The sequence below is a fragment of the Gardnerella massiliensis genome, assembly GCF_003408845.1.
Taxonomy (GTDB): Bacteria; Actinomycetota; Actinomycetes; order Actinomycetales; family Bifidobacteriaceae; genus Bifidobacterium; species Bifidobacterium vaginale_H.
The window spans coordinates 63,554-121,224 of sequence record NZ_LRTV01000006.1; the positions used below are offsets into that span (position 1 = coordinate 63,554).

At 43.5% G+C, this 57,671-nt stretch carries 51 protein-coding genes and 1 pseudogene; 30 read left to right on the top strand and 22 right to left on the bottom strand.

The genetic code is table 11. From position 1 onward, the window contains the following. The 10 genes from AXE77_RS06845 to AXE77_RS03540 all read left to right on the top strand — a co-directional run. On the top strand, nt 1–2,163 hold a 2,163-nt coding region (locus AXE77_RS06845; RefSeq protein WP_276308803.1), incomplete at its 5' end, for a leucine-rich repeat domain-containing protein. 611 nt (nt 2,164–2,774) lie between these two features. After that, nucleotides 2,775–4,025, top strand: coding sequence for a Fic family protein (locus AXE77_RS03500; RefSeq protein WP_116712172.1), 1,251 nt, complete (start codon nt 2,775–2,777; stop codon nt 4,023–4,025). Between the two features lie 8 nt (nt 4,026–4,033). Further along, nucleotides 4,034–5,062 (top strand): FAD:protein FMN transferase, encoded by a 1,029-nt coding sequence (locus AXE77_RS03505; protein WP_165846061.1) that lies wholly within the window; start codon nt 4,034–4,036, stop codon nt 5,060–5,062. 222 nt (nt 5,063–5,284) lie between these two features. Next, the gene (locus AXE77_RS03510) at nt 5,285–7,003 is read left to right on the top strand and encodes an FTR1 family iron permease (RefSeq protein ID WP_116712174.1); all 1,719 of its coding nucleotides are present in this window, start codon (nt 5,285–5,287) and stop codon (nt 7,001–7,003) included. 119 nt (nt 7,004–7,122) lie between these two features. After that, nucleotides 7,123–7,755, top strand: coding sequence for an iron transporter (locus AXE77_RS03515; RefSeq protein WP_116712175.1), 633 nt, complete (start codon nt 7,123–7,125; stop codon nt 7,753–7,755). An 88-nt stretch (nt 7,756–7,843) separates the two neighbouring features. After that, entirely contained in the window at nt 7,844–9,115 is a 1,272-nt protein-coding gene (locus AXE77_RS03520; RefSeq protein ID WP_116712176.1) for a DUF2318 domain-containing protein, read from the top strand. 12 nt (nt 9,116–9,127) lie between these two features. Next, nucleotides 9,128–10,462, top strand: coding sequence for an ABC transporter permease (locus tag AXE77_RS03525; RefSeq protein WP_116712177.1), 1,335 nt, complete (start codon nt 9,128–9,130; stop codon nt 10,460–10,462). After that, complete coding sequence (locus AXE77_RS03530) at nt 10,452–11,735, top strand: ABC transporter permease (RefSeq protein WP_116712178.1); 1,284 nt, start codon at nt 10,452–10,454, stop codon at nt 11,733–11,735. Before AXE77_RS03525 ends, AXE77_RS03530 begins: the two co-directional genes overlap by 11 nt. A gap of 62 nt (nt 11,736–11,797) precedes the next feature. Then, nucleotides 11,798–12,643: an ABC transporter ATP-binding protein gene (locus AXE77_RS03535; RefSeq protein WP_116712179.1), complete on the top strand. Its 846-nt coding sequence runs from the start codon at nt 11,798–11,800 to the stop codon at nt 12,641–12,643. A 55-nt stretch (nt 12,644–12,698) separates the two neighbouring features. Then, nucleotides 12,699–13,322 (top strand): FMN-binding protein, encoded by a 624-nt coding sequence (locus AXE77_RS03540; RefSeq protein ID WP_116712180.1) that lies wholly within the window; start codon nt 12,699–12,701, stop codon nt 13,320–13,322. A 12-nt stretch (nt 13,323–13,334) separates the two neighbouring features. Here the strand turns inward: AXE77_RS03540 and AXE77_RS03545 are convergent, their stop codons facing one another. After that, the gene (locus AXE77_RS03545; RefSeq protein ID WP_165846051.1) at nt 13,335–13,571 is read right to left on the bottom strand and encodes a hypothetical protein; all 237 of its coding nucleotides are present in this window, start codon (nt 13,569–13,571) and stop codon (nt 13,335–13,337) included. A gap of 236 nt (nt 13,572–13,807) precedes the next feature. Here AXE77_RS03545 and AXE77_RS03550 point away from each other — a divergent pair, with 236 nt between their 5' ends. Then, entirely contained in the window at nt 13,808–14,152 is a 345-nt protein-coding gene (locus AXE77_RS03550) for a hypothetical protein (RefSeq protein ID WP_019260650.1), read from the top strand. Between the two features lie 26 nt (nt 14,153–14,178). On the opposite strand, the gene AXE77_RS03555 is transcribed toward AXE77_RS03550, so the two are convergent. Then, a complete protein-coding gene (locus AXE77_RS03555) occupies nt 14,179–14,682 on the bottom strand; it encodes a hypothetical protein (protein ID WP_116712181.1) in 504 nt (167 codons plus the stop codon). Nucleotides 14,683–14,875: 193 nt separating this feature from the next. On the opposite strand from AXE77_RS03555, the gene AXE77_RS03565 reads away from it, so the two are divergent. The 4 genes from AXE77_RS03565 (at nt 14,876) to AXE77_RS03580 (ending at nt 17,550) form a co-directional block, all read left to right on the top strand. Continuing rightward, nucleotides 14,876–15,616, top strand: a complete 741-nt coding sequence (locus tag AXE77_RS03565) for a response regulator transcription factor (protein ID WP_116712182.1) — start codon at nt 14,876–14,878, stop codon at nt 15,614–15,616. After that, a complete protein-coding gene (locus AXE77_RS03570; RefSeq protein WP_116712183.1) occupies nt 15,610–16,833 on the top strand; it encodes a sensor histidine kinase in 1,224 nt (407 codons plus the stop codon). The genes AXE77_RS03565 and AXE77_RS03570 overlap by 7 nt, the downstream gene beginning before the upstream one ends. 253 nt (nt 16,834–17,086) lie before the next feature. Next, a complete protein-coding gene (locus AXE77_RS03575) occupies nt 17,087–17,380 on the top strand; it encodes a DUF2089 family protein (protein ID WP_004134118.1) in 294 nt (97 codons plus the stop codon). Then, nucleotides 17,377–17,550: a hypothetical protein gene (locus tag AXE77_RS03580; protein ID WP_004129684.1), complete on the top strand. Its 174-nt coding sequence runs from the start codon at nt 17,377–17,379 to the stop codon at nt 17,548–17,550. The genes AXE77_RS03575 and AXE77_RS03580 overlap by 4 nt, the downstream gene beginning before the upstream one ends. Nucleotides 17,551–17,765: 215 nt before the next feature. Here AXE77_RS03580 and AXE77_RS03585 read toward each other — a convergent pair whose 3' ends face one another. Genes AXE77_RS03585 through AXE77_RS03595 form a run of 3 tightly spaced genes read right to left on the bottom strand, consistent with a single transcriptional unit; the run spans nt 17,766 to nt 20,122 of the window. After that, nucleotides 17,766–18,938: a sensor histidine kinase gene (locus AXE77_RS03585; RefSeq protein WP_116712184.1), complete on the bottom strand. Its 1,173-nt coding sequence runs from the start codon at nt 18,936–18,938 to the stop codon at nt 17,766–17,768. Nucleotides 18,939–18,972: 34 nt separating this feature from the next. Then, the gene (locus AXE77_RS03590) at nt 18,973–19,626 is read right to left on the bottom strand and encodes a response regulator transcription factor (RefSeq protein WP_116712185.1); all 654 of its coding nucleotides are present in this window, start codon (nt 19,624–19,626) and stop codon (nt 18,973–18,975) included. A gap of 34 nt (nt 19,627–19,660) precedes the next feature. Further along, nucleotides 19,661–20,122 carry a hypothetical protein gene (locus tag AXE77_RS03595; protein ID WP_116712186.1) on the bottom strand — a complete coding sequence of 154 codons (462 nt, stop codon included), beginning with the start codon at nt 20,120–20,122 and terminating at the stop codon, nt 19,661–19,663. Between the two features lie 493 nt (nt 20,123–20,615). Here AXE77_RS03595 and AXE77_RS03600 point away from each other — a divergent pair, with 493 nt between their 5' ends. Beyond that, the gene (locus AXE77_RS03600) at nt 20,616–21,887 is read left to right on the top strand and encodes an ATP-binding protein (protein WP_116712187.1); all 1,272 of its coding nucleotides are present in this window, start codon (nt 20,616–20,618) and stop codon (nt 21,885–21,887) included. Between the two features lie 39 nt (nt 21,888–21,926). After that, a pseudogene (locus AXE77_RS06850) lies at nt 21,927–22,055 on the top strand (helix-turn-helix domain-containing transcriptional regulator); the annotation flags it as partial. An 89-nt stretch (nt 22,056–22,144) separates the two neighbouring features. Here the strand turns inward: AXE77_RS06850 and AXE77_RS03610 are convergent. Continuing rightward, nucleotides 22,145–22,816, bottom strand: a complete 672-nt coding sequence (locus AXE77_RS03610) for an ABC transporter ATP-binding protein (RefSeq protein WP_116712188.1) — start codon at nt 22,814–22,816, stop codon at nt 22,145–22,147. Nucleotides 22,817–22,822: 6 nt separating this feature from the next. After that, on the bottom strand, nt 22,823–25,021 hold the full coding sequence (locus AXE77_RS03615) for a hypothetical protein (protein ID WP_116712189.1): 2,199 nt from the start codon (nt 25,019–25,021) through the stop codon (nt 22,823–22,825). A 524-nt stretch (nt 25,022–25,545) separates the two neighbouring features. Between AXE77_RS03615 and AXE77_RS03625 the strand changes: the two genes are divergently transcribed. Next, nucleotides 25,546–26,997, top strand: a complete 1,452-nt coding sequence (locus tag AXE77_RS03625; RefSeq protein ID WP_116712190.1) for an ATP-binding protein — start codon at nt 25,546–25,548, stop codon at nt 26,995–26,997. A gap of 102 nt (nt 26,998–27,099) precedes the next feature. Here the strand turns inward: AXE77_RS03625 and AXE77_RS03630 are convergent, their stop codons facing one another. The 7 genes from AXE77_RS03630 to nrdH form a co-directional block, all read right to left on the bottom strand. Next, entirely contained in the window at nt 27,100–27,387 is a 288-nt protein-coding gene (locus AXE77_RS03630; RefSeq protein WP_116712287.1) for an addiction module antidote protein, read from the bottom strand. Between the two features lie 128 nt (nt 27,388–27,515). Next, nucleotides 27,516–27,791 (bottom strand): type II toxin-antitoxin system RelE/ParE family toxin, encoded by a 276-nt coding sequence (locus AXE77_RS03635; protein ID WP_012913985.1) that lies wholly within the window; start codon nt 27,789–27,791, stop codon nt 27,516–27,518. Further along, entirely contained in the window at nt 27,784–28,053 is a 270-nt protein-coding gene (locus AXE77_RS03640) for a type II toxin-antitoxin system RelB/DinJ family antitoxin (RefSeq protein ID WP_116712191.1), read from the bottom strand. Before AXE77_RS03640 ends, AXE77_RS03635 begins: the two co-directional genes overlap by 8 nt. A 309-nt stretch (nt 28,054–28,362) precedes the next feature. Then, the gene (gene nrdF / locus AXE77_RS03650; protein ID WP_116712192.1) at nt 28,363–29,457 is read right to left on the bottom strand and encodes a class 1b ribonucleoside-diphosphate reductase subunit beta; all 1,095 of its coding nucleotides are present in this window, start codon (nt 29,455–29,457) and stop codon (nt 28,363–28,365) included. A 97-nt stretch (nt 29,458–29,554) separates the two neighbouring features. After that, nucleotides 29,555–31,780, bottom strand: coding sequence for a class 1b ribonucleoside-diphosphate reductase subunit alpha (nrdE, locus tag AXE77_RS03655; RefSeq protein WP_116712193.1), 2,226 nt, complete (start codon nt 31,778–31,780; stop codon nt 29,555–29,557). Between the two features lie 75 nt (nt 31,781–31,855). Further along, nucleotides 31,856–32,356, bottom strand: coding sequence for a class Ib ribonucleoside-diphosphate reductase assembly flavoprotein NrdI (gene nrdI, locus AXE77_RS03660; RefSeq protein WP_116712194.1), 501 nt, complete (start codon nt 32,354–32,356; stop codon nt 31,856–31,858). Beyond that, nucleotides 32,349–32,621: a glutaredoxin-like protein NrdH gene (gene nrdH, locus AXE77_RS03665; protein ID WP_116712195.1), complete on the bottom strand. Its 273-nt coding sequence runs from the start codon at nt 32,619–32,621 to the stop codon at nt 32,349–32,351. Before nrdH ends, nrdI begins: the two co-directional genes overlap by 8 nt. A gap of 432 nt (nt 32,622–33,053) precedes the next feature. Here nrdH and gndA point away from each other — a divergent pair, with 432 nt between their 5' ends. Then, a complete protein-coding gene (gene gndA / locus AXE77_RS03670; protein ID WP_116712196.1) occupies nt 33,054–34,508 on the top strand; it encodes an NADP-dependent phosphogluconate dehydrogenase in 1,455 nt (484 codons plus the stop codon). 91 nt (nt 34,509–34,599) lie between these two features. On the opposite strand, the gene pgl is transcribed toward gndA, so the two are convergent. The 4 genes from pgl to AXE77_RS03690 all read right to left on the bottom strand — a co-directional run bounded on the left by pgl (nt 34,600) and on the right by AXE77_RS03690 (nt 40,707). Continuing rightward, entirely contained in the window at nt 34,600–35,433 is an 834-nt protein-coding gene (pgl, locus tag AXE77_RS03675; RefSeq protein WP_116712197.1) for a 6-phosphogluconolactonase, read from the bottom strand. Nucleotides 35,434–35,487: 54 nt separating this feature from the next. Continuing rightward, nucleotides 35,488–36,429, bottom strand: a complete 942-nt coding sequence (locus tag AXE77_RS03680) for a glucose-6-phosphate dehydrogenase assembly protein OpcA (protein ID WP_116712198.1) — start codon at nt 36,427–36,429, stop codon at nt 35,488–35,490. Then, nucleotides 36,426–38,018, bottom strand: a complete 1,593-nt coding sequence (zwf, locus tag AXE77_RS03685) for a glucose-6-phosphate dehydrogenase (RefSeq protein WP_240612644.1) — start codon at nt 38,016–38,018, stop codon at nt 36,426–36,428. Before zwf ends, AXE77_RS03680 begins: the two co-directional genes overlap by 4 nt. Before the next feature lie 199 nt (nt 38,019–38,217). Continuing rightward, the gene (locus AXE77_RS03690; protein WP_116712199.1) at nt 38,218–40,707 is read right to left on the bottom strand and encodes an acyltransferase family protein; all 2,490 of its coding nucleotides are present in this window, start codon (nt 40,705–40,707) and stop codon (nt 38,218–38,220) included. Between the two features lie 293 nt (nt 40,708–41,000). On the opposite strand from AXE77_RS03690, the gene AXE77_RS03695 reads away from it, so the two are divergent. After that, nucleotides 41,001–41,495, top strand: coding sequence for an inorganic diphosphatase (locus AXE77_RS03695; RefSeq protein ID WP_004105658.1), 495 nt, complete (start codon nt 41,001–41,003; stop codon nt 41,493–41,495). 126 nt (nt 41,496–41,621) lie between these two features. Here AXE77_RS03695 and AXE77_RS03700 read toward each other — a convergent pair whose 3' ends face one another. Further along, nucleotides 41,622–42,308: a beta-carotene 15,15'-monooxygenase gene (locus AXE77_RS03700; protein ID WP_116712290.1), complete on the bottom strand. Its 687-nt coding sequence runs from the start codon at nt 42,306–42,308 to the stop codon at nt 41,622–41,624. A gap of 369 nt (nt 42,309–42,677) precedes the next feature. Here AXE77_RS03700 and AXE77_RS03705 point away from each other — a divergent pair, with 369 nt between their 5' ends. The 4 genes from AXE77_RS03705 (at nt 42,678) to valS (ending at nt 48,663) form a co-directional block, all read left to right on the top strand. Beyond that, on the top strand, nt 42,678–43,499 hold the full coding sequence (locus AXE77_RS03705; protein WP_116712200.1) for a winged helix-turn-helix transcriptional regulator: 822 nt from the start codon (nt 42,678–42,680) through the stop codon (nt 43,497–43,499). A gap of 4 nt (nt 43,500–43,503) precedes the next feature. Continuing rightward, nucleotides 43,504–44,187 (top strand): endonuclease III, encoded by a 684-nt coding sequence (gene nth / locus AXE77_RS03710; RefSeq protein WP_116712201.1) that lies wholly within the window; start codon nt 43,504–43,506, stop codon nt 44,185–44,187. A gap of 170 nt (nt 44,188–44,357) precedes the next feature. Further along, entirely contained in the window at nt 44,358–45,845 is a 1,488-nt protein-coding gene (locus AXE77_RS03715) for an ABC transporter substrate-binding protein (RefSeq protein WP_116712291.1), read from the top strand. Between the two features lie 61 nt (nt 45,846–45,906). Next, nucleotides 45,907–48,663 carry a valine--tRNA ligase gene (valS, locus tag AXE77_RS03720; RefSeq protein WP_116712202.1) on the top strand — a complete coding sequence of 919 codons (2,757 nt, stop codon included), beginning with the start codon at nt 45,907–45,909 and terminating at the stop codon, nt 48,661–48,663. A 109-nt stretch (nt 48,664–48,772) separates the two neighbouring features. Here valS and AXE77_RS03725 read toward each other — a convergent pair whose 3' ends face one another. Together AXE77_RS03725 and relB are read right to left on the bottom strand one after the other, a co-directional pair. Then, on the bottom strand, nt 48,773–49,039 hold the full coding sequence (locus tag AXE77_RS03725) for a type II toxin-antitoxin system RelE family toxin (protein ID WP_012913788.1): 267 nt from the start codon (nt 49,037–49,039) through the stop codon (nt 48,773–48,775). Beyond that, a complete protein-coding gene (gene relB, locus AXE77_RS03730; RefSeq protein ID WP_115794039.1) occupies nt 49,023–49,259 on the bottom strand; it encodes a type II toxin-antitoxin system RelB family antitoxin in 237 nt (78 codons plus the stop codon). The genes AXE77_RS03725 and relB overlap by 17 nt, the downstream gene beginning before the upstream one ends. A 112-nt stretch (nt 49,260–49,371) precedes the next feature. On the opposite strand from relB, the gene argS reads away from it, so the two are divergent. Together argS and brnQ are read left to right on the top strand one after the other, a co-directional pair. Next, a complete protein-coding gene (argS, locus tag AXE77_RS03735) occupies nt 49,372–51,168 on the top strand; it encodes an arginine--tRNA ligase (RefSeq protein WP_116712203.1) in 1,797 nt (598 codons plus the stop codon). Between the two features lie 258 nt (nt 51,169–51,426). Beyond that, nucleotides 51,427–52,983, top strand: coding sequence for a branched-chain amino acid transport system II carrier protein (gene brnQ, locus AXE77_RS03740; protein ID WP_116712204.1), 1,557 nt, complete (start codon nt 51,427–51,429; stop codon nt 52,981–52,983). A gap of 324 nt (nt 52,984–53,307) precedes the next feature. Here brnQ and AXE77_RS03745 read toward each other — a convergent pair whose 3' ends face one another. Next, on the bottom strand, nt 53,308–53,655 hold the full coding sequence (locus tag AXE77_RS03745) for a phenylpyruvate tautomerase MIF-related protein (RefSeq protein WP_116712205.1): 348 nt from the start codon (nt 53,653–53,655) through the stop codon (nt 53,308–53,310). 97 nt (nt 53,656–53,752) lie between these two features. On the opposite strand from AXE77_RS03745, the gene AXE77_RS03750 reads away from it, so the two are divergent. From AXE77_RS03750 to gltX, 4 genes are all read left to right on the top strand, one after another. Next, nucleotides 53,753–54,262: a GtrA family protein gene (locus AXE77_RS03750; protein WP_165846052.1), complete on the top strand. Its 510-nt coding sequence runs from the start codon at nt 53,753–53,755 to the stop codon at nt 54,260–54,262. Between the two features lie 63 nt (nt 54,263–54,325). Beyond that, on the top strand, nt 54,326–55,066 hold the full coding sequence (locus AXE77_RS03755) for a histidine phosphatase family protein (RefSeq protein ID WP_116712207.1): 741 nt from the start codon (nt 54,326–54,328) through the stop codon (nt 55,064–55,066). A 54-nt stretch (nt 55,067–55,120) separates the two neighbouring features. Further along, complete coding sequence (locus AXE77_RS03760) at nt 55,121–56,065, top strand: hypothetical protein (RefSeq protein WP_116712208.1); 945 nt, start codon at nt 55,121–55,123, stop codon at nt 56,063–56,065. Nucleotides 56,066–56,092: 27 nt separating this feature from the next. After that, nucleotides 56,093–57,655 carry a glutamate--tRNA ligase gene (gene gltX / locus AXE77_RS03765; protein ID WP_205727525.1) on the top strand — a complete coding sequence of 521 codons (1,563 nt, stop codon included), beginning with the start codon at nt 56,093–56,095 and terminating at the stop codon, nt 57,653–57,655. The last annotated feature ends 16 nt before the right edge of the window (nt 57,656–57,671 follow it).

Here is a 57,671-nt window from a genome sequence, read left to right on the forward strand (position 1 = left end):
ATTGCCGATGGCTGTTGTTCCTCTACTGGTTTGGAATTGTTGATGTTTCTTGCCAGCTCTGGTATTGCCGTGTACTGTCTTCGCGCACTGCAGCGTGTAAGAGAAGAAGAAAGGATAATTATGCTAAAGAAAAAAGCAATAGGTGCTTTTGTTGCTGCTGCTACTTTGCTTAGTGGTTTTGCTTTTGCGTCGCTTGCTCCAGTTGCCTTTGCAAGCACTAACGACAACACTTCTGGCCAAACTGGTCATAGTGATAATGATGTTATTAATTTTGCAAGTGATTATTTTAAAGAAAAAGTACTTGACGAAGTTAAAGCAATCACCGACGAGAATGGACAAAAAGTTTTCCCAGATAATTTGAAAGATATTACTTATGGTCAGGCTAAAAGAGTAGAGTTTTTGAATCTTAGTGCCGATGTATATGGTTATTCAAAAGACAAGGATGGGCATATAACCTATATGAGTGCAAATGCATCTCCTAAAGTTGTAGACATTTCTGATCTTAGGTATTTCCCGAATCTTAAATATCTCAGGTTGTCTTTTACAAATGTAGAGAATTTAAAACCTCTAAAAAATTTGACAAAGTTAACGAATTTAGCTATTTCTGGGTGTGAAAAGGTTTCTGATTTTTCTGTTATTCAGAATCTAAAGAATCTTGAGAATTTAAATGTATCTGAAAATATTCAATTAAAAAATATTAATTTTGTTAAAGATTTGACAAATATTAATCGATTAGAGTTCAACGGAACAAGTGTTTCCGATGTTAAGCCTCTCGAAAAGTTGAATAAGATGACTTGGCTTGATCTTCATAGTACTAAAGTTTCCGATATTTCTGCTCTTAACAGTATGAAAGAATTGCAATTTTTAAGTTTTTCTGAAACTGGCGTTAGTGATATAGATGTTGTCAAGAATTTCAAAAAACTTTATGAATTATATATGGAGGATACTAAGGTAACTGATTTAACGCCTATTTCGGATATAACAAACCTTGTAAATCTTAAGGCTAATAGTTACGTCGCGCATATAAAAAGCCTTAAGCCTCTTGAAAAGCTTACAAGACTTTCTATGGTGACTGTTTATGGTAATGGCTTTACAAGTGATCTTTCTGAATTAAAGAATCACAATGAGCTTACCTCGTTGCAGTTGAATAACATAAACGTTACTAATATAGACGCACTTAAAACCGCAACGGATCTTATGGATTTAGATATACATGGAGCGCTGTCTGATATCTCTGCGTTGAAGGATCATGATAAACTTAAGATTTTGAGTATTGCATCTCCTAATTTGTATGATATATCTGCTCTTTCTACGGCTACTGCGCTTGAGTCGTTTTCACTTTATGGCTCTAAGGTAAGCAATGTTCAGCCTCTTAGCGGATTAACAAAGTTGAATTACTTGAGTATTAGCTGTAATCCAATAACCGATATATCTTCTCTTAAGTCTGCAAGTAGTCTTAGAAGCCTCTATGTAGATAATAGGGTTAGCAAGGAAAGTATAGAAACTGTTAAAAAAGCGATTGCAGGGGTTAATATTTCAGTAGTGCCTTCTGATGTGTGCCCAGCTAATTATGGCATTCCAACGTCAGATGTAGATTCTTCTTCTACATCTACTGTTTCAAGATTAGATAAGCATTCTAGCCCAAAGTTAAACTCTTCGATTAGCAAGACTGGCTCGCAGCCTGCTCCGGAGTCTGGTGAGTATTGGGGTTCTGAGGGTTCTGGCGATCCTGATTGGGATTCTTTTGATTCTGATGATTTTGGGGATTCTGATGGTTCTGACGATTTCGTGTCGAACACGGTTTCAGATTCTTCAACTTTGGCGCTTGACTCGCTTACTCCTGCGCTTGACGACAATATTGATTTTAGCGAGATGCTAGATATGACTGATTTTGATGTTGATGCGTTGGGTGATTTGTCTGATTTTGGCAACATGAACGTCGGGGATTTCGTCGGCACTGATAGTGCTGATAACTCTGGTGACGCTGGTATTCCTAGTGGTGTAGATGATTTCAACATTGGTGATTTCGATCTGTCTGATTTCGATTTTGCTGATTTGTTGGATGGTCTTGGTGATTTGGATCTTGATGGTTTAGCTACTGCTGATGTTGCTGATGCTGATTCTTCTGTTCCAGCTGTGCCTGTTGGTGTTGTAGCTCGCTAGGTTGGCTGACATAGTGTAGTTGCTATAAGTGAAAAGATTAAGGGTCTTCGTTTGCGTTCGCTTGTTTGCTTGCTTGCATTCACACTCGAAGGCCCTTTTTGTATTGGCTGCGCGTTCTGTTTATTGGGTTCCTAGGCTTGTGTGAATATTGTCTCACTTCGCAAAATTAAAAAATTTTCAAATTTGCGAAGTGGGATTTGCTTGACTTTGCGAAATTGATTTTGCTCGGCATTAAAGCGTGTAAACCATGCTACGCCGAAACAAGTGGCGTTATGTTGATGTCGCCGACGCTACCGATGCTTCTATAGTGCGTTTTTGCAAAAATGTCGGTATAGATGAGTATTTTTTGCGTGCTATGCCTTCATTTTGCGAAAATGTCAGTATAGATGAGTATTTTTTGTGCGCTATGCCTTCATTTTGCAAAAATGTCGGTATAGAATAGATTTTTACGTTAGCTATGCAATCATTTTGCAATAAATACGCTATTTACATATAAGCAAAATGTTGAAAGCAAAAATATTGCAAACTTAATATTGCAAAATATTAAATAACGTAAACGCAATAGGGTAAACGCAATAATGTAAACGCAATAATGTAAACGGAGCTGCATTATGGATTACAAAACAATACGCAAAATAGTTGCAATGTCTAAAAGTAATGCAAAACCTTGCGATATTGCGGAAGAAGAGTATCGTTTGCGCATTGATAATCCTGCAACGTATCGTTCTGGAATCGTATTTGATGGTCATGAGATTTTTGCAATGTGCGTAACGGATCTTGTGACGCACATGAATGATATTGCGAATACTGAAAAGGCGGTTGAAAAGGCGTGGGACGATTTGCCGCGGTTTGCTCAGCGCGAGTATTTAATGCAACTTATTGCAAAAGAAGTGCAAAATACCAACATTATTGAGGGTGTACATAGCACTAGAAAAGAGCTTTCCAAAGCGCTTGATGCTGCTAGCGAGCAGAATAAGCATACGCGTTTTAGTGAATTTACTAAGCTTTTTCTTGAGCTTGCAGATTCAAATGAATGTGACACTTCGATTCCACAAACCTTGCAAGATATACGAAAAATCTACGACAATATTATGCAAGGTGAATTAGAATCAGGCGATATTCCAGATGGTGAGATTTTTAGGAAGAAAAAAGTAAGTATTTGTGATGGTGCAAATAATGTAGTGCACGATGGCGATGCAACGGAAGCGGAAATTCAAGATCATTTAACGCAGATGTTGAGTTTGATGAATAGTAACGAAGTTCCAACGCTTATTAAGGCGTGCATGTGTCACTATGCTTTTGAGAGCGTGCACCCGTTTTACGATGGAAACGGTAGAACTGGGCGGTTTTTGCTTGCTTTGCAATTGCATGAGCAGCTTTCGATGCCAACAATTTTGAGCTTAAGCTCGGTAATTTATGCAGAAAAATCTGGATACTATGCTGCTTTTTCCAAATCGCAAGAACTGTTTAATTGCAATGATTTAACTATGTTTTGCTGCACAATGTTGGAGTATGTTGAAAAAGCGCAGATCGAAGTGTTTGAGAATATTAGTGTGCAATTAAAGCACATTATTTACTGTATGGGTAAGTTGCGTGAGCTTTTCCCTGAGGAAGAAATTTCTAAAGTGCAGCGTGAAGTTCTGTCTATTTTGTTGCAAAATAAGCTTTTTTCGTATGATCCAACTCCGATGACTCGCAAGCAATTAAGTGAATATGTTGGAAACGCGATTGGTGAGCAGGTTGGTGAACGAAAGATCGTGAGTGCGCTTAACGGTTTGATTGAGCTTGGAATGATTGACTCGGTGGGCGAACGCCCTCTTCGGTATGAGCTTTCTAAAAAAGCGAATGAAATGTTTGAGTGAAGCAAGCGATGTTTAGGAATGTAATGGCGATTGAGCGCGCGCTTGGGACGGGGATTATTATCTCCAGCAGCGTGCCGATTTCGCAGCGCGTTGAGAAGCGGATTCGCGCGTTTGTTGACGAGTATGAATCGGTGCTTTCGCGATTTCGTGCGGATTCGCTAGTTTCGCGCATGGTTCGTGCGGAGGCTGGCGGCGATTTTGAGTTTCCAACGTGGGCTGAGCCGCTTTTTGTGCTCTACGACGAGTTTTACGCTGCCACTTGCGGAGCTTTTGATGCATGCGTTGGCGCGGATTTGATTGCGCTTGGCTACGATAATTCTGTGCAATTCGTTCCGGAATCGGCAGCTAGCGCGAGTGATGATAGTGACAGTTGGGCTAATTATCGCCGCGCTCTTCCAGTTAAGTGGGGTGATATTTCGCGAGATGATGGCAGCACAACGCTTCATGCAAATCAGCCAGTGCAGCTTGATTTTGGGGCAGCTGGGAAGGGCTATTTTGTAGATCTCGTAACGCAGATTATTAAAGACGAGCTGGGTGGCGAGATGTCTGCGGATTGCGATTTTTTGGTGAACGCAGGCGGCGATATGCGCGCTTGTTTTAGCGATGAAGATTACCAAATAAAAGTTGCGTTAGAGAATCCTTTTGATGCGACGCAAGCCGTTGGGGTGGCCTCAATTGCAAGCGGCGCGTTGTGTGCTTCATCTGCTGCAAGAAGGCGCTGGACAGTAAAAGACGCAAATTGCCTTGCAGACAACGCTTTTGAATCTAATCTAATTGCAACTCACTTAATCAACGCTTTGGATGGGACTTCTGCGCAAAAACTTGCTGCGAGCTGGACTTACGTTCCTGCTAAAACTTGCGATTTTCCAACTGCTTACGCCGACGCACTCGCAACTGCGTTGTTTGTATCGCAAGAAAACAATTTGCAAAAAATCGTGCAAACTGCCCGCGCTGAGTTTGCTGTAATGCTGCCCAATCGCACGGATTGCCAAGTTCGCGCAACGTCTGCCTTCCCAGCGCACTTTTTTGCTGAATAATCACAGAAAAGATTGATAATTATCGTTATCAATATCATTTTCGCAATATTTGCGTGTTTTTTGCGACGGACTATATCAATCTAGTTGATATATCGATATTATGTACCTGTGGGGCCTTTGTAATGGCAAGTTTTAGTTGGGAGTGCTCGATTGGGGTAGAGCACATGGGAATACAAAAGCGCGAGAAGCGTGAGAAGACGCAAAAGAACGCGAGGAGATGTTATGCGCGCGTGTGTAAAAGTGCGCCAAATTCGTGGATTGGCCGCACTGATGCTGGCTGTGTGCGTGTTGGTAAGTTGCATGGTGGGCTCGTTTGTTGTAACCACGCCGGCTTTGGCAACAGATGCAGATCGTTCGTATGCTAGCTGGTCGGCCGTTTCTAAAGCAATAGACGACGAATTCCAGCAAGGTCAAAGCGAATATAAAAACGGGAATAATTCCGGCGCTGCCACCAGATTCCAGGCAGCATACAATTCCGTTTACGTCGCTTCAAACATGATTACCGTTGTGCGAGATACCTTTGGTCAGAACAAAGTTCAGTCGCAACAAGACCAATTTCAGCAGCTACAAACGTTGGTATATCAACAAAATCAAGCTTCACAAATTGATTCCGTAGTGACTACTTTGCAAGCAGAGATTGCACAAACTGCAGCTCAACTCGACGCAAACGCTAAACTAGACAAACCTGACGTTTACGCACAAAAATTGCGCGCGCAAATCAAAGCAGAACGCAAAAAACTAGACGCTGCAAAAAAGAAGAATCTTGGGCGTAACGGTCGCACGTGGAGCCAAGTAGCGCAAGAAATGAACGTTATTCTCGACAAATCTGTTGCAACCTACAAATCTGCGAAAGGAAACAAGTCACAAGTCGCAGCGGCAGTTGATTTAATTAACGAAGCATACTACCAGTATTACGAAAAGCTCGGTTTCGAAAAAAACGTAATGAACGCAATAAGCGGAAGTCGTGTTTCAACTGTCGAATATCAGTTCAAAGAGTGCCGTCAAGCAATGAACAACGGCCAAACGATCGAACAAGCCAAAAAGTTTGTGACGGATCTTAAAGCAATGCTTATTGAAGACTCAGCGAAATTAGACAAAGGCGCATCTTCAAACGCGAACCCGTTTATGCAGTTTATAACCAGTTCCTTCGGTCAGGCTTTTGTGATTTTGCTTCGCGAAGGTTTGGAAGCTCTGCTTGTTGTTGCAGCAATTATTGCGTACCTGATTAAATCCGGCCACAAAAACATGGTTAAGTACATTTATTTGGGACTTGCGGCAGGCATTGTGGCTTCGTTGGTTGTTGCAGCTCTGTTCAGCTTACTTTTCAACGGTTCCGGACCTCAGCAAGAGATTACAGAAGGCGTGGTTGCGTTGTTTGCAATGCTCATGCTTCTGTACACAAGCAACTGGATGATTTCGCGTTCTTCCGTACAAGCGTGGAACAAGTATATTAGCGAGCAAACTACAGCTGCTGTGTCTAAAGGTAGTTTAATTTCGCTTGCGTTGCTCAGTTTCCTTGCGGTGTTCCGTGAAGGTGCGGAAACTGTAATCTTCTACCAAGCTATTTTTGCGGTTTCAAACGGAGCTGACTCCATGATTTGGGGAGGTTTTGTTGCTGCGGCTGCAGTTCTGGTAGTGATATTCCTACTTATTCGCTTTGCTTCCGTTCGCATACCAATTCGCCCATTCTTTACTGGCACAAGCGCTCTTATGTCGGTGCTTGTGGTGATTTTTGCCGGCGGCGGCGTGCACGCTCTTATCGAGGGCGATGCGCTCGCGGGTATGTATATTCAAGGCTTGCCAACTAACGATTGGCTTGGATTCTATCCGTACGTGGAAACAATTGTGGCTCAAATTTTGGCTGCAATTGTTGTGATTTCGCTACTGTGCGTATCCATTGTGCGCAGCCGCGCAAAACGTGCGGATATCAAACAAAATTAAAAATCAAAACTAAAAACCAAAATTAAAAATCAGACTAATAATCAACCAAAATTAAAAATCAAAACTAAAAATAAATAATAAAAAACAAGTCAATAATTAACCAATAGAAAAGGTTAGATATGAAGAATAATAAGATGATGACACTTGCTGCCTTGACGCTCGCAGGCTTGCTTGCGCTCGCCGGCTGCGGTTCCAATGGAAACTCGGCAAAAAATGATGCCAAACCACAGTCAACCGAGCAGAAGGCTGATGACAAGGGTGGAGATAAAGGTTTTGAAGAGGTGCCAGTTGGCCCTCACCAGGATCAAAACATTGGACCTCTTACTATCGGTGCCGTGTACTTCCAGCCAGTGGACATGGTCCCAGCTGGCATGGGTTTGAAGGCAAGCGAGGCTAGCTTCCACCTCGAGGCGGATATTCACGCAAATAAGGCAGGCACTAAGCTTGGCTACGGCAAGGGCGAGTTCATTCCAGATTTGACTGTGAACTACGAGATTGTTGACAAAGCAAGCGGCGAATCCGTTGGCAAGGGCACTTTCATGCAGATGAACGCTTCCGACGGCCCACACTACGGCGCAAACGTTAAGCTCGACAAGGCTGGAAACTACAAGCTCGTGCTTTCAATCGAATCCCCAGAAAAGAAGGGCTGGATGCTTCACGTCGATCCGGCTACCGGCGTAGACGGACGCTTCTGGACTGAGCCAATCAAGGCTACTTTCGACGACTGGAAGTACACTCCTCGCCAGTGGTAGTAATAATTAGTAATAGTTGATACTAATTATTAGTAGTTATTAGTAATTATTGAATAATAGATGATAGTTGATAGCAAAGGAGGGAGTTATGCTCAGACTGTTCGTAGCAGTGCTTCCTGGGCTGCTCCCTCTCATGCTACTTACCATGGGCTTAAGCGTCTCGCTTACGGTTGGTGAGGGGCGCGATAGGCCGTTAAGTGCGCGCTGGAGACTGTACGGATTGTCATTTGGCACAGTCGCGGCACTTATTTTTGCAATTCTTCGCGCGTCGGTAGTAATTAACCAACGCAACTTTGTTAATATGCCGGCGTTGTGCGTTGCTATTCCCCTTGATATTACGGCGATTGCGGCAGTAATTCGTTCTCGTAAAACTGTTGAAAACTGGCGCGAACACCCGCTTCCAATGCACATAAGCAACGCAATTGGCGCGTGCGCGCTAGCACTTACCGTATTTTATGCGCTTCCGGACGTTATTTTACAGCTTACGATTTTTGTAGATTCAAGCACGCCTCCTTTTACATCCGACATGCTGCTTCGTGCGCTTGGATTCGTGCTTGGCGTTATTGCTGCAATTTGCCTGAGTCTTATGGTTCGTTCATTGCGGGCCACATCTAACGCAATTTCCTTCAAAATTGCGATTGTGCTCAGCATGATTATTCTTCTCGTACAGCACGTAACTTCACTTTTGCAGATTATGCAAGGAAGCATTCTGCTTTATATTGACGACTTTTCTTTCAGTGTGCTTGTTTGGCTGATTAACAATAATCCGCTAATGATTATGGCGCAAATTAGCGTATTTTTGATTCCTGCAGTTGCTTCTCTCGTAATCGGTTTTAAGACGGCAGTAGTTGGTGAAAATGCTGCAGAAATCCGCACGAAGCGAGCATTTAAGCGGAAATCTCGAAAGTCTGCGCTCGCAGCACTTTTGGCTGCGGTTACGGTAATACTTACGCTTACTGTAGGCGTATCTGTTATGAATATTAAGCCAACTTTAACACCGCCTGAACCGTACGAATTGCACGATGGCTTGGCAACTATCAACTTTGTGCAAATTTCAGACGGTCACCTTCATCGCTTCCAATACAAAGCAAAAGACGGCACTGTGATGCGCTTTATAATCATTAAAAAGAATGGTGGAGCGTACGGCGTTGGCTTGGATGCTTGCGAAAACTGTGGCGATGCGGGCTACTACGAAAAAGACGGTAAGATTATTTGTAGAAAGTGCGACGTAGCAATTAATTTGGCAACTATTGGTTTTAAGGGTGGTTGCAATCCGATTCCGTTCCCGTACAAGGCTGGGCATGGCAAAATCACAATTCATACTGCTGATTTAGACGTGCTTAGTTCGCACTTTAAGTAAGGAGCAACGCAAATGTTTATGGTGCGTATGGTTGCTCGATCTCTTGTGCGGCAAATAAAAAAGCGTCTGCTGATTGCGCTTGTAGTGTGCTTAAGTGCGTGCGTTAGTGTGTCAATGCTTAGCGTTGTGTATGACGTTGGAGACAAGATTAACGCAGAGCTTAGTTCGTACGGTTCAAATATTGTGGTTCAGCCAAAATCTAACGCTGTGGTAAATGATTTGTACGCTTCTCGTGAGCAAACGAATTCCGCTACTTTGCATAGTTTAGCTGCTGCAGAAAGCCAAGAGTCCACTGCTTTTTTGAAGGAATCGGATGCTGCGAAAATTAAAATGATTTTCTGGGCTTTTAATATTACGAATTTTGCGCCAAAAATAACGGTTCACGCAAATCTTAAGGCAAATTCTTCCGCAAATTTAGTGGTGCCTATTGTTGGAACTTGGTTTAATCGTAAGCTTGCGCTGGCCTCAGGGGAGACAACTGTTGTTGGCGTTCAAGGGTTGCGTTCTTGGTGGAAAATTCGTTCAGGTCGTTGGGCAAAAGATAATCAATCCGAGGCAATGGTTGGTTCGCAGCTAGCTGAGCGTTTGCACTTAAAACTTGGTCAGCGTTTGCGTTTGCTTCGCGACGGGCGCGAGGTTTCATTGCGATTGGTTGGCGTATACGATTCTGGCGACGACGACAATAACGCAATTTACGCAGATTCTAGTAATGCTCAAAGCCTTGCAAATAAGCCAAATATGGCTGATTTGATTGAGGTAAAAGCGCTTACAACTCCGGAAAATGATTTAGCGCGTAAGGCTGCTAAAAATCCTGCGGCACTAAGCCAAGAAGAATGGGAGACTTGGTATTGCACGGCTTACCCGAGTTCGATTACTTACCAAATTGAGGAGGTAATTCCGGGAGCTGTTGCGAAGCAGGTTCGTCAAGTTGCAGCGTTGCAGGGTAACGTATTGAATAAGACGCGCGCTGTGATGGTTTTGATGACTGCGTTGAGTTTGATTGCTGCTGCTGTTGCTGTAGCAAATCTTATGGCTGCTTCGATTTCGGAGCGTTCCGGCGAACTTGCCTTGCTAAAGGCTTTGGGAGCGCGAGATGGTGCTGTTGCTCGTCTTATGCTTATGGAAACTGCGGTTATTGCGTTTGCAGGAGCGTTGCTTGGCATGGTTTTGGGCTTTGCAATGGCACAGATTATTGGTTTTACGGTGTTTGGATCCGCGATTTTGTTCCGTCCGATGGTGTTTGTGTTGGTGTTTGTGCTGCTTGCGTTGACCGTGCTTGCGGCTGCAGGTTCGTCGATTCGTTCGATTTTGAGTGTGCGTCCTGCGGAGGTGCTTCATGGCAGGTAAATCTTATATGACGTCGAATAATACGATGTTTATAACAATGCTATTTAGCGCGGTATTTCGTCGTAAGTCGCGCGCTGTGATGGCTGTTATTGCAACGCTTGTTGGTGCTGCTACGCTGTTTTGTTTGGCTGCGATTTGTATTGTTGTGCCTCAACAGATGAGCGACGAAATGCGCGCGTACGGAGCGAATATTATCGTAACGCCAATTGAAGGCGAGTGGAAAAACGGTATTGATCGAGCAATGGTTTTGCATACTAACGATATGGTTATTGCAAAAGGTGCTATGCGCTCTGCTACGTATCGTTACGAAAACGTGCGTATTAACGCAGCTCCGTATGTTTTAGCAGGCATTGATGTTCGTTCTGTAAAGTCGCTTAACAAGCATTGGAATGTGGATGGTTCCTGGCCGAGCGGCGGAAATGTTATGGTTGGGCGAGATGTTGCTTCGGCGATGGGCTTAAAAATAGGTTCTCGTATTGCGATTGCGTATCGTTCTTCGGATAATACTGACGGTTCGCATAAGCCGGCAGAAAAGTCTGCAAGTAAGTCTGCAAATCAGTCTGCAAATCAGTCTGCGCAAAATTCCTCTCAACAAAAGCTTGTTGAAGGCCGTGTTTCAACGGATATTATGGATACTCACGGCACAACTTTCCGCGTTTGTGGCATTTTGGACACTGGCGGCGCGGAAGATTCCATGCTTTATGCTCTTAATGCGGATGTGAATACTCTTATTGGTGTTAAGCGCGGAGCAGACGTGATTGCTTACTCATCTTCTGCGCCTAGCGTCGATGCGGTTGTTAGAAGCATTAACGATATGACTTCTATGCGTGTGCGCGCTCAGCAGGTTACTAAAGTTACTGCTGCAGATACCGGTATTGTTACAATGCTTCGCAGCCTGTTTTGGATTGTGTCGCTTGTTGTGTTAGTGCTGATGATGGTTGGTGTTAGCACTACGATTTCTTCGATTGTGCAGCAGCGTCGAAACGAAATTGGCTTGCGCAAAGCTTTGGGTGCAAGTGCCAAGAGTATTGGCGTGGAATTTACTGCGGAAGCTGGATTATACGGTTTCGTTGGCGGCGTTGCTGGTACGGCAGTAGGGTATGTGTTTGCTCGTTTGCTTGCAGCAATGGTGTTTGCTAGAGATTTGGGCGTGAATTGGTGGCTTGTTGCGTTTTCTGTGGCGTTTAGCATTATTGCGTCTTGCGTTGCTGCGTTGCCGCCTGTTTTGCGCGCTTCAAAAATTGACCCTGCGATTGTGCTTCGAGAAGAATAGTTTTAAGCGTAAATTTAGAGATTATTTAAGATTTGAGTTAAGGTTTGAGTTAAGGATTTAATATGACAGAGAATAAAGAAACTAAGCCGGAGAACGCGGAATCTGCGCCGAAAATGCTGTTGACTTTGGACCATATTTCCAAGATTTACGGCTCTCTTCGCGCGGTTGACGATTTGTCGCTTACTGTGCCAGAAGGTGAGTGGCTTTCAATTGTTGGTTCGAGTGGCTCTGGCAAGACTACGCTTATGAACATTATTGGCTGCATGGATTCTCCGTCTAAAGGTTCTGTGTCTTTGCAAGGTCGCAAACTTGAGGATTTGAACGCGGGTCAGCTTGCAGACGTTCGTAAAAACGTAATAGGTTTAGTTTTTCAAAAGTTTTATCTTGTGCCGCATTTAACGGCTGTTGAAAACGTTATGGTTGCGCAATACTATCATTCTGTTGTTGACGAAGCTCAAGCGATGGATGCTTTGGATCGAGTTGGCTTGAAGGATCGCGCTCACCATTTGCCAAGCCAGCTTTCTGGTGGTGAGCAGCAGCGTGTTTGCGTTGCTCGTGCACTTATCAACTGCCCGAAGTTGCTTCTTGCGGATGAGCCGACTGGTAATTTGGATGAAAAAAATGAGCAGATTGTGCTCGACTTGTTTAAGCAGCTGCACAATCAAGGAACGACGATTATTGTTGTAACTCACGATTCTTTGGTTGCTCAGTGTGCGGATCGCGAAATTATGCTTAATCATGGTGTGCTTGTTGGTGAGCGTTGGAATAATGAGGATGCGCGCAAAGCGTACGAGGCGATTGGTGGAAAGCCTGCGTTTACGAGTGCTCGCGTTGATGAAAGCGTTGCGGAAGCTTTACAAGACCATGATCCTACTAAATCGCCTAAATTAGCGAATTTAGATGATTAATTTTTTAGATGATTAGTTGCGTATAGTTTTAATAAGATTTAAAGGCGATGATTTTATGGTTTCAGATAATATGTTTCACGATGTTTCACGCTGCAATAATTTGCGTGATGATTTGAAATCTAAAAAAGTTGCAAAAACCGTTGCTACGCTTGCGATTGTAGCCGTGTCTTCTGCTATGTTTTCTGCTTGCGGCGAGCCGAGCGCTGTGCCGATGAACGATGAGTTTGCTGGAAACTCTGGTCAAAGCGAAAACGATAGTGGCAATGCTTCGAAGTCTTACGATTCTGGTGCTCAACAATCGCACGCTTCCGCGCAAAGTGAGGATTCACAAAATCAGCAAAATCAGCAAAATTCGCCTAAAACAGACACTGGCAATTATAAAGATGGCGATTACAAAATCAAAGCTACGTATGGTCCGGTTGCGGAAGATAGCATTGACGTGAATTTAAGCGTTGCAAATGGAAATATTAGCAGTGTGCAAATAACGTCTCATCCGTTTACGCCAATCTCCAAAAAACACATGAGCGCTTTCAGTGAGGCTATTCCAGGAAAAATCGTTGGAAAACCGTTAAAAGATTTGCATATTTCGGTTGTTGCTGGAGCAAGTTGGACTAGTGATGCCTTCAACAAAGCGCTTGACGTTGCTCGCCAAGAGGCTTCAATTCAATCCGCAAAATAATCTTGAACTACCTTAATCTTTGACTTCAAAAATAGTTCCTTCGTTGCGAATCATTGTTGCCATCATGACTCCGAGTGATGCCATAAATGGAATAATAGCATTACTGTATTCGTGCATGAACTGTACAAAATCATGATTACAAGAAATAATCGCAACGAACAAAATAAGGAATTCGACTGCTGTAAATATTGCCCACTTAAGAATCCAAATAAGCGTTTCTTTAATAAGTTTTATATAGTCCTTGCTCATGAGTTGTTTCCCTTCCAATTTGCTGTTTTGTTTGTGAGCATTGTAGCTAATTCGCGTACATTGCTTCTCGTTCATACGTATTTTGTATTTCTAGTATAAATATTGCAATTTTTTGCAGCAATATGATGTACTCAAAACTCAGTACTCAAGATTGCGCGGAAAATGTTTGTAATTAGACTTAAAGCAACGCACAAATGTGTTGCGCAAATACGTTACAAATACAAGGAGATACAAACATGAACAGCGCAAATATGGGTAGTGTAAGCAGTGATTTTGGTATAAACTCTTGGCTGCCAGAAGATAACGTAAACAAAATAGGAAACGCTAGTGAAAATAGCATTAATCAAATTCAAAAGCAGGAAGATAAACTTGCGGAAAATAGTAGCGAAGAGCTTTCACAAGATGAAATTGATGAATTAGCTAAGCAATTAGAAGAATTCTTTACAAAATATATTGTGCTAGAAAATGGCTCTTTTGTTGTAAAAGAGGATGCTATTATTGCAGACGGTTATGGCGATCACATAGAATATTTTCGCAATGCTGCAAAAGGATTAAATCTTTCAATGGAAGATCAACAATAAGATTAAATCCTTAAAGTCTTAAATCTTTAAAAATCGCTTTCGTCAATAGGGTGACCTTGTGGGCGCTTTATTACTCGCCACAGAATCACCAATGTTAAAACGCCATTTGCAATTCCGTAATAATAAATCCAAGGAACGTGAATAAGCCCACAAATAAAGCATGAAATAATATTTATTAAATTATTTGAGTAATTGTTGAGTATTTGCTTATTTTGTGATTCGACTTTTTTGCGTTCTTGCTCAAGAGTAATTATGTAATCTTTGTTGTTCTCTATATTCTCAACATCACTACTTATGCTGTTAGCGCCCGCGCCGCTAAGCTTAGATATATTATTTTCTATATACGCATTTTTTGCTTTAATAACGCTGTTGAGCAAGAAAAAATATGCACAAGAATACATTGCAACAGAAAGAAGTCCTAAAACAAGCCACAAAGCGAAAAGGTCAAAGCTACGCATAAAAGCAGCTGCTGAGGCGAACGCCATCGCAGCTACTTCTGCGGAGTGCAATACTACTAGTCGTTTTGTCATATAATCCTGCTGCAATCATTATTAAAAATGAATTTTCAACGCAACCAAAAGTCACATATTGTTACTTATTATAATCACATTTGACTTACATGCATTACTTGTAATCATTTATTACTACACGATTTGCTCTACTTTGCGCATGCTTATAAAGTAGAATATAAGAAAAGTAGCATAAGATTGCAAGAAAGCCATTATGCAAAAAACGTATGCAATAGTAGATAACGACCCATTAGTTTTAGCGGTTATGCGAAACGTGCTCAGCAAGCTTTTGCCAAGCGAGTACGCGTGCAAATGGTGCGTAAAATCAGGCGTGCAAGCTTTGAAATATTGCCAAGTAGCAAAAACTACTCCAGATTATATTTTGATTGATATGTCAATGAAAGACATGTCTGGAGTAGACGTAATACGCGCAATTCGTGAGCAAAACAACAGCATTATTTTAATTGGCATGACTTCGTACGAGTGCAAATCCTACGCTTCGATGGTTGCGCAAGTTGGTGGGCAAGCGATGGTTGCTAAAGACAATTTCAAAGGGCTAGCAGAAGCTTTGCAATATTGCGATAAGCAGAATGTGTATGGCTGCCGTTGCGTTAAAGACGTTGCTTACGATTTTGCTACACCGCAAGAATCTTTTATTAGGCTTTCTAAATCAAGGTCGCGCAGCGTTTTGCCGCCTCAAGAACTAAAAATTATGGATCTGCTTACTAAAGGTTACACAACGAATCAGATTGCGGCTCAACTTGGTCTTATGCCAAACACTATTAACACGCATATTCATAGAATTTACAAAAAATTGCATGTTTCTAATCGCGTGCAAGCAATATCCGCGTTTGCTGCAATGCAAAATCGTGAGCAAGATAGCAATATGCAATATTTTAATGATTCGCCGCAGAATCATCCGAATTTTTTGCAAGAAACGGATAATGCATGTTAATGAACACATTTTCGCGCGTTATTGAGTTGGTTAAAAGCTGGAAAATTCAGCGAACTTTATTCATAATATTGGCGATTCTTGTAGTGTCAATGGATGTGCAATCTTGTAATACAGCTGGGTTGTGGCACAATCCATTACAATCTGCGTGCCAATACGTTTGGATGTTCACAATATTTCTTTTGATTGCTTTTTCGCGTCAAATATCCCTCGTAACTCCGATTTTGTATTGCGTAACGTTAGCAGTGCCAGGCATAAATGCAACTTGCGTTCTTTTTTCATTGATTGCTAGCATGTTTGTTGCAGGCTTTTACGATTCGTGGAAGTATTTGTTTTGTGCGTACATAGTTTCGCTGAATATTATGTACTTTGCAAAGATGGCGTACATTCCGCTTACTTTTCCTTGTTTTATTCTTATTTCCATGATTTGCGGTTACGTTTTGCGAAAGTATTTGACCATGTTGGAGGAAAATAATCGCGCAAAAATGGATATTGTGCGCGGCGAATTCCAGTCTTATATTGCGTCTGTTGCATTGCAATTGCACGACGATGTGAACAATGAGATTACGGATATTACGCTGCTTGCGACTGATGCTTTGTATGCCGAGAAAAGTGATCATACAAAAGAATCGTTAGAGCAGATTATTGAACATTCGCGTAATGCGCTTTCCAAAGCGAGACTTGTTATCAGCCTGCTTGAGCAAGCTGAGCATAAATATGATGATTCTTTAGATTCAAATATTGCCAGCACGCAGTTCGTTTATGGTTCTAATAGCAATGATCGCATAAGTTTGACTGATTTCTTATGCAATATTCGCGCACGATTGCAATCTGAGCGTAAGATTTGCGAGCAGCTTGGGTATTATGGCTCTTTAATAGTAAATGATGAAAGTTCGGGGAGTGGTGATTTTACTGCATCTGCAACTGTTAGTACTGAAAAAGCTCAATGTGCTATTCGCATGTGCAGCGAGCTTCTTGCTAATATTCGCAAGCATTGCAATACTAGCGTTGATTTTTCTATGAATGTTACGGTTGATGAGCGAGAATGCAAAATAATGTGTATGAATTCAATTTCAATGTTGAACAAGTTTGGCGAAAGGCTTGTTTTTGGTAAAGGACTATTGTTCCACAAAAAATCTGTGGAACGTTTAGGTGGGTCTTTAAACGCGCAAAAAGATGATGACACTTGGCTGGTCAACGTTGTTATTCCGCTAAACTAGCAGCACACAAATCGCGCATTATTGTGGCAAAAATTGCAAAATTAGCAAAAACTGCCACGATAACTCCATGTTCTCATATGCCACGTAAATATATCTTTATTATTTTGGCGGCAAACGGCAATTTTGGCGACATAAAAATGTCGCTTTGTGCCATATCTCTCATGTTTATTCTTGACAAACTCATACAACAACTTTAATATTTTTAATAAAAGTTTAATTTAATTAAAGTTTATAGGCTGAAGAAAGGGGTGATATGGATCATATTCCAAGATGGATGGCTAATCTCACAGACGAAGACATGTCGTTTATAAAGAACTTTGTATTATCGTCTGGATCGTTAAAAGAAATGTCGCAAATGTATCAAGTCTCTTACCCAACGATGAGAATCAGGCTTAACAGGCTCATTGAAAAAATTCGAATAAGTGACAATGAACCAGAAGACCCGTTCGTTCTTTTAGTAAAGAGTCTTGCTATTGACGATAAATACGATGTTGACACAGCTCGAACACTCATAAACGAATATAGAAAAAGAAAGGATGAATCATGAGCTATGCATTATTTGGTCCGATAATTGACATTCTTATCGCACTTGTTATATGTGCTTTAGTGTTCTTTATTGCAAGAAGTCTTATTCGCTATGCGCATTCTCTTAAGAAGGACGATAAGTCGTCTAAGCAGTCTGCAGAAGATAAAAGAATTGCGTTACAGGACTTATAAAACACAAAAACCGAGTTATCGTGGCAGATTTTGCTAATTTTGCAATTTTTGCCACGATAACGCTTATAGCATAGCAACAAAACAGAATTATGTATCACAGATTAACCACTTATTTGCACTTGCTGCACATAAACGCGTCCAAATACTCGATTGGAATAGGTCCAAGTACTCGATTAAAGCGCAAGAAAGCACAATAATTTATTCTTGCACAATGACTATTTCTCTGCATGAAGCGGAACGTGTACATTAATAATCCACGAATCACCATCTTCAATAACTTTAAAAGTTCCGCCAACTCGTTCCGCAAGCATCTTATGAAAACGCAGTCCATATCCTAATTGCAAGTTAGCAAGAATACCGCGTTGCGCACTATTTATACACGTAATATGACATTCATGGTCATTAAGCATGACATTCATAGCGTATTCTTTAGGCTTTGCAGCATGCTTTTTTACGTTCGCAAGCAGTTCTCTGCAAATATATTCAATTTGAGCACATTCTTCAAAAGGCAAATGCGCTGATCTCGAATCTTCAGCAGCTAAATCACTACTAAAGTCAATGGAACCAATATAACCAAGCTTTTCAAACGACTTTTGCTCACCATCAAATAAAAGGCGTAATCCTGTGCAAAAATCTTTATAACATGTAGTCGATTGCATAACATCGCCAGTGCTTGCAGTTGTAGCATTGTCAAGAAGAGAAATGATATTACGTGCTCTATGAACAGTTGTAGTAGCACGTTGAAGAATCTCTTGCGAATTTTCATGCTCTTGCTCATGAGTTGTTTGAGGTTCAATAGATTGTTGAGCCATCATCATAATGCTGGAAAGCTCATTAGTTACTTCATCGTGCATGCGAATTGCTGCAATAGTGGCATATTTTTGAAAAACGTTGTAACGCTGCGCAAATAACTGTTCCTGTTGTTGGTGAATAGTAGAAATATAGTATTTTACGATTGCGCTAGAAATAAGAGTGATAAGAAGCCACCACGCTAACACATAAGCGTTTTGAAAATCGCAGATAATAAAGAACCATGAAGATACTCCGCAAGAAGAAAGCACGGTGTACCAAGGTTGAGTAATTACAGCAATTGCCAAACAAATCAATATGGTAAGCATCATAGATGAGTAGTTGATATTGGGCGCAATAATTACCAACGGCATCCAAATGAGCACAATAAAAGATGCTTTACGAGGCCATATTGCAATACATAAGCAGATTACAATCCATACTATTTCAACCGTAATGGCATGCCAATTAGAGTAGTAATGAAGATTATTATAGGAAAAAATTTCAAGAATCAAAGTACAACTTATGATCACACCAATTCCAATTTTCTGCCAGGCATCATGCGGCAAAAAATTGATCATACGCATTAATAATTTCATAACTACCTACTTTTACACGTTAATTTCTTACACGTTATATGTCATGCGAATATTTTGCGAGCGCGGCAAGTGCCTGCATTCGACTTCGGACTTGAAGTTTTCCATAAATACGCCGTAAATGCGTGTTTACTGTTGAAACTTTCACATTAAGCTGATCTGCAATCTCTTTCGTAGAATACCCCTGTTTGCACAAGCGCATAATTTCCGATTCTTGAGGAGACAAAACTGAAGTCTTCAGAAGTTGAGAAATCATATTAAATGATTCTTGCGGAGTGTGAAAATAGTCAATATATTGTGGCAATTCTGGACACCCGTAGCTTGTTGCGCGCGATTGGATAGCTGCAACTACGTCTGATAAATTGTCTTTATGTACTAGCGCTTGACCACCTGACTTAGCAACTTGCAATACGTATTCATCTAACATGTAGGAAGTAATGCCGATTAAAACAATATTGCTATTGCGCTCGCGAATTGCTTTAATTACATCAACGCCACTCATTTCTCTCATTGACATATCTACTAAAAGTACGTCAGGAGTATTTTCTGTAACGCAACGATGAATAGCTTGTTTTGCAGAAGAACACATCCATGCACAAACAAAGTTTTCAGGCAAACGACTTTTCAGAAGAAGTTGCATATATCGCAATACAAGCGTGTCATTATCAACAATTGCGTAAGTAGTGTTCATACAATATATGGTATCTTGTTTCGGAATTTGCTTATCAAGAGATGTGCGATTGTATTGTTTTTCTCAAATTATCAAGATTGTACACATTAAAGTGCCATACGCTAGCACTTTCCGTTGGCACACTCCATTCTTCGGTTTTGCCATTCGCAGTAAAACGAATTATTTGAGTTGTTGGCTTACTTATAACTTCAAAATTAGTGAGTTGATTCCACGCAATACGACGAAGATACTTATCGTCTAATTTAGCTAGATTACCCGAGCCTAAAATGACATTCGGATTAACAATAATAAACTCATTATTAGTGGCAGCAATAATACGCGCAACAACGCTTTGCGCTACATAGAATAATTTAGGTAATAAAAATAGTTTGATTAAATCTTTCCACCAAGGGTCGTATTTCATAGTAAGCACATACGTCTTATCAACTGAAAGATTGTGATCTTTAAAGTACTTGACGATATCTTCTTCTCGTATACCGCGCAAAGGATTAGTCATAATAAGCACCTCCTCGTGATTCTTGTTTTGTAAATTACCAACATACTAACGTGCAGATTTTATCTACACAAATAGGCGTACCTATTTTTAACGATAGTGCTTTTAGAAAACTTTTTAAAAACTTTTACTATTAGCAGTTTGTATGTTCTCAACAATCAATATTTAAGAATATTTCCGTTTTGGAAATATTCTTAAATAGAAGCGTACTTATGGAGTTATCGTGGCAGTTTTTGCTAATTTTGCATTTTCTGCCACGATAACTCTTATAACATAGCAACGAAATAGCATTCTGCATCACAGATTAACTTCTTATTTGCGTTTGCTGCACAAAGCCACGTCCAAATACTCGATTAAAAAGCGTCCAAATACTCGGTCAAAAAGCGTCCAAATACTCGATTAGAATAGAGCCAAATACTCGATTAGAATAGAGCCAAATACTCGGTTGAAATATGTCCAAATACTCGATTGGAACGCGTCTAAGGGAGATTCTGATATGAAAGAATATTATGAAAGAGTTTCTGACAAGGTGTTGCTTGAACATTTAAAATCTAAAGGCGCTGTTCTTATTGAAGGCACGAAGTGGTGCGGAAAAACAACTTCTGCGAAGCATGTTGCCAACAGTTTCATTGAAATGGATCGTCCAGATATGACAGAGCAATATCAACAAATGGCTAGAATTAAACCATCATATCTTCTGAAAGGCGCCACTCCTCATTTGATTGACGAGTGGCAGATTGCTACAAATATTTGGAATGCAGTTCGTTATGAAGTTGATCGCAGAGGAGAATTCGGGCAATTTATTCTTACTGGTTCTTCTGTTCCACTTCACTTGAGTGAAGGAACACATACGGGGACAGGGAGAATAGTGCGTATGCGTATGCGTACAATGTCTTTGTTTGAATCTAAGGATTCAAGCGGCGAGGTGTCAATAGGAGACTTGTTTCATGGGAAAGAAGTTTCAGCTATAAATCATCATAGTATTGAAGATATCGCTTTTTACATCTGTAGAGGTGGATGGCCGATTGCTTTGAATCGCAGTGAGAAAGTTGCATTAACACAAGCTTTTGATTATGTTGATGCGGTTGTGAATGATGATATTTCTAGAGTGGATGATTTTCAGAATGTGCCTGAGAGGACAAAACGTTTACTTAGATCATATGCAAGAAATGTTGCTACGCAAGCTTCTTTGGAGACTTTGCGTATGGATGTAATAAGCAATGATGTTGATACATTTGACAAAGAAACTCTTTACAGCTATATCAATGCGCTTAAAAGGATTTTTGTTATTGAAGACTCTCCAGCGTGGAGTCCGAATCTACGTTCGAAAACTGCAATCAGAACGTCTGATACGCGATACTTCGTTGATCCATCTATTGCAACTGCAGCACTTGGCCTTGGTCCCACAGATTTAATACATGATTTAGCACTTATGGGTTTGATTTTTGAAAATCTGTGCATAAGAGATTTAAGAATATATGCTGATGCATTAAATGGAAACATATATCACTATAGAGACAAGACTGGGCTTGAGTGCGATGCTGTTATTCATTTGAGAAACGGCGATTACGGATTGATTGAAATAAAGCTAGGTGGAGACAAGTTGATTGATGAAGGTGCATCAAACTTACTAAAACTAGCAAATAAAATCGATACAGAGAAAATGCATAAGCCGTCGTTTTTGATGGTGCTATGCGGAGTTGCGCCATTTGCGTATCAGAGAGAAGATGGAGTGTTCGTTGTTCCGATTACCTGCTTGAGAGATTGAGATGAGGTTTGAATTTTACCGCATTCATTGAACTCTGCGAAAGTCGAGGTTGGAAGGGAAAGCCTTTACAAAAGCTTAATATGCGACGGAAATCCTAGCTTTCGGACTATTGCAAAGGTTGTTCAAGCGTTAGGTGAGCGTATTGCAATAGAACAAGCAAATGCGTGACATGCACAGTTATCGTGGCAAAAATTGCAAAATTAGCAAAAACTGCCACGATAACCCGAAATTTAACGAAGAGAAGAGAAGCAATGCAACTACCGAGCTAGCGCCTCAATATGCAACACACGATCACATCGCTGAGCAATCAAAGGATCATGCGTCACTACAAGCAAGGTCTTGTTATATTCTTTATTCATCGCTTGCAATTGCGCAAACACTTTATCAGCAAGATCTCTATCAAGTGAACCCGTCGGCTCATCTGCCAAAATCAACGAGCCAGGTTTCAGCATTGCACGAGCAATCGCAACTCGCTGCTGTTCACCACCAGAAAGCACAGCAATACGGTCATTTTTAGCATACTCAATACCGAGTTCATCAAGAACTTTATCAATCATTTGGTGTTTAACAGACTTTGACTCTTTATTATATGCCATTGCAATCCACAAATTATCAAACACAGTTCGATCATTGAGCAATGCAAACGATTGAAATAAGTAGCTAATATGATAACGACGTAACTTAGTAGCAGCAACAGAATTGATAGCTGGAAGTTCTTTGCCAGCAATCTTTATTTCACCTTTATCATATGTTTCAAGCATGCCGAGAATGTTGAGAATAGTGGATTTTCCAGAGCCAGAAGCCCCCATTATTGCTAACGATTCTCCTTGTTGCACACTAAAACTAAGATTATGTAAAACCGGTCGATTTCCATATGATTTATAAAGATTGCGTACGCTTATTAAAGGTTCAATACCATTGTTTTGCATTATCAACTACTCCTTTACCATAGAAGTAATGTGTTTATTACTCAAATAATATGTTTGTATCGTCAATAATATGAGTTCAATAATTGCCGAAATCAGCACATATATCATGCCAGAACGAGTACGTTCAATCGAAGCAATAACAAAAAGCGCTCCTTGAACGATTCCCACAAGCAAGAACGGCATAGAAAATATGCGTAATAGCGAAAAACCAAGCAATCGTTTCACTGCAATACTTTCTTGATAACATGCTGCAAACATAGCAATAACCGCTATAAGCAATATCAACATAAGCAGGGTAATAAGCAGAATTACACTACCAAACAATTGCAACGTCTGCATAATCGTCTTTTGATAGCCTGCAATGCATTCTCCTACTTGTAAGAATTGAAGATGATTATCATCAAGATGATACCGTGCAGTATAAGCGTCGCTCAGATATCGAGCTGCTGCTTGATCATTCAATTTAATATAACTATTGTCAAGACCGCCAGCAAGTAATGATTCACTTTCAGACGCATTCAAATTATCACTCGTCGCATAAAAAATAATAGGATCTTTTACAATAACCTTATGATGGATATCTGTGGACCAGTTAAACCACTCGCGAGAAGGATGATACGTGCGGAATGCGAATTGTGGATGCATAGTAAACTTGGTCGAAACATCAGTAGACGTTAAGTTGTCTGACTCTTGAAGCCACCGCCTCATCGAAGTCTGCTCTTGAGGATTATACGTATCGGGAATGAAGTAAATGCGCACACCCTGACGAGCAAGGTTTTTGACATCGCTATCTACAGTAAACCCTTGATCTTGCAAGTACTTAGGAGATGCCACAAACGACCAGAATGGCTTAGAAGGCACATGCTTATATACGCTACCATTGCGCCAATCTTGTAGTATATCCGCATCAAAGAAACTTGTGTAAACAAGCCTTACTCCTGGCTTATCCTCAATAGAACGATACCATGCAAAAGCATCTTTGGCATACTGCGTCGATTGACCAGATACCGAAGCACCATCTTGCCCTACAAGACGGTGATACATAATTCTCTGGTTTAATACAGGATGCCACAAACGAGCAACTTCCACACTTTTCGTCAACTCGCCTATTGGCCCATCTATGCTATGCACACCTTCTAATACGCATGTTGATGCAATAGCATAAACGAGTGCAAGAGCAATAAGCATACCGCGTTTGGTAATACGATTACGAATTGCATCTACTGGTTTCACAGAAATAATCATCAAAATAACTAATGCACTGAGAAGCAACACAACTGCAATAACTGGCAACGCTATAATCAGCGCCTGCATTAACAATTGAATATTCCATATAAATCCGCGAGTAAATAAACTCATCACGATACAAACAAGAGGATATACAGCGAGCGTTGAAACAAGCATCGGCATAAGGTGACGCAAAGCAAACGATGAACGCGACCAACCCAACAATAAGTAGCTTCCCAATGTTCTATACGAAAGATACCCATCAGCAATTATCGTAATGCCAAGAAGCAACACTGTTACAATGCAAACAATAATAAAAGTAAGTTGATTAAAACTATTGGATCGTGCTATTCCAGATTTTCCACGTTGAAAATCTTGGTAGGTCGTACCAGCGATGCGAGCAGCTTGAGTAACTAATGCATGGTAGTCTCGATTGGAAAGTCCCACAATCCTGTAATCACCAAGCTTTGTTTTACTATTGTTGACGAGGGCATCTAATTGACGAACAACTAAACGCGAACCCTCAATGGAAATAGCGGGAAGATCAGCAAGCATATCTGCTTTTGCCATATCAAGTCCAAGCGTTTTGCTACTTTCGCTGTGCAATAATTGCGTAAAGGCATGCGATGTCAGAATCGGCGTTCCGAGATACGACAAAGTAAGCAAATCATCTTTACCCCGCGGATTGCCAAATATGCCAAGCTCAAAACCATCTACACCAGCATCACTCGCTGCCAAGCGCATATCATTACGAACCACAAAAGCATTATGCTGAGCAACAGTCTTCTTGAGTAATGCATAAATTTGATCAGCTTTGTCTTCTGTCACACCGCGTAATGAAAAAAGGCGACTCGTTTGCGGATATATAGCAATACAATCGCTCAAGGAGTCGTTCATTTTTGTCAAACCTAACAGCGATGCAAATAATGCAAGCAGAAGAACAAGTGCGCATGACAATGAACGCAACAATCGAGACATCGCATCCCCTATAATAAGTTATTCATACATACAGATTATTTACAATCCCAATATGCAGTAGCACATGGAACCAATGCCATGGAAACTGCTAGTACTACTGTCGATACAATACGTGAAATTTTCTTCATCGTAAACCTCCAACTTATTTATTGGGGGGGGGGGCAATGTGCCTCCCACTGACATGATAGATTTACTTATTCGTTGCGTCAACAAGAAATGCTAACGACGCTTTTCAATCGAGTATTTGGACGCGCCTTTGCGCAGCAGATGCAAGTAAGCGGTTAATCTGTGATGCAAAATTCTGTTTCGTTGCTTTTTATATACGTTATCGTGGCAGTTTTTGCTAATTTTGCATTTTCTGCCACAATAACGCGCGACTGCGTTGAGTATATTGCAAAATAATATAATTTAGATTATTATAATTACGATTATAATAATCGCGATTATATTAACTTGAGCGCAGAATCAGCAGCTATAAGATGCGCTGAAAAATATTGCAATATTAGCGTAGCGGCAGGTGGAATATGGTTTTTGTTGGCAGACAAGACGAGTTACAAGTACTTGAAAAGTTGTATGAAAACAGCAAACACTCGTTCCAGATGGCAATAGTTTATGGCCGAAGACGAATAGGAAAAACTTCGCTTATTTCACAATTTTGTAAAAATAAACGCGCAATACTTTTTACTGCTCGCGAACAAACCAATATTGAGAATTTGCGTGATTTCTCGCGAACTGTGTACGATTTCTTCAATCTACCAGCAACTACAGGATCGTTCAATAATTGGAACGACGCTCTTGATTTTGTTGCGCAACAATCTAGCAGTGCAAATCAAATCGCTTCTCAATCTCCACTTATTCTAGTTTTCGACGAATTTCCTTATGCAGCTCAAGCAGATAAATCCTTAGCGTCAACATTCCAAGTCGCAATAGATCATAAATTTAAGAACACGAACATGACTCTTATTTTGTGCGGCAGCAACGAAGGATTCATGGAAAGTGAAGTGCTTGGTAAAAAAAGTCCACTTTACGGAAGACGTACCGCACAGATTCGCTTGCAACCATTTAATCTTTTTGAAGCAGCTGAACTTATGCCAAATAATGCTACTTGGGAAGATAAAATCAACTATTTTGCATCTCTTGGAGGAACACCATACTATATTGAACAGTTAGATAATAACTCTCCGTTTGCGGAAAATCTTGAGCAATTATGCTTTAACATTTCGGGAATTTTGTACGCTGAACCAGACATGCTTATGCGCCAAGAATTGCGCGATCCTTCAACATACAATAGTGTGCTCAATGCTCTTGCAACGGGATGCAATACTCCAACTTTAATATCGGGTCGTATTGGATTGCCGGCTACATCAGTGAACGTGTATTTGAAAACATTAGAAGGCCTTGGATTAATTGAAAGAAATATTCCATTCGGTATGAATCCACTTCATTGCAAAAAAGGATTATGGCAGATTTGCGACCCATTTTTTGCGTATTGGTATAGGTTTGTAGCGCCTAATAAAGGATTGATTGAACGCGGACTTTCACACGCTGCCGCAAGTAGTGTTCTTGGTAGCGAGCATGAAGTGTTTAGTACTTTTGTGGGTCAACAGTTTGAGAAAATGTGCGAACAGTGGATTGTGCGCCAATGCAAAATTGGTGGAATGGACTTTTTACCAACTAAGTTAGGTAAATGGTGGGGTACTGATCCTATTGCTCGTGAACAAACCGATATCGATATTGTTGCAGAAGACGATATTAACAAGCAGCTTATTATTGCAGAATGTAAGTGGCGTAATAATCTTAACGAAGCTGAAACAGTGAGCAAGTTGTTGCAGCAAGCAACTTTAGTTGAGAATGCAAAAAATCGCGATTATAAGAAAATATTTATCCTGTTTACAAAGTATCCAACTTCTTACAATCCTCGTCATGCTAAAACAAGCATCAACTTTGTTGACGCGCAAACAATGTTTTTTAATTGATTACGGGACAATAGTTACGAGACTATATTGCGTAGCAATAATCACACGTTATCGTGGCAGTTTTTGTTAATTTTGCATTTTCTGCCACGATAACTTGGTATGTCATGCATTTGCGGGTTCTATTGCAATACGTCCGCCTAACGCTTGAACAACCTTCGCAATAGTTTGGAAGCTAGGATTGCCGTCTCGTCTTAAGCTTTTGTAAAGGCTTTCCCTTCCGACCTCAGCTTTTTGAGCAATCTCTTTCATTCCTTTAGCTTTTGCAATATCGCCTATAGCAGCTTGCAACAAGCGAGGATCATTAAGTTCTGCTGCGGCATTGAGATATGCAATAACATCATCATCGTCCTCAAGATACTCACTCGCATCCCATTTACTTATATTTACCATTTCTTCTTTCATCCAATTGCGATATTCATCTGTTTTAAGTATCTCCATAAAAATATTTTATCCTGTAGGATACAGTTTTGCAATAATAAGTAAACAGTCATATCAGTTATCGTGGCAGTTTTTGCTAGCTAGAATAAGTCGTCGTGAGATCCTAAGCGTAGAAATATAATGCAATCTTCTTTAACTTGATACAACAGTAGAACGTCTGCAGACACATGCAATTCATGCACGCCTTTATATGAGCCTTTAAGAATATGATCTCTATAAGTTGCAAGCTCGCGAGAATCTGCACCATTGCAAATAAGTCTTACAATATTGATTACTTGCTCAATATCGTAATGCTTCTGCTTATATTTCTTAACATCTCGCAGATAGATTGGACTATAAAACGGAGGTTTAGGCATTGCGCATCAGCTCAGCAAAATCGTCTACACTACCTGCAGCTATTGGTTTTTCTTTCATAGCTTCATCAATAGCGTGCTCGTACGGAGAACTTTCAAGTGAAAATGGGAAACGTTGCGTATTTACAATCTGATACAAAAATAAGTTGACTGCTGAACTCATATCAAGACCATAATGTTCAAGAACTTGCGATGCACTATCTCGTATTTCTGGATTAACTCTTACACTTAATCTGCCTGTTCTAGCTGTTTTTGTAGAAGTCATGTCGTTTCCTTTAAGCTCAAAATCATGAATTTGTTATTCATGCTTTGCTTTATTATAACAGACCTACAGCACCCAACGTAATGCCAAAGTAGCACCATTGTGTACACAATTATTACTAAAGCACACGTTATCGTGGCAGAAATTGCAAAATTGGCAAAATTTGCCACGATAACTCCATAAGTACGCTTCTATTTAAAAATAGTTACAAAACGGAAATATTCTTAAATAATTAAATAAAAAAGGTTGCTTATGAAAGTGCATAAGCAACCTAACTAATTAGTAAAGTGACTAGTGGTTAGCGACTAGCGATTAGAAGTCCCAATCGTCGTCGTCGGTTTCAACAGACTTGCCCATAATGTAGCTGGAACCAGAGCCGGAGAAGAAGTCATGATTTTCGTCGGCTGCAGGAGAAAGAGCCGCAAGAATCTCAGGGCTTACGTGAGTCTCTTCTTCGCTGTACTTAGCTGGGTAGCCAAGGTTCATCAAAGCCTTGTTAGCGTTGTAACGAACGAAATCAAAAACGTCATCGTGGAAGTCAAATCCTTCATAAATCTGACCAGAATACTCAACTTCCAAATCGTACAAAGTGTCGAGCAAGTTCATAGTGAACTTTTCAAGATTCTTCTTATCGTTCTCGCTTCTAAGCTCCAAACCGCGCTGGAACTTGTAGCCAGAATAATAGCCGTGAATCGCCTTATCACGCAAAATCAAGCGAATCATGTCGGCAGTGTTCATCATCTTGCCGCGAGAAGCAAAATAAAGCGGAAGGTAGAATCCCGCGTAAAGAAGCAACGAAGAAAGCATAGTTGCAGCAATCTTGCGCTTAAGTGGATCTTCGCTCTCATACTCGCAAAGCACTGTGGTAACGCGCTGCTGCAAAACGTCGTTACCAACAGCCCAACGGTAAGCCTCATCAATCTCCTCGCTAGAGCAAAGAGTGGAGAAAATAGAGGAGTAGGAGCGAGCGTGAATCGACTGCATAAAAGCAATATTCGTGTAAATAGCCTGCTCATGCTCAGTGCGCGCGTGCTCAATCTGGCAAAGCTCGCCAATAGTTGCCTGGCTGGTATCAAGCAAAGTCAAGCCTGTAAAAACGCGAGTAGTGGTCTTGCGTTCAAGGTCGGTGAGGGAACGCCAGGAAGGAATATCGTTGCTCAGCGGCACCTTTTCTGGAAGCCAGAAGTTAGCAATAAGACGATTCCAAACGTCCAAATCCTTGTCATCAACAATATTATTCCAATTAACTGGGCGCACGCGCGAACCGTGATGGTAGCGATACTGAGCTGGGGTGATAGAAGCTGCCATCATCTCGTCGCTTGCGATTACGCGGTTCGTGCCGAAAGGCTTATCGAGACTGCTGCGCAGTGCTGTTGGGTCGAGCTCGGTTGGGCTGAGTTCTGTCATAATTACTCCTGATTTTGTGTTTACGTTTTATAAAATTTTTAAGTTTTTGATTTAATCTGTGAAAGATTTACAGCGCTAAGATTTTCAGCGCTACGGCTTACAGTGTGCAGCTTACGCAACCCTCGATTTCCGTACCTTCCAAAGCCTTCTGGCGAATACGAATGTAGTAAAGAGTTTTAATGCCCTTACGCCATGCGTAAATCTGAGCTTTGTTCAAATCGCGAGTAGTCGTAGTGTCTGGGAAGAACAAAGTAAGAGACAATCCCTGATCCACATGCTGAGTTGCTTCAGCGTAAGTGTCAATAATCGCCTTCCAGCCAATCTCGTAAGCATCCTTAAAGTACTGCATATTGTCATTCGTCATATAAGCGGCAGGGTAGTAGACGCGGCCAACTTTGCCTTCTTTACGAATCTCAATGCGCGAAGCAATCGGGTGAATCGAACTCGTGGAATGGTTGATGTACGAAATTGAACCAGTTGGAGGAACAGCTTGCAAATACTCGTTGTAAATACCATCGCGCAAAATCTCGTCGCGCAACTGCTCCCAGTCCGAAACGGTTGGAATAGCAACGTTAAAACGAGCAAACAAATCGCGAACCTTTTGAGTGCGAGGTTCCAACGAACGGCTTCCGTCCGTATACTTATCGAAATAGTTGCCTTTGCCAGCAGGCTTAGCGTAAGCGCTCGTCTTAAAGCTTGCAAAAGCGTGGCCGCGCTCTACAGCCAAAGCGTGAGAAGCCTTATAAGCGTGGTAAGCAACCGTCATAAAGTACATATCTGTAAAGTCAAGAGCTTCTTCGCTTCCGTACTGTATATGCTCGCGAGCAAGGAAACCGTGCAAATTCATTTGACCCAAGCCAATAGCGTGGCCTTCCGCGTTTCCGCGACGAATTGAAGGCACGGAATCAATCGAAGTGTGCTCCGAAACAGAAGTGAGCGCACGCACAGCCAAATCAACGCTTGCACCCAAGTCACCATCCATCGCCTTAGCAATATTAAGCGAGCCAAGATTGCAAGAAATATCGCGACCAACGTGGCTATAAGACAAGTCGGCATTATAAGTGCTTGCTTCCTGAGTTTGCAAAATCTCGGAGCACAAGTTGCTCATAGTAATGCGGCCCTCAATAGGATTCGTGCGATTCACAGTATCCTCAAACAAAATGTAAGGGTAGCCAGATTCAAACTGGATTTCCGCAAGCGTCATAAAGAATTCGCGGGCATCAATGTACTTCTTGTGAATACGAGGATTTGCAACCATCTCGTCGTAATGTTCGGTAACAGAAATGTCTGCAAAAGGCTTGCCATATTCACGCTCAACATCGTAAGGGCTAAACAAAGCCATCTTTTCCTTACGCTTAGCAAGCTCAAAAGTAATATCTGGAATTACGACGCCCAAGGAAAGCGACTTAATACGAATCTTCTCGTCCGCGTTCTCGCGCTTAGTGTCAAGGAAACGCATAATATCTGGGTGGTGAGCGCTAATATACACAGCCCCAGCGCCCTGACGAGCGCCAAGCTGATTAGCGTAAGAGAATGAATCTTCCAAAAGCTTCATAACAGGCACAACGCCACTCGACTGATTCTCAATGCGCTTAATAGGAGCGCCAAGTTCGCGCAAATTCGTAAGCAAAAGTGCTACGCCGCCGCCGCGCTTAGAAAGCTGCAAAGCGGAATTAATTCCGCGCGCAATAGACTCCATATTATCTTCCAAACGCACGAGGAAACAGCTCACAGCCTCTCCGCGCTGAGCTTTACCAAGATTTAAGAACGTTGGGGTAGCCGGCTGGAAGCGGCCTGCAAGCATTTCGTCCAAATAGTTAAGGGCTGCCTTTTCGTCGCCGTCTGCGAGTTCCAAAGCTACAGCTGCTGCGCGCTGAGCGAAGTTTTCCAAATACTGCTTGCCGTCGAATGTCTTCAAAGCGTAAGAAGTGTAGAACTTAAAAGCGCCCAAGAAAGTACCAAAAGTGTGGTGAGCGGCTTCTGCATGCTCGTAGAATTTATCGAGAAACTCGTCGCTGTACTTTCCGAACACGTTGCCGTTGTAGTAGTAGTTGTCAATCAAATACTTCAAGCGCTCGCGAGTAGAAGCAAACTTCATGCTGTGCTCTTGCACGTAACCCGAAACGTAAAGCTTTTCTGCTTCCTGATCTTTATCAAACTGAATGCCTTTTTCTGGGTCGAAAAGACCGAGCATGGCGTTGAGAACGTGGTAGTCGCGGCTGTTGCGAATGCGTTCTGCCGTGCTGCCGGCGGTTGTGCTAATAGTGTCAGTGTGATCAAGATTAAGCGAAGTGGATTCGCTCATCGGATCCGTGCTATTCATGGGTTTTATTCCTTTCCTCGTGCGTTATTTTTGCTTTTCAAACGCTGGTTTTTTTGTTACTTTTGTACTTTTTGCTTATTTAGTTTCTTTTGCTTCTTTTAGTTGCTTTAAAAATTTCGGTATTCCCTGCGCTACTTTTTCAATATCTTCCGCTGTTCCTGTCAACTCAAACGAATACATATTTGGAATTCCGCACTTTCCGGCAATCTGACCGCCTGCAGCGCAATAAGCGTCACCAAAATTCGTATTTCCGGAAGAAATTACGCCTCGAATAAAGGAGCGATTTTCGCGATTATTCAAGAATTTGCGCACCTGTATTGGTATTGCTTTTGAAATATTTCCGCCGCCGTAAGTTGGTACGATTAGCACGTACGGTTCGCGCACGTTTAATTCCGGATCTTTCGGACGAAGCGGTATTCGGTACACGTTCACATTACTGCTTGGAAAGTCGCAGTTTTGTACAAATCGTAACGTGTTTTCGGAAACTGAGGAAAAGTAGACTACAGCTCCGATTGATTCGCCTTGTGCTCGCGCTTCAGGCTCGCTTGGTTGTGCGATATTTTCTTGTTCACTCATTGTTTTCAGCTTCTTTTGCTGGCTCTGTGGAAGTTCCGAGCCTATCTGCAATTTGTGCAATTAAATCTGGGCGATATCCACTCCAGGATGCGTCTGGCGCAATTACTACAGGTGCCTGACGGTAGCCTGCATTGCGTAGCTGATCTAATGCTTCGGGACTTTTGGATAAATCAACAGTTTCAAAATTCACGCCGAGTTTGGTGAACTGTCGCTTGGTGGCATCACACTGTGGGCAATGAGGCTTAGTAAACACTGTAATAGTCATTTTTATCTCCTCTGGTGATGGGGAATTTGGTAATTCCGGGTTGTATCAACAAAAGCCAAATAGTTAGCTTACTCCAAATAAGTACTATTTATAGTAGTGTGTCGATTGCGTAAACACTACATATAGTTATTGTTGGGATTCGTTAAAAATAGCGTGTTTGTAAGCGTGTCGTGTTTTGTTACCAATATAAAAACGTATTTGTACAGCTTAAAGATGTAATTTATATCACAAAATTTATCGTGCAACTTTCGTATTTTGCGTATTAAAAATCTTGTGCATATCGGCTTATAAAATTAAAGGTGCGTTTCTTGAAGGGGCGTAACGCAAAATTATGTACTTTCTTATGCGTGCTTTTTTAAGATTGTGCAGATTGCTTAAGTGCGCTATGTGCGTGCGGAAAATATAACAATATACAAGATAAGAGGTGTCATTATGGCGGAAGCCCAGGCAAATATTGGTGTTGTTGGTTTGGCGGCCATGGGGTCTAATTTAGCGCGCAATCTTGCGCATCACGGCAATACGGTAGCTGTTTACAATCGCCATTATTCTCGCACAGAAACCTTGATGAACGAGCACGGTAGAGAAGGCGCTTTCGTTCCTGCAAAAACCGTTGAAGAATTTGTGTCTTCCTTGAAGCGTCCGCGTACTGCAATCATTATGGTTAAGGCTGGCGCTCCTACGGATGCTGTTATCGAGGAACTTGCGAACGCTATGGAGCCGGGAGATATTATTGTCGACGGCGGAAACTCCTACTTTGAAGATACGATTCGTCGAGAGCGTGATATCCGCGCTCGCGGTCTTCATTACGTTGGTTGCGGTGTTTCTGGCGGTGAGGAAGGCGCTCTCCGTGGTCCTTCTATGATGCCTGGTGGCACTGAGGAATCTTGGAAGACTCTTGGCCCTATTTTGAAGTCGATTGCAGCCGTTGCGGAAGGCGAGCCTTGCGTAACGCATATTGGTACCGACGGTGCTGGTCACTTTGTAAAGATGGTTCACAACGGCATTGAATATTCGGATATGCAGCTTATTGCCGAAAGCTACGATTTGATGCTTCGTGGCTTGGGTATGAAGTCCGACGAAATTGCGGACGTGTTTAGTGAGTGGAATAAGGGCGAGCTTGATTCTTATTTGATTGAGATTACTGCGGATGTGCTTCGCCAAAAGGACGCTAAGACCGGTAAGCCTTTGGTTGAGATGATGGTGGATCACGCTGGCATGAAGGGCACTGGTACTTGGACTGTGCAGTCTGCTCTTTCGCTTGGAATACCAGTTACGGGTATTGCTGAAGCTGTGTTTGCTCGCGGACTTTCCAGCCAGGTTGCTTTGCGTGAAGCTGCTGAAAGCCAGGGTTTAACTGGTCCGGATGTGCATTTTGATTTGAATGATGCTGAGCGTAAGGCGTTTATTGAGGATATTCGTCAAGCTTTGTACGCTTCTAAGATTGTTTCTTACGCTCAGGGCTTCGATGAGATTGCAGCCGCGGCAATTGAGCATGATTGGAAGATTGACCAGGCTGCTGTTGCTCGCATTTGGCGAGGCGGATGCATTATTCGCGCTCAGTTCTTGAATCGCGTTTCCGAGGCTTTTGAGTCCGGTGAAGCGAGCGTTTCGTTGCTTTTCGCACCGTACTTTAAGGCTGCTATTGAAAAGTCGCAGGCTGCTTGGCGTCGTGTTATTGCGCGAGCAGTTGAGCATGGCGTGCCTGTGCCAGCATTCTCCAGCTTGCTTGCGTACTACGATGGCTTGCGTTCGAAGCGTTTGCCAGCTTCTCTTATTCAGGCTCAGCGCGATTTCTTCGGTGCACACACCTACGGTCGCATTGACGAACCGGGAGTATTCCACACTCTGTGGGCAGACCCTAATCGCCCAGAAGTGAAGCAAGATTAAAACAAATAATATTTATAGATAACAGGCTTCTGTATTTGTTATGCAGAAGCCTGTATTTTATTGTGCTGAATTAATGTGCATTTCGCGAAATCTAGTCAATACACTCAATAGCAGCTTGCAATGTGCCTGCGGTGGTTAGCCAAGAGATTTCGTCAGTTCCGTTTGCAAAAGACGCAGGATATTCAGGATTGTTAGCTCCCGAAAGTGAATTCATTAAAGCAGCGCCCTTTTCTGCGCCGGCAGTCAAGAACCAGGTGCGACTGCTGTGAGCTAGCACGGGAACTGTAAGTGACAATCGCATTGGAGGAAGTTTAGGGGAGTGGTTTACGCCAACAACAATGCGCTCGCGATTGTTGACATGCGGTAATCCTGGGAAAAGCGAAGCCATGTGTGCATCCGGACCCATACCAAGAATTGCCAAATCAAATACTGGCTCTTTGCCAAGCAATCCTACGATTTCTTCCTCATAGTCGCGCGCTGCAGCATCCAAAATAGCGTCATTTTTAGCGTCGCTGGCCGCTGCAATTTCCTCCGCACTACGCTCATCTGCAGGCATCTCGTGAATATGAGATTCTGCCAAAGCTTTGTGAGAAGTAAGTAAGTCGAGCAGCGCTTCGCGAGTTTTGCGTGCGTTACGATCCTCGCTATCATAAGCTACAAAACGCTCATCTGCCCACCAAATATGCACTAAATCCCAATCAATCACAGTCAAAAGTGGGTTGCTAGCAAGCATTTGGAACATGCGAATTGAATCCGTGCCGCCAGTAATAAGTAAATGGAATGGTTTGTCGAGATTTTGCACATTAGCTTGTGACTCCATAATAAGAATTGCCAAGCGTTGAGCTGCAACGGCTGAAAGCACATCGGGATTATTGTAGCCGTAAACGCTTGCGTTGTGTGCAAAAGTAACTTCATTATCCGCCATAGTTATTCCTTTTATGCCATTAAAAATGTTTCACGCGCTGTTTCACGTAATGATTCACGCATTTTCTGCAGGGTTATCTCGCACCAGCTGCGCATAAATTTCGTCAGGATCAATGCGTCGCAATTCCTCACTTAAGCAATCATCCAAAGTGCGAATAGGAAGCGCAATAGGCTGAGCGGTCTGACCAGGAAGACTAATCAAAGCTTGATCTCCTCCAGCAGGGCGAGTAAGCGACAACGTACCATCCTCGCGCTCTAAAGTTACGGAAGTAATAGCTTGAGCATCAGGATTTTCAACTATTTCAACCGGTACGCGCAAACTACTCTTAAGCCAAGCCGCAAGCAAATGCAAAGAAACATAGTGAGCGGGGCCAACAACTTTCGCGCTCGTGATTGGCAAATGTGGCGGCTGGTCGAGCATAGAAGCCAACAGTGCTCGCCACGGAGTAAGGCGAGTCCAAGATAAGTCTGCGTCTTGCGGAGACCAGTTTTTGCGTAAGTTTTGAACAGTTTTAAGCGTATCGTCAGCGCGCTGAGCGTCGGTAATTCGACTGCTTGCCATCGCTCCAAGCAAATCGTGAGCAGGATCTTCCGGAGCGTTCGTCGGCCACCACGCAACAATCGGCGCATCTGGCACAAGTAGCGGAATAACAAGCGTATCCGGGTGACGAACTAAACCGTTATGCGGGTACAAAATAATAATCTCGCCAGCTCCAGCATCCGCACCAAAACGCACTTGAGCATCAAGATTTGGCACAATTTCTCCACGCTCGGCAGCATGCTCACTAGACCAATCGCGAACCATAGCAATTACGCGGCAAGGATGTTCGCGGCTGGCAGCATTCGCAGCTTCAAGCGCGTGCTCTAGTTCTTGAAGAGTTGTGTCGATAAGTAACGTAAGTACACGGCCAGTTGCAGATTCTCCGCGTTCTTCGTGCAATTCGTCGATTTTAGCCGCAATCTTACTTGTGTTGGTATCAGGAAGGTTGATAATCATGGCAGCCTCCAATGGCGGTTATTGCGAGCAAGCATGTCGTCTGCTTCCTTAGGGCCCCAAGTTCCAGCGCGGTACGGCTGCGGCTTAGTGCCGAGTGTGCTCCAGAAATCTTCAATAGGATCGAGAATTTTCCAACTTAAATCGACTTCTTCAGTAGTTGGGAACAACGGAGGCTCACCAAGAAGTACGTCAAGAATTAAACGTTCGTAAGCTTCAGGGGAACTTTCAGTAAAGGAACGTCCGTAACTAAAGTCCATTGATACGTCGCGAACTTCCATAGCAGTTCCACCAGGAACTTTTGCGCCGAAACGCATAGTAACACCCTCGTCAGGCTGCACACGAATCACAATCGCATTGCTACCAAGCTCTCGAACCGCAGTCGATTCAAACGGCAAGTGTGGAGCGCGCTTAAAAATAACGGCAATTTCCGTAACGCGCTTGCCTAAACGTTTGCCAGTACGCAAGTAGAACGGCACTCCGGCCCAACGGCGAGTGTCAACGTCTAATCGCACTGCAGCATACGTTTCTGTAGTGCTTTCAGGATTGATTCCCTGCTCTTCCAAGTAACCAACTGCTTTATACGATCCTTGCCAACCGGCTGCGTACTGTCCGCGAGCAGTGTTCGCCGCTAAATCGTGAGGCAAGCGGATAGCGGACAAAACCTTCGTTTTTTCTGCAGTTAAATCGCTAGCGCGGAAGCTTACAGGTTCTTCCATAGCAGTAAGTGCCATAAGCTGAAGCAAATGGTTCTGAATCACGTCCCTAGCGGCGCCGATGCCGTCGTAATAACCTGCGCGTCCGCCAATGCCGATGTCTTCCGCCATAGTAATTTGCACATGGTCAACATAATTCGCATTCCAAATCGGCTCGTACATGGCGTTAGCAAAGCGGAAAGCAAGCAGATTTTGCACTGTTTCCTTACCTAAGTAATGGTCGATTCGGAACACAGAATTAGGATCGAAAACTTCCGAAACAACCCGGTCTAATTCGCGCGCGCTCGCTAAATCGTGACCAAAAGGTTTTTCAATAATTACGCGACGCCACGCGTGCTCAGAAGAGTGCGAAAGGCCGGAAGCTGCTAGTTGTTTGGCAACCACAGGGAAACTGGAAGGCGGAATAGACATGTAAAATGCGTGGTTTCCGCGAGTTCCACGGTCTCGATCCAGCTCATTTACTGTATTACTTAAACGTTCAAAGGCAGCAGGATCGTCGAAAGTTCCGCGTACAAAACGGATACCTTTGGCGAGGTTCGTCCATGTTGACTCGCGAAATGGTGTGCGACAATGCTCCTGAATGTTTTCACGCACAAAATTAACGAAATGCTCATCGGTCCAGTCTCGTCTTGCGAAGCCAGTCAAACCGAATCCTGGGGGAAGCAGCCCTCGATTTGCTAAATCGTATACGGCAGGCATGAGTTTTTTCCTTGCCAAATCGCCGGTAATGCCGAAAATTACCAAGCTACACGGGCCTGCAATACGAGCTAAACGTAAATCTCTTGGGTCTCGTAATGGGTTATGCCATATTTGGTTTCTGTCGCCTATACCACGGTTGTTGCCGCAATAATCACATGGGTTCCTCAACTCAGTCATACATACTATCGTAATGTTCGGTTACTATTTTTCACACTCGAGTCGTCATTTTTCTTGCATTTTTGTTATAGGCTTTTCTTGTAACAACTGCAAAGTAAGCCTATAAAGTAAGCCCGCAAAGTAAGCCTATATTCTATACAATAATCCCGCAAAGTTGTAATAAAACTTTCGCTTATTGCGCTAGTTTATTGCGCTAGTTTCAGCCTCCACAAACGGCAAGACGAATCATTTTAGCGTACTGTGGACCGCCAACTGGTGTTAAATGAACGCCGTCATCCGTCAAATATTCGGAGTGACCTTCGCTCAAACCATGCCAGTTAATTATGCCAACGTTAGGGTGTGTTGCTGCAAAGTTGCGTAATCTTTCGTTGGTAGTGTCTTGCCATGGCTGCGGAACTCGAGTGGTAACAAAGTAGACCGGCTTGCCTTTGGCAACGTCAACCATGTGTTGAAGTACGCTATCGTCTCGCGGTGGGCCATTGGTTCCCAAAGCGTAAATAACAATATCTCCGGCATGTTTGCCCGAAATATCTTGCTCGTACTCGTCAGCTCCATGGAAAATTTGCCGACTTACTTTGCCGTCAATATAGGCGTTAGGCATTGCCTGCATTAAGTACGGTTTTGCGCCTTCTGTAATGGAATCACCAACCATGGTGAGATTTACTGAGCATGTACCAGTGCGTTGATCGATACGCGTGTGAGAAGTTTTCAGATTGTTTGGTACTTTTTCCGCAATAGGGAACAGTACGCGGTATCGCGATGGCGTTGGGGGGAGGGCTTGTTTTGCAACGTTTTTATGCAGGCCCCGCAGCGTGCGATGATACTTTGTTGAAGTGTTGTCGCCGCTGGTATCTTTTGCATGTTGTGGCTGATCGGTTTTTTGCTTCGCATTTTGTTGTGTATCCGCAACAGTTAATTCTGGGCGAAGTTGCACTGCTCGTTGCTGCGCGATTGCTTGCCAGCTTACTGGGAGTGACACAATCGCTAGCGTAACAATAAAGCATAGCGTTATAGCAACATAATGAATCGTGGCGAGCAGACGATTACCGGTCACTTGTTTTTCGAATATTTGGTAGAAACATTCTGCGATTACTACTATTGCTAGAGCTTGAAGTAGCTGTTCCCAGAAGGAAGCTGAGGTCGTGCGAGTTGCAGGGTTGCACAATTCCAGCAGTGGGAAGTGCACCAAGTAGATCGAGAAGGATCGGCGACCAAGGTACGCTAGTGGCGCCCAGGAAAATATGCGTGCGCAAATGTTGGTGCCGCTGATACATGACCACAACAATAACGTGCAGAATACTGCCGTGAGAGTGTACCCGCCGAAAACTAGTAGCGGTGAAGCGCCGTCGGCGTAAACAAAACAGCAGCACAATACTACGGCACAAGCAGCTCCGATTGCGGAATGTTGCCACGAAGTAAGTGGAGTGCAGACTACATTTTTTGGCTTCTTGAATACGTCGTCGGGAAGCTCGCTTATGTCAGTTGAATTAGTTACTCGTTGCGATGAAGATTGTGCCGAAGACGCTGTTGAAGTCGTGTCGAAGGTATCGTTATCTTCCGAAAGGTCGATCTGCAAGCCTGCGCGTAAATCTTCAGGAATACCATCGTCTTCGTGTGAGTGCATTCCATCCGCGCCTAAGATTTCAGCCGAGTTGCTAACGTTGCGAGAGGTATTCTCTTGGGCAACGTTGTGTGAATCATCTTTAGTGATACCATCTTGCGTGCTACTCAAGGTGACTATCACGTGTTTGTTGCCGCGCAACCAATTGACTACGCGAACAATCCAGATATGAAGCGAATGCTTACTAAACCACGCGTTATACATTGCTAGCATAGCGCCCAGCAAAAATTCTGATGCTCGAGTATCGAGCGAGTAGTACACGCGTGCCGGTGTTTCGTAGTTTCCGGAAGCATAAGCAAAAGCAAAGGTGAGTGCTGCAGAAAGTACCACTAATCCTGCGGTAATGTACATGCGGAGTGCGGGTTTCCTCACTGCTGTAACGAGGGCCGTAAGAATGAGCGGCCACACGATAAAAGCTTGCATTACCAAGCCTAAATACCACAAGTGTTTAATAGGTGAAGGCAACCCCGATTGCTCAAAGTAAGAAAGCTTACGCACAACGTACGTGACATTGCTGAAAAATCCTGCGCCGGGAAGCGCGTCGGCTTGTAGTTTTGGCAGCAGACTCGGCGAACAAAGCCACATTATTGGTGCTGTTATCGCAATAACCCCAATTGTTGGAGGCCAGATTCGTTTAATTCTATGCCATAGGTATTGCCAGTAGTGTCGAATTTTACTGGTTTTACTGGTGTTATCCGGATGTGTTGTGTTTTTCCGAGCAGCGATATATTTCAGTACCGAAGCAGTGCAAAAATAGCCAGAAAGCACGAGGAACAGTGTTACGCCTAGGAAACCGCCTGGCAGCAAACTTGGGCGCATGTGGAAGCAGACTATGCCGATAATTGCTAAGGCTCGCAAACCATCTATAGCTGGATTGCGTTTTGCTGCGTTTGCTGAACTTGAGTATTGTTGTTGCGTATCAACTTTTGTTGGTGAAGTATTGTTTGCTGACACGAGCCCTTCATAAACTTGTTTATCACTAGCATTACCCGCCGTTGCTTTACTGCTGACTATGGTTTGTTCGACCGGTGAGACAGCGGAAGTGGTCATGCTTTTCTTTCTTGTCATCGTGCCTGCACTTCATCAACTATGCCGATATATGTACGGCATATTGTGTGTAAAACAGAGTTATGATAACTGCGTCTTGAGACACCGTTGCCCCTTAAAGCGTGTCTAAAAATAATGCTAAATATGCCCAAAAAATGTGATGTTTTTTGTGGTATTTTTTGTGTTATTTTTGTGAATTTTACGGCTTTTATTATTGTTTTTCTTTGTTGCGTAGGCGTACCGTATTTTCGCCGTTCGTTGGTGCGCGGTAGAGTGAGAAGGAACAGTTTATGACTTGTTATAAAGGAGCCAAAATGGCAGAAACTTTTAATGTTGTGGTTGAGATTCCACGCGGTTCTAAGAATAAGTATGAAGTGGATCACGAAACCGGTCGCGTCTTCTTGGATCGTACCCTTTTCACCGCAATGGGTTATCCAGACGATTATGGCTATATTGATGGCACTTTGGGCGAAGATGGCGACCCGCTTGACGCTCTCGTCATGATTCCAAATTCTGTGTTCCCAGGCTGCGTAGTTGAATGCCGCGCTGTTGGCCTTTATCACATGGTTGATGAAGCCGGCGGTGACGATAAGGTTCTTTGCGTTCCAGCTGACGTTCGTTTCGACGACATCAAGGATATTGATGACGTTAACGAGTATCACAAAGCAGAAATCAAGCATTTCTTTGAGCAGTACAAGGCTTTGGAACCAGGTAAGGAAGTGCTTCCTGGCGACTTCTGGGCTGGCGTTGAGCAGGCAGAGAAGGAAATCGTTGCAGCTCGCAAGCGTTTGGAAGAAAGCGAAAAGTAAGTTTCGTTTTTAATTAAAACAATCAGACATAAAACAAGCGTCGGAAGCACTATTCGCGTTTCCGGCGCTTGTTATATTCTCGACTTTTTGCGTATCTGACGCTTATGTCGTTTAGTACGCTTTTATTTATGCAGCTACCAACATGCCAATTCCAGCAATGTAAATCAACATGCCGGAAAACATTATCGGCAGCAGCGCAATAGCAGCGTCGCGTACGGCACTTCTTTTGTAATATTCGTTACTATTATTGCGAACCCACACATACGATAATCCAGCTAACGCAATAACCATTACCGTACACAGCGCTGCCACAAGCAACCCGCCATCAATATTGCGCAACGATGGCATAAATCGAATAATCGAAGGCAAAAACAGCCAGCCAGGAAGAGAAGCGCAAGCAATACTTGCGGTTAACGTGTGAGAAAGATTACGCACTACATTAGTGCGGTGTTCGCGAAGCATTTGTCGTATAAAAGTCACGAATGTTGCTGCTACAAGAATAAGCGCAAACGATACTGCCCAGCGTTCGTAAGGGTGGATTGCTGCAATAAATTTACTCATCGACACAGTTTCATCGTCAATAATAACGCTTTGTGGCAGCCAGCCTTTTAGCGCGAGCGTAGCGCACCACGCGGAAGCAATACCTGCACATAAAGCAATGGCGCGGTCAATAATAGTGCCGTGCAAAGGCCAAAAAGCAAGGAATGTGAGCAGTATTATCATGCACAAAACAAGCGTCAGTTTCGCCGTCGCTATAGGAAGTGCGGCGGCTGCGGCGAGGAATAATACTGAAAATATTTGGCTCGCTGCCATAATAAGCAGGTGCGTGGTAGGTATGCGAGCTTGAGCCGTTGTGTTGAGGGGAGTTGTTTGGCTGTTTGTGCTGCCGTAGCTACCGTGTGTTTCGGTTTCGTTGCTCATACTCGCTCCTGAGTGCTAGTAAATTGGCTACTGTAATGTAAGTATTCGCAACGGCTCACAAGCAGTGTGCGGCGCGCGTATACTCAATCCCTTATTACTAATGTAGTCTACAACCTGCACTATGTCGTTTTAGTAATGACACCTGTATTTACACGTGGGAATGGTCATTCTTCGTAAGCATGGTTTACAATGCCTGTAAAGGCGTGATTTTGTACTGCAAACTTACATGGCAAACTTACACTTGCTGGCTGGAGGCATCATATGACCGATATTACATTGATGACTTCTTGCGCTTCCCCTGCCTCTGTTTTGCCTTCTCTCACTTTGCTTTCTCACCGTGTGCGTGTGTTAGATATGGACGTTTCAAGTTTTACTAAACTTCCTGCGCAAACTATTCTTTTACTCGACGCGCGTGAGGATTTAGCTTTAGCAAAGTCATTGTGCGCGTCTTTGCGTTCGGCAAATATTACTGTTCCCGTGATATTGGTGCTTACAGAGGGCGGTTTTACCGTTGTGAACGCATCGTGGAATATTATGGACGTCGTGCTTACCAGTGCTTCTCCAGCGGAAGTAGAGGGTCGCTTACGTTTAGCTGCTCAGCATAGTGATGTGGACGGTGTTGTTTCTCAATCTACAGGTATGACAGTGGGGGATTCCGCGGTTGTTGACAATGGCACTATGCGTTCCGGTGATCTCGTTGTTGATATGCGTAGTTACACGGTGAGTTTGCATGGGCACCCTGTTGATTTGGCTTATAAAGAATTTGAGCTGCTGAAATATTTTGTGCAACATCCGCGTCGAGTATTTACGCGTGCGCATCTTTTGCAAGAAGTGTGGGGATACGATTACTACGGTGGTACGCGTACGGTTGATGTGCATATTCGACGTCTTCGTGCGAAGCTTGGCGTTGAGTATGAGCAGCTGATTGGTACGGTTCGCAATGTTGGCTATCGTTTTGATCCGTCCGAATCCGAAGGTAACAGTGCGATTGATGAAGATCCTGACGATTTAGTAGATGAATCTTCAGAAGATGCCGTTTCTGCTGCTGACAATTCAACCAGTCAGAAAACTAGTCAGAACTAGTGATATGCGAGAATCGAAAAAAGCGAAGCTTGCGCGTATTCACGCGGAGTATGCGTTACTTTGTGAAGAAATTCCCTCTCCACAGTGTGCTCTTCATTTTTCTAATCCTTTTGAACTTCTTATTGCGACTGTATTAAGCGCGCAAACAACTGATAAGCGCGTGAATATGGTGACTCCAGAGCTTTTCGCTACCTTCCCAAATTCGCGTGCACTTGCTCAAGCTTCACTTGCGCAAGTCGAATCTATTATCCGGACACTTGGTTTTTATCGGGTAAAAGCGCAGCATATTATTGCGTTGTCGGCACGTTTGGAAAGTAATTTTCACGGTGTAGTCCCATCAAGTATGGAAGATTTAACGTCGCTACCGGGGGTAGGACGCAAAACTGCGAACGTTGTGCGAGGAAATGCGTTTGGGCTTCCGGGATTTCCGGTTGATACTCACGTAATGCGTGTAACTGGCCGTCTTGGTTGGTATGACCATGGCAGCAGTTGCCATAAACGCCAGAATACTCAGATTAAGCCCGATCCCACAGCTATTGAACGCGAAATAACTGCTTACTTTCCGCCGAATGAATGGACTAATCTCTCGCACCGACTCATTGCGCACGGAAGAACTGTGTGCACTGCTAAAAACCCTAAGTGTGCGTTATGTCCATTGCGAGCCACGTGTCCGTACGCAGCTTCCTGAATACAAGCGTGTAAGTGTGCGCACAAAAGTGTGTCCAAGCGTGTGTTGGTTGTCAATGCAGGTGTTGATATAAACTGTAAATTATGTCAAGAACAGGAAAGTATGCGTATAACGCTTATGGAGCATCTCATCGTCGTGCCAGCGCAGGCTGGATTCCGTGGGTTGTTTTTATGGTTGTTTCCGTAGTAATGGTAGTGATTTTGTGGTGCGGTTGGCAGTTATATCAAGGGCACTCGCCAATCGACGCTATTGCGCGTCCTGCAGGAAACTCCACGTTAACTGTCGGTTTGCGCACTGCTCCTGAAACTCTTGATATGCGAACTCACGACAGCGACGCAGCGCAGCAGGCTCTTTTAGACAACGTGTATGAGACTTTAGTAAGACGCGGGGATGACAATTCTTTGCAACCTGGATTAGCAAAGTCTTGGGAGATTTCAAAAGATGGTCTCACTTATCGTTTCAACTTGCGCCAAGGCGTGCGTTTTTCTAATGGTGACGTTATGGATTCGCAATCCGTTCTTCAATCGTTAAAGCAAGGCATTACCCAAGGTTACGTTGGTTACACTGCGTTGACGGATATTAAAACTGTCACTAATCCTGACGATCACACCTTGGTTATTACGCTGAAAATGCCAAATGTTTTGCTGCTTAGGCGTCTTGCTGGCCCTGCTGGCATCGTATATGACACCAAAGCTAGTGTAGATTATGCGAATAACGCTCTTGGAACTGGTCCTTTCGTAGTAAGTAGTTACCGTAAAGGTGATTCGCTAGTTTTGACAAGAAACGACAAGTATTGGGGGACTCCTGCTGCCTGCGCGAGCATCACTTTGCAATATTTTGCTCAAGATAGTGCCATGGCAGAAGCGATGGAGCAAGGTAAAATACAAATAGCAGTGCCGCTGGAAGGTAAGGAAAATAAGCGTTTTGCCGCTATTGCTCACACAAATATGGTAGAAGGACAGAGTACTCGCGTGCGGATGATTGCGTTTAATAGTACAATTGCTTCTATTTTCTGCGATAAGCAAGCACGTAGAGCGGCGCGATACTCTATGAATATGCAAACCGTATTGGAAGCCGATCCTAATGGTGGCGTTCCTGTCAGTGGGCCTATTGATCCGCTTTCTCCCGGTTATGAAGACTTAACTAATATGTTCCCGTTTGATCCGGCAAAAGCTCGCTCTTTGTTCCGTTACTTTAGTGCTGGCTACTTAGGCAATATTACGTTCCTGGTTCCGCAAGGAGAGGGTGATGTTGGGCGCGAGTTGTCGAACCAAATCAGCTCAGTGAGTGGTTTTAAAGTTCATCTTGAAGAACTTGATCAAAATGCGTTACGTCAGCGCGTGAAGGAAGGTAAGTATGATATAGCGCTTACTTCGCTTGATCACACGTTGGATGAAGGTACTTTTGCTGAGGCTGGATCGCAATTTGTGTTGCAGGACGAGTTGTCACAGCAAGCTTGGTCTAAAGCGGTTCACTCGAAGGATATTAAAGATTATGAGGCGAATGCTCGTGCTTATGCGCGAGAAGTAAGCGATAAAGCTGCAGCTCACTGGTTGTATGCTCGTAAAAGTGTGATGGCTGTGAAATCTAACGTAAGCGGTTACACCAAGAATATGATTGATCAGCTATTGCCTTTGCGTGACATAGTAGTGAAGTAAATTTGTGCCTGCGAAGTAACAGTGGGATAAGTTGTCGTACTGAGTTTCTAATATTCAGTTCATGAGTGAACAGGATAACACAGTAAAGCATGCTCATTTAACGCCGCTGCCTAATAAAGTTGGCGTTGATGGCCTCGAAGACAAATGGCGTAATAATTGGGAAGAAGCCAAGACTTACGCTTTCCATAATTCCCGCGACCGCAAGGCCGTATATTCTATTGATACTCCACCTCCAACCGTGAGTGGCCACTTGCACGTGGGCCACGTATTCTCTTACACGCATACGGATGTTATTGCGCGCTACAAGCGTATGAAGGGTTTTGATGTGTTCTACCCAATGGGTTGGGACGATAATGGCCTTCCAACAGAGCGTCGTGTGCAGAATTATTACGGTGTGCGCGTAGACACTTCGCTTAAATATGACCCTGATTTTAAGCCACCTTTTGAAGGTACTGAAGGCAAGAAAATTGAGGCAAAAGATCAGGTTCCTGTAAGCCGTCAGAACTTTATTGAGCTTTGCGAGCGCTTAACTTCCCAGGATGAGAAGCTTTTTGAAGCGTTGTGGCGTAGGCTTGGTCTTTCCGTGGATTGGTCTCAGACCTACCACACGATTGGTGAGCAGCCTCGTCGAGTTGCGCAAAAAGCATTCCTTCGCAATCTCGCCCGCGGAGAAGCCTACCAAAAGGATGCTCCAGGCTTGTGGGATGTGACTTTCCAGACAGCAGTTGCGCAAGCTGAGCTTGAAGCTCGCGAATATCCGGGTTTCTATCATAAGATTGCGTTCCGTTTTGAAGATGGTACGCCAATTTATATTGAAACTACGCGTCCAGAATTGCTTGCCGCTTGCACTTCTTTGATTGCTCACCCAGACGATGAGCGTTACAAGAAGTACTTCGGGCAGGAAGTTTATTCGCCACTGTTTAAGGTGAAAGTGCCAATTTTGGCTCATCCTGCTGCTCAAATGGACAAGGGTGCCGGCATCGCAATGTGCTGCACTTTTGGTGACGTAACCGACGTTGAGTGGTGGCGCGACTTGAGCTTGCCAACTCGACCAATTATTCAGCGCAACGGACGTATCGTGATGACGACTCCTGATTGGATTACGGACGAGTCCGGTCGCGAAATGTTCGAGAAAATTGCTGGTAAAACCACGTTCTCTGCTCGCAAGGAAGTTGTTGAGGCTTTGCAAACAGCTGGAGATATGGATGGCGAACCAAAGCCAACAAAGCGTATGACGAACTTCTACGAAAAAGGCGACAAGCCTTTGGAAATCGTCACTTCTCGTCAGTGGTACTTAAAGAATGGTGGTACGGACGAAAAGCTGAACGCTGAGCTTATTGAGCGCGGCAAGGAACTTAACTTCCACCCAGACTTTATGCGTGTGCGTTACGAGAATTGGGTTCACGGTTTGAATGGTGACTGGCTTATTTCTCGCCAGCGCTTCTTTGGCGTACCGTTCCCACTGTGGTACCCAGTAAACGAAAATGGGGAAGTGGATTACGCAAATCCTTTGACACCTAGCGAAGACCGTTTGCCAATCGACCCAACTATTGACGTTCCAGAAGGATTCGACGAATCTCAGCGCGACCAGCCAAACGGCTTTACAGCTGAGCAAGACATTATGGATACTTGGGCCACATCTTCCTTAACTCCACAAATTGTGACTCGTTGGGAAGAACCAGGCGAGGAAAATCAGGCTTTGTTTAAGGCTACTTTCCCAATGGATTTGCGTCCACAAGGCCAGGATATTATTCGTACTTGGCTGTTTAGTACGGTTGACCGTGCACATCTTGAAAACGGCTGCTTGCCTTGGAAGCATGCTGCACTTTCCGGATGGATCTTGGACCCAGATCACAAGAAGATGTCAAAGTCCAAAGGCAACGTGGTCGTGCCAAACAAGCCAATCGAAGAGTTTGGTGCGGACGCAGTGCGTTACTGGGCAACTTCCGCAAAACTTGGCTTGGACGCAACTTACGACGAAGGCCAGATGAAAATTGGCCGACGCTTGGCAATTAAGCTTTTGAATGCTACGAAGTTTGCGCTCGCGATTGGCCGCGAAGACGAGGAACATCAGGTTCTTGAGCCTGCTAATGCGGACTGGAATTTTGCAGACGTTACGGAAGTTTTGGATCGTTCCGTTATGGCAAAGCTTGCATCCGTTATTCGTACTGCAACTGATGCGCTTGAGTCTTACGAGCATTCTAAGGCTTTGGAAGCAATCGAAACCTTCTTCTGGGAGTTCTGCGACGATTATATTGAGCTTGCAAAGAATCGTGCTTACGGCACTGCAGAATCCACTGGACGCACTCCAAGTGAAGCTGCTGTAAAGTCTGCTCGCACAACGCTTGGTCTTGCTCTCGACGCTTTGGCTCGTTTGCTTGCTCCTTATTTGCCTTACGCTACGGAAGAAGTGTGGAGCTGGATGCATGACGGTGAAGGTTCTGTGCATCGCGCAAGCTGGCCATGTGCTAAGGCTTACGAGGCCGCTGCAAACGGAGTTTCTGCTGACACTTTGGCTTACGCTGGTGAAGCTTTGGCTACTTTGCGCAAGATTAAGTCCGAGGCAAAAGTTTCTATGAAGACTCCTATTTTGCAAGTGACTTTGAACGTTGCGGAAAACGCTTACAAGGCTGTTGAGGAGACTTTGGATGACGTTGCTGAAGCTGGTCGCGTTACCGGAGAAGTAAAGCTTAACGCTGTCAAGGCTGCTGATTCTGCTGATGGCGATTCTTCTGCTGATGCAAATTCTGATGCAGCTAACGTAAACGTTTCGGTTGCTCAAAGCGAACTTGGCGAAGCTCCTGCAAAAAAGAAGTAGTTGCAAGTAATAGCAAATAATTAATCTCAAATAATTAATTGCAAAACAAAAGCGCTGGAAGTCAATCTTCGACTCCAGCGCTTTTGCGTATTTAAATACTTAAGCATAATCACTTATTGTAGATTCTACTGCGATGATCAATATCCACAACAAAAACAGTCAGCACATTATTTTCAATTGCACAAATTATTCTGTAATCCCTTACTCTATATCTCCAAAACCCTGAATAGTTACCAGTTAGTGCCTTGCCTCTGATTCGAGGATTGTCGAGATTGCTAATTTCGCGAAGCTCTTTAACGATTTGCTTAGCAATTGTTTTGTCAATTTTCCCTAGCTGTTTTTCAGCTCTTTTAGATAAATTAATCTTCCAAATCAAGGCGCTTCACCACGTCGTCGAGTGGAGATGTTTCTAATTCTCCACGTTTATATGCTTCAATATCTGCCATTAGACCATATTCATGTTCAAGTTCATCGATTTGAGCCTCTAGTGCTTGATTCATGTAAAATGAACGAGTGCGGTGAGTGGTTTTAGCGAGCTGATCATAACGATCTAAAACGTTAGAGGGTACTCTTAATCCTGTAATTGTTGCGGCCATTTTTAATCTCCATTGTAAAACATGTAAAACATATATTACCTTACATGCAGAATAATGCAATTCAATGCGCTATAATCGCGAAGCATCGCGCGGTAACGCTAGACTGTAAACCATGAATCCAGAAAGCTTAAGTGAATTAATTGAAAAAATTGCTAAAGATTTAGTAGCAAACGGTAAAGCAGGCAGTTTAACAGAAGATTTGATTCCTGCAGCCGAAAAACTTGCTGTAATGCGACCAAAGGATCGCGCTCACGGCGATTGGGCTACTAACGTTGCTATGCAGCTTGCAAAAAAGGCTGGTATGAAGCCTCACGATTTGGCGGAACTTTTTGCTGAGCGTTTGCAAGAGGCGGAAGGAATTGCGTCAGTAGAAGTGGCCGGACCTGGTTTTATTAACATAACGCTTGACTCTGCTTCTGCAGCGGCCGTTGTCGACGAAGTCCTAAAGCAGGGCGCTAATTTTGGTAAGAATGCGCACTTAAGCGGCAAAACTTTAAATCTTGAGTTTGTTTCTGCAAACCCAACTGGCCCAATTCATATTGGTGGCACTCGCTGGGCTGCAGTTGGTGATTCCATGGCTCGAGTTTTGGAAGCAAATGGCGCAAAAGTTGTACGCGAATACTACTTCAACGATCACGGTGAGCAAATCAACCGTTTTGCAAAGTCTTTAGTTGCTGCAGCTCACGGCGAAGAAACTCCTGCAGACGGCTACAAAGGCGCGTATATTAACGAAATTGCGGATGCTGTTATAAAAGAAGCACAAGCAGACGGCATTGATATTCTTTCTTTGCCAAGGATTGATCTTGGAAAAGACGAGGAAGGTTTGTCACTTGGCGAAGGAGATTCCGAGCAGCGCGAAGAATTCCGCAAGCGCGCAGTTCCAATGATGTTTGCTGAGATTCGTAAGTCGATGCGCGATTTTCGCGTTGGTTTTGACGTGTGGTTCCACGAAAACAGCTTGTATGAAGATGGCGAAGTTGAGCGCGCTATTGCAGACTTGCGTGAGCGTGGAGACATCTTTGAAAAAGATGGCGCAACTTGGTTTGAATCCACTAAGCATGGCGACGACAAAGATCGCGTAATTATTAAGTCCGACGGCAACTACGCCTACTTTGCTGCCGATATTGCGTACTATCGCAACAAGCGTCACCGCGAACAGAATCCTGCAGACGTAGCAATCTACATGCTTGGTGCAGATCACCATGGATACATTGGTCGAATGATGGCAATGTGCGCTGCTTTTGGAGATAATCCTGGCGAAAACATGCAGATTCTTATTGGCCAGCTTGTAAACGTTATGAAAGACGGCAAGCCTGTGCGTATGAGCAAGCGCGCTGGAAATGTTATTACGATTGACGATTTAGTTGATGCAATCGGCGTTGACGCTTCTCGCTACTCGCTTGCTCGCACCGACTACAACACAAGCGTTGATATTGATTTGGATTTGCTCGCTTCTCACAGCAATGATAATCCTGTGTACTACGTGCAATATGCTCACGCGCGCAGTTGCAATGTGGCTCGTAACGCTGCGGACGCCGGAATTACGCAAGATGGCGCTGATTTGAGCTTGCTTAACACCGAAGCGGACGGCGAAGTGCTGGCTGCTTTGGCGCAATGGCCTGCAGCTTTGGCACAAGCTGGTGACTTGCGCGCTCCGCACAGAGTTGCGCATTATCTTGAGGATTTGGCTGCTAGCTACCACAAGTGGTACAACCTTGAGCGCGTAGTGCCGATGGAATTGAGCGACCCAGAAAATCGCTTGCCAGAAGCAGAGCGTGAAGCGACGCGCATTGCAAAGTGCCCAGAGCCAGCACGAGCTGCAGCTCGACTTAAGCTTAATTCGGCTGTGCGCACAGTAATTGCAGAAGGCCTTGATTTGCTTGGTGTTTCTGCTCCAGAAAAGATGTGATTTTGCCTATTTTATATAAGATTTAGAGCAAAAATATATAGCATTTTTTAATTACATAGGACGTTGGTAATATGCCAGCGTCCTATTTATTTTTGATTAGAAGACACGCGCGAGATAGTAAATTCATGCCGATTAAGTACATGCGATTTATTAATATACCCCCTAATATTATTTTCGCTTTAAATCCACAAATTACAGAGTTAGAGATTTAGCTGAATAATATGCTTAAACAATTTTCACCATATAGGAGGTGTAAGCATGAGCGTCACAACACAAAGTGTCAGCACAGACAGTGCCCCGAAAAAAAGGAACCTGACAATTATTGAGTCCGCATACGTGGCGGTCATGTTGTTTGGCATGTTCTTTGGCGCTGGAAACCTGATTTTCCCAGTATTTCTTGGAGCTAATGCAGGAACTAATTCTGCGCCTGCAGCGTTAGGTTTTATTGTTACTGGCGTCGGTTTGCCATTGCTTGGCGTTACAGCACTTGCAATGAGCCGCGCAAACGGTCTTTTTGAGCTTTCAAGCAAAGCTAGCAAAAAGTACGGCATGTTCTTCACTTGTGTGCTGTATTTAACAATTGGCCCGTTCTTTGCAATCCCACGCTGCGCAACAACTTCATACACTGTTGGTTTAGAGCGCGTTATTCCGCAAGATGGAAACGGTCAGCTTTACTTGTTCTTGTTCTCTGTAGTGTTCTTTGCGCTCGCATTCTTCTTTGCTATGAAGCCAAGCGGCATATTGACCTGGGTTGGTAAAGTTCTTACGCCAATCTTCCTTGTGTTCCTAGCGATTTTGGTATTTACAGCACTATTTTCTCCTGTAAGCGGAGCTTCTGCGGATGCTGCTCCTATGGGAAATTACGTTAATAAGTCATTCTTTACAGGATTCTTAGATGGCTACAACACAATGGATGCTTTAGCTAGCTTGGCATTTGGAATTGTGGTTGTTAGCACCATTCGCCAGTTTGGTGTAAAAGATCCTAAAGATGTGGCAGTGAATACTGCTCGCTCTGGTTTCTTTAGCTGCTTGCTTATGGCAGTGATCTACGTTGCGATTGTTGTTGTTGGTGTGCGTAGCCGCGCAATGTTCCCACCTGCGGAAAACGGTGGCGTAACTTTGGCGCAAGTTGCACGCTATCATCTTGGAAATGTTGGCTTGTTTGTGCTTGCTGCAACTGTAACGCTTGCCTGCTTAAAGACTGCGGTTGGCTTAATCGTAAGTTGCTCGGAAACCTTCTCTAAGTTATTCCCTAAGGGCCCTAGCTATCGTGTTTGGGCTGTGTTGATTACGCTTGTTTCGTTTGGCCTTGCAAACTTTGGTTTGAGCGCAATCATCGAATACGCGGTTCCAGTATTGATGTTCTTGTATCCGCTGTCAATCGTATTGATTCTTTTGGCTTTGTGTGGTCGACTTTTTGGTAATTCCAAGGTCGTGTACGCTTGGACACTTGGTTTTACTGGCATTGCAGCTGTATTTGACTTTTTGAATAGTTTGCCAACATCTTTGCGCAATGCATTACATATGAACGATATGTTGATTGTTGCTCAAAACTGGTTGCCGTTCTCGGAATTTGGAATGGCTTGGGTTTGCCCTGCTGTTGTTGGATTTATTGTTGGCTATGTTCGCATGGTTTTATGTGACAACAAAGGTATGGAAGAAGTGGCTCGTGTAGCTGCTGGTCCGGATCTTGAAGGCAGCGTTGCTAGCGACGATGATTATTCTTCAAGCGATGCTGACTTTGACGAGTCTGCTGACTTCGCTGCATCGGCTAAGTCTACTGCTGACGAACCTAATTTTAGTGAGCAATCCTAGTAACTATTGGTATTGTGTAAAAGCGCATAATAGATGAAAAAAGTCAGTTGTCGACATTTTGTCGACAACTGAAACTTGCATCTTCGGATGGAAAAATATGAGACAGACGCAACTGATATGCAAGGAATTTTGCACATTATTCAATCAATACCATCTCCCAAAGCTAAACAATTAAAAACCAAAAGCCTACGGTACGTTTTCGCATGCTGTAGGCTTTTGGTTTAGGCTATTTGATGGCGATTTATGCGACTTTCGACTTGCGACTAGAAGTTAGTTGTCTCGTGGGGACAAATTGTCCCCAGCTAGAAGGCTTGCGATTTGCGCTTAGAAATTACCGCCGTTCCAACCCCAGTCAGTGGTTGCGGTGTAACGAATATAAGTGCGATCCTGTGGAATCCCAAGCTCGCGCTCCAAAGCTGCCATAATCTGCTCAGTCAACTTTTCCCAAGCAGACCCAGGTACGCTGGAACCAAACACGTTCACCTCAACGTAAGCTGCAGGCTTGGAATTATCTCCTGCAAAATAAATCGGCATATTGTCCTCGAATGGGCACATAAGCCAATGCTCACTTTTGCCTGGAACTGCGCTAATTGCCTTGCCATAAGCAGCTTTTAACGCATCGCGCTGGGCAGGTGTTGTGCTTACAGAAACATGAGTATGAATAACTGGCATAATTGCTCCCTTGCTAAATTTAGTAAGCTTTATTACTCCACAATATTACTTCACGGTTATATGTTAATTGTTAGCCGTCGCGTGTTTAATGGAATGTATGAAAAAGCTTATTGAACAGGTTGTTAAATTCGGTATTGTAGGCATTATTGCTCTTATTATTGATGTTGCGCTGCTGAATTTGTTGCTTCTTGTGCACTTAAATAACGTGGTTGCTGGCACTATTTCGTTTATTATTTCGCTTATTTTTAACTATATTGCCAGCATGAAATACGTGTTTAAGCACCGCGAAGATATGGCTCGTTGGCTGGAATTGCTGATTTTTGTTATTTCCGCGGTTATTGGCTTGCTTATTAACGATGCGATTATTTGGGCTAGTACGCTTGGAATGGCACAAACTTTGCGTGGTACTGCGATTTACGTGCTTCGTACAAATATTGGCAAGCTTATTGCAACAGTCGTTGTGGCAGTGTGGAATTTTGTTATTAGAAAGTGGCTTTTAGACGACACGAAATCGCAAAAACCTGGTTATGATGCTGCTAAAGACAATACTTTTGCTCACAAATTGGGTGAGTGGTCATTAAATCATACGCCAAAAGGTTGGAAGTAAGTTCGCAAAGTAAGTTCGCAATTAGATTTGTAATTAATGCGGAAGTAAAAGTAGGAGTTAGTAATGCCGGCTACAACAATTCATTTTGTACGTCACGGAGAAGTAGATAATCCGAATCATGTGCTGTACGAGCGGCTGCCGGGATTCCATCTTTCTGCGCGAGGCGTGCGAATGGCGAAAGCTACGGCGCAATATATTGCCACGGTTCCGCAAATGCGAGGAATTAGCGCAATCTACTCTTCTCCGCTTGATCGCACTCGCGAAACAGCACGCGAAATCGAGAATGCTTTGCGCGCTATTCCCGATTCTTGCTATGTAAAAGCGCATTGTGGTGAGGATCCTGCGCAATCTTCTGTAAAATCTTCTTCGCAATCTTTTGCGCAATCTCCGGTGCAATCTCGAGAAAGCGACATTATTTTAGATAAGCGTTTGATTGAAGCTGGAAATAATTTTCGCGGAAAACGTATTGGCTACGGTGAAGGCGCGCTTTGGAAGAATAATAATTGGAAACTTGTAACAAATTTGTGGAAGCCAAGTTGGGGAGAAAGCTACAGAAGTATTGCTACTCGCGTTGGCGATTTTGCGCGCGAGCAAGTTCGCAAGCATCCAGGCGAGCAGATTGTAGCAGTAACGCACGAGTCGCCAATTTGGTCTTATCGCCATTTGTTGGAAACAGGTCATGCTGAGCACAATATGTTACTTCGTCACACGGCATTAGCTTCAATTACTTCTATTACTTATGATTGCAAAACTTTGCGTGTGCTTTCTATAACGTATGTCGATCCGGCTGCAGGTGTGCAATAAGTTGTGTAGTAGATTGTGTAATAGATTGTAGTAAGTTGTAATAAGTTGTGAAAAATGCAAAGGAGCGTTTGTGTGATGCAAGCAAGTGAAGATACTAAATGCGAACAAGTTTTAGGTGAGGCTGCTCAATCTGCGGCAAGTTTAATAACGTTATGGCCCCTTACGGAAGCTCGCCATCTCGATAACGACGCAAAATATGCGGAGAATCTGGAAGTTCGCTCGATGCGAGCAATAGCACGTATTCTCACGAATCTTGACGTTACTGTGCCGGATGCTGAATTCGTGTACGAAGGCGCGGACGAAATTCCGGGACGTCCGCAGGAAATTGTTGACGCACTACTTGTGGCTGCGGACGCTTACGATGAAATGGAATCCTGCTACGATCCTAATTATGAGGAAGCGGAAGAAGAAATATTAGAAAACAAGGGTTCTAGCGCCGATTTCGTTTTTAATAATCTTGTATCTCACGTTGCGGAAGATGTTGACGTAATCAATAGTGTTGCAACTACGTTAGGTGTAGAAGGCAACTTGAGCACTGAAGCTTTACAAGACGCTATAGAACACGCAAAAAAGCAATCATTTGAATATAAAGAATCTGTGGAATCGCAAAAAATTATGTTTATTTTGTGTATTCTTAATAATTTAATTGCAAAAACCGGCAATATTCGCGAAACTTTACCTATTTTCTTATATATCAACGAAGTGTGCGAATGCGTTGGTGTGCCGCGAATGATGTTCAAAGATTCTCAGTGGCGTGAGCTTGTTGATTGCGTGCGCAAGAACGATACTGTTGACAGCAACGATATAAGTGCGTTGATTGCGTTTGCCGCTCCGCTGTTAATTAGTGAGTGGCAAAAGCATCGTGAGGATGTGCTTTGGGATCCGGAAGAGGCTAAAAAGCTCGCAAAAGAAGAAGATGATCGAAAGTCTCGCGAAGCGTTGGCGGCAAAGTTTGCGCATGTAGAAGGAAATAAGGAAGCTACGCAGGCTCTTGACTAGGCGGGCACGTCCGTAACGCGCGGCACAATGGAACCTATGACTGATACAGAGGAAACTCAAAACGCTGCGCAAGTTGCAGCAAAATCCGAAAAGCCGCAAATGCCTGAGCATGTTCGCGTGCGTTTTTGCCCTTCGCCAACCGGTACACCTCACGTAGGTATGGTTCGTACCGCATTGTTTAACTGGGCTGAGGCTCGCCATACGCACGGTAAGTTGTTGTTCCGTATTGAGGATACCGACAATGAGCGCGATAGCGAGGAAAGCTACCAGCAGATTATTGAGGCTCTTCGCTGGCTCAATATTGACTGGGATGAGGGTATTGACGTTGGTGGAGATAATGGCCCGTACCGCCAGTCCCAGCGCATGGAGATTTATAAAGACGTAGCACAAAAGCTTTTCGAGGCTGGTTATGCTTACGAATCCTTCTCTACTCCTGAAGAAATTAAAGAGCGTAACGTTGCTGCAGGTCGTCCTGCTGAGTTTGGTTACGATGGTTACGATCGCAATCTTACAGAAGAACAGAAGCAAGCTTTCCGTGCGGAAGGTCGTAAGCCTGCGCTTCGTTTGAAGATGCCAGATGAAGACATTACTTTTAACGATTTAATTCGTGGCGAGATTACGTTTAAGGCTGGTACGGTTCCAGATTACGTGATTGTGCGTCCGAATGGCGACCCGCTTTACACGCTTACGAATCCTGTTGACGATGCGTTGATGGATGTGAACGTTGTTTTGCGTGGTGAGGATATTTTGAGCTCTACGCCTCGCCAGATTGTGCTGTACCGTTACCTTATGGAAATGGGTATTGCTAAGGAAACTCCGCTTTATGGTCACATGCCTTACGTTATGGGCGAAGGTAAGAAGAAGCTTTCTAAGAGAGACCCTGAGTCCAATTTGTTCTTGCATAGGGATAACGGCTTTATTCCAGAAGGCTTGCTGAACTACTTGGCTTTGCTTGGTTGGTCGATTGCGCCTGATCGTGACGTGTTCACTATGGACGAGATGATTCAAAAGTTCGATGTGCGCGACGTGAAGGCAAACCCTGCACACTTTGACTTGGATAAAGCAATTTCGATTAACGCTGAGCATATTCGCATGCTTGAGCCTCAAGATTTCTTGAACCGTTCTGTGCCTTATTTGCATAAGGATGGCGTAGTTAGCGCAGATTCTTGGGATATGCTTACTGACCGCGAGCGCGAAGTGCTCACCGCTGCTGCTCCTCTTGTGCAGCCTCGCGTGCGTTTGCTTGGTGAGGTTGCCGGCATGGTTGGAAGCCTTCTTAGCGAAGATGGTTACATTGAGCCAGATGATGACGCTCGTAAGCAGTTGAAGGAATCCGCTAGCGCTGTTCTCGATGCTGCAATTGCTGCTTTGCAGGGTGTTGATGAGTCTGATTGGCATACTGACGCTTTGCATGATTTGCTTAACAAGAAGCTTGTTGAGGAAGCTGGTTACAAGCCGCGCTTGGCGTTTGGTCCTGTGCGAGTGGCGCTTTCCGGCCGTCGCGTTTCGCCTCCACTGTTTGAGTCCATGGAAATCGTGGGCAAAGACGTGACTTTGGCGCGTTTGGCTGGCTTGCGCGAGCATTTGTAAATTGCAAATAGCTTGT

Coding starts and splice junctions, on each gene's coding strand:
- AXE77_RS03705 (WP_116712200.1), top strand. CDS start 42,678: ATGACCGATATTACATTGATGACTTCTTGCGCTTCCCCTGCCTCTGTT.
- gltX (WP_205727525.1), top strand. CDS start 56,093: ATGGAACCTATGACTGATACAGAGGAAACTCAAAACGCTGCGCAAGTT.
- AXE77_RS03625 (WP_116712190.1), top strand. CDS start 25,546: ATGGTTTTTGTTGGCAGACAAGACGAGTTACAAGTACTTGAAAAGTTG.
- AXE77_RS03535 (WP_116712179.1), top strand. CDS start 11,798: ATGACAGAGAATAAAGAAACTAAGCCGGAGAACGCGGAATCTGCGCCG.
- AXE77_RS03565 (WP_116712182.1), top strand. CDS start 14,876: ATGCAAAAAACGTATGCAATAGTAGATAACGACCCATTAGTTTTAGCG.
- AXE77_RS03525 (WP_116712177.1), top strand. CDS start 9,128: ATGTTTATGGTGCGTATGGTTGCTCGATCTCTTGTGCGGCAAATAAAA.
- AXE77_RS03575 (WP_004134118.1), top strand. CDS start 17,087: ATGGATCATATTCCAAGATGGATGGCTAATCTCACAGACGAAGACATG.
- nth (WP_116712201.1), top strand. CDS start 43,504: ATGCGAGAATCGAAAAAAGCGAAGCTTGCGCGTATTCACGCGGAGTAT.
- AXE77_RS03520 (WP_116712176.1), top strand. CDS start 7,844: ATGCTCAGACTGTTCGTAGCAGTGCTTCCTGGGCTGCTCCCTCTCATG.
- AXE77_RS03700 (WP_116712290.1), bottom strand. CDS start 42,308: ATGGCAGCGAGCCAAATATTTTCAGTATTATTCCTCGCCGCAGCCGCC.
- AXE77_RS03590 (WP_116712185.1), bottom strand. CDS start 19,626: ATGAACACTACTTACGCAATTGTTGATAATGACACGCTTGTATTGCGA.
- AXE77_RS03715 (WP_116712291.1), top strand. CDS start 44,358: ATGGTTGTTTCCGTAGTAATGGTAGTGATTTTGTGGTGCGGTTGGCAG.
- AXE77_RS03600 (WP_116712187.1), top strand. CDS start 20,616: ATGAAAGAATATTATGAAAGAGTTTCTGACAAGGTGTTGCTTGAACAT.
- nrdH (WP_116712195.1), bottom strand. CDS start 32,621: ATGACTATTACAGTGTTTACTAAGCCTCATTGCCCACAGTGTGATGCC.
- pgl (WP_116712197.1), bottom strand. CDS start 35,433: ATGGCGGATAATGAAGTTACTTTTGCACACAACGCAAGCGTTTACGGC.
- AXE77_RS03500 (WP_116712172.1), top strand. CDS start 2,775: ATGGATTACAAAACAATACGCAAAATAGTTGCAATGTCTAAAAGTAAT.
- nrdE (WP_116712193.1), bottom strand. CDS start 31,780: ATGAATAGCACGGATCCGATGAGCGAATCCACTTCGCTTAATCTTGAT.
- nrdI (WP_116712194.1), bottom strand. CDS start 32,356: ATGAGTGAACAAGAAAATATCGCACAACCAAGCGAGCCTGAAGCGCGA.
- relB (WP_115794039.1), bottom strand. CDS start 49,259: ATGGCCGCAACAATTACAGGATTAAGAGTACCCTCTAACGTTTTAGAT.
- argS (WP_116712203.1), top strand. CDS start 49,372: ATGAATCCAGAAAGCTTAAGTGAATTAATTGAAAAAATTGCTAAAGAT.
- AXE77_RS03695 (WP_004105658.1), top strand. CDS start 41,001: ATGGCAGAAACTTTTAATGTTGTGGTTGAGATTCCACGCGGTTCTAAG.
- AXE77_RS03680 (WP_116712198.1), bottom strand. CDS start 36,429: ATGATTATCAACCTTCCTGATACCAACACAAGTAAGATTGCGGCTAAA.
- AXE77_RS03555 (WP_116712181.1), bottom strand. CDS start 14,682: ATGACAAAACGACTAGTAGTATTGCACTCCGCAGAAGTAGCTGCGATG.
- AXE77_RS03760 (WP_116712208.1), top strand. CDS start 55,121: ATGCAAAGGAGCGTTTGTGTGATGCAAGCAAGTGAAGATACTAAATGC.
- AXE77_RS03585 (WP_116712184.1), bottom strand. CDS start 18,938: ATGAAATTATTAATGCGTATGATCAATTTTTTGCCGCATGATGCCTGG.
- AXE77_RS03545 (WP_165846051.1), bottom strand. CDS start 13,571: ATGAGCAAGGACTATATAAAACTTATTAAAGAAACGCTTATTTGGATT.
- nrdF (WP_116712192.1), bottom strand. CDS start 29,457: ATGACAGAACTCAGCCCAACCGAGCTCGACCCAACAGCACTGCGCAGC.
- brnQ (WP_116712204.1), top strand. CDS start 51,427: ATGAGCGTCACAACACAAAGTGTCAGCACAGACAGTGCCCCGAAAAAA.
- AXE77_RS03550 (WP_019260650.1), top strand. CDS start 13,808: ATGAACAGCGCAAATATGGGTAGTGTAAGCAGTGATTTTGGTATAAAC.
- zwf (WP_240612644.1), bottom strand. CDS start 38,018: ATGACTGAGTTGAGGAACCCATGTGATTATTGCGGCAACAACCGTGGT.
- AXE77_RS03515 (WP_116712175.1), top strand. CDS start 7,123: ATGAAGAATAATAAGATGATGACACTTGCTGCCTTGACGCTCGCAGGC.
- AXE77_RS03755 (WP_116712207.1), top strand. CDS start 54,326: ATGCCGGCTACAACAATTCATTTTGTACGTCACGGAGAAGTAGATAAT.
- AXE77_RS03750 (WP_165846052.1), top strand. CDS start 53,753: ATGAAAAAGCTTATTGAACAGGTTGTTAAATTCGGTATTGTAGGCATT.
- AXE77_RS03615 (WP_116712189.1), bottom strand. CDS start 25,021: ATGTCTCGATTGTTGCGTTCATTGTCATGCGCACTTGTTCTTCTGCTT.
- AXE77_RS03570 (WP_116712183.1), top strand. CDS start 15,610: ATGTTAATGAACACATTTTCGCGCGTTATTGAGTTGGTTAAAAGCTGG.
- AXE77_RS03630 (WP_116712287.1), bottom strand. CDS start 27,387: ATGGTAAATATAAGTAAATGGGATGCGAGTGAGTATCTTGAGGACGAT.
- AXE77_RS03610 (WP_116712188.1), bottom strand. CDS start 22,816: ATGCAAAACAATGGTATTGAACCTTTAATAAGCGTACGCAATCTTTAT.
- AXE77_RS03635 (WP_012913985.1), bottom strand. CDS start 27,791: ATGCCTAAACCTCCGTTTTATAGTCCAATCTATCTGCGAGATGTTAAG.
- AXE77_RS03540 (WP_116712180.1), top strand. CDS start 12,699: ATGGTTTCAGATAATATGTTTCACGATGTTTCACGCTGCAATAATTTG.
- AXE77_RS03595 (WP_116712186.1), bottom strand. CDS start 20,122: ATGACTAATCCTTTGCGCGGTATACGAGAAGAAGATATCGTCAAGTAC.
- valS (WP_116712202.1), top strand. CDS start 45,907: ATGAGTGAACAGGATAACACAGTAAAGCATGCTCATTTAACGCCGCTG.
- AXE77_RS03505 (WP_165846061.1), top strand. CDS start 4,034: ATGTTTAGGAATGTAATGGCGATTGAGCGCGCGCTTGGGACGGGGATT.
- AXE77_RS03580 (WP_004129684.1), top strand. CDS start 17,377: ATGAGCTATGCATTATTTGGTCCGATAATTGACATTCTTATCGCACTT.
- AXE77_RS03690 (WP_116712199.1), bottom strand. CDS start 40,707: ATGACAAGAAAGAAAAGCATGACCACTTCCGCTGTCTCACCGGTCGAA.
- AXE77_RS03530 (WP_116712178.1), top strand. CDS start 10,452: ATGGCAGGTAAATCTTATATGACGTCGAATAATACGATGTTTATAACA.
- AXE77_RS03640 (WP_116712191.1), bottom strand. CDS start 28,053: ATGACTTCTACAAAAACAGCTAGAACAGGCAGATTAAGTGTAAGAGTT.
- AXE77_RS03510 (WP_116712174.1), top strand. CDS start 5,285: ATGCGCGCGTGTGTAAAAGTGCGCCAAATTCGTGGATTGGCCGCACTG.
- gndA (WP_116712196.1), top strand. CDS start 33,054: ATGGCGGAAGCCCAGGCAAATATTGGTGTTGTTGGTTTGGCGGCCATG.
- AXE77_RS03745 (WP_116712205.1), bottom strand. CDS start 53,655: ATGCCAGTTATTCATACTCATGTTTCTGTAAGCACAACACCTGCCCAG.